General features: G+C 44.4%; 61 protein-coding genes (2 of these 61 running past the window's edge). 43 read left to right on the top strand and 18 right to left on the bottom strand.

The genetic code is table 11. The features are described 5' to 3' along the window. The 4 genes in view from GGR07_RS03370 to GGR07_RS03355 are tightly spaced (at most 19 nt apart) and all read right to left on the bottom strand, a layout consistent with a single transcriptional unit that may run on beyond the window. Nucleotides 1-803 carry the 5' portion of a phage portal protein family protein gene (locus tag GGR07_RS03370; RefSeq protein WP_021645561.1) on the bottom strand. It extends 535 nt beyond the left edge of the window, so 803 of the gene's 1,338 nt are visible here — the first part of the coding sequence; it begins with the start codon at nt 801-803; its stop codon lies beyond the left edge, outside the window. Nucleotides 804-814: 11 nt separating this feature from the next. Beyond that, nucleotides 815-1,240, bottom strand: coding sequence for a phage protein Gp36 family protein (locus GGR07_RS03365; protein ID WP_021645560.1), 426 nt, complete (start codon nt 1,238-1,240; stop codon nt 815-817). 19 nt (nt 1,241-1,259) lie between these two features. Then, a complete protein-coding gene (locus tag GGR07_RS03360; protein ID WP_122056618.1) occupies nt 1,260-2,789 on the bottom strand; it encodes a hypothetical protein in 1,530 nt (509 codons plus the stop codon). Further along, nucleotides 2,786-3,229 carry a helix-turn-helix domain-containing protein gene (locus tag GGR07_RS03355; protein ID WP_021645558.1) on the bottom strand — a complete coding sequence of 148 codons (444 nt, stop codon included), beginning with the start codon at nt 3,227-3,229 and terminating at the stop codon, nt 2,786-2,788. Before GGR07_RS03355 ends, GGR07_RS03360 begins: the two co-directional genes overlap by 4 nt. A 170-nt stretch (nt 3,230-3,399) precedes the next feature. Here GGR07_RS03355 and GGR07_RS03350 point away from each other — a divergent pair, with 170 nt between their 5' ends. The 27 genes from GGR07_RS03350 to GGR07_RS03220 all read left to right on the top strand — a co-directional run bounded on the left by GGR07_RS03350 (nt 3,400) and on the right by GGR07_RS03220 (nt 30,343). Beyond that, on the top strand, nt 3,400-4,440 hold the full coding sequence (locus GGR07_RS03350) for a head maturation protease, ClpP-related (RefSeq protein WP_021645557.1): 1,041 nt from the start codon (nt 3,400-3,402) through the stop codon (nt 4,438-4,440). A gap of 6 nt (nt 4,441-4,446) precedes the next feature. Further along, nucleotides 4,447-5,640, top strand: coding sequence for a BACON domain-containing protein (locus GGR07_RS03345; protein WP_021645556.1), 1,194 nt, complete (start codon nt 4,447-4,449; stop codon nt 5,638-5,640). Nucleotides 5,641-5,642: 2 nt separating this feature from the next. Beyond that, the gene (locus GGR07_RS03340; RefSeq protein ID WP_021645555.1) at nt 5,643-6,047 is read left to right on the top strand and encodes a hypothetical protein; all 405 of its coding nucleotides are present in this window, start codon (nt 5,643-5,645) and stop codon (nt 6,045-6,047) included. A 2-nt stretch (nt 6,048-6,049) separates the two neighbouring features. Beyond that, nucleotides 6,050-6,493 (top strand): hypothetical protein, encoded by a 444-nt coding sequence (locus tag GGR07_RS03335; protein ID WP_021645554.1) that lies wholly within the window; start codon nt 6,050-6,052, stop codon nt 6,491-6,493. Beyond that, nucleotides 6,429-6,764, top strand: coding sequence for a hypothetical protein (locus tag GGR07_RS03330; protein WP_221213938.1), 336 nt, complete (start codon nt 6,429-6,431; stop codon nt 6,762-6,764). The genes GGR07_RS03335 and GGR07_RS03330 overlap by 65 nt, the downstream gene beginning before the upstream one ends. 18 nt (nt 6,765-6,782) lie before the next feature. Beyond that, nucleotides 6,783-7,511, top strand: a complete 729-nt coding sequence (locus GGR07_RS03325; protein WP_021645552.1) for a BACON domain-containing protein — start codon at nt 6,783-6,785, stop codon at nt 7,509-7,511. Between the two features lie 3 nt (nt 7,512-7,514). Beyond that, a complete protein-coding gene (locus GGR07_RS03320; RefSeq protein WP_021645551.1) occupies nt 7,515-7,988 on the top strand; it encodes a hypothetical protein in 474 nt (157 codons plus the stop codon). An 8-nt stretch (nt 7,989-7,996) separates the two neighbouring features. Next, the gene (locus GGR07_RS03315; RefSeq protein ID WP_021645550.1) at nt 7,997-8,239 is read left to right on the top strand and encodes a hypothetical protein; all 243 of its coding nucleotides are present in this window, start codon (nt 7,997-7,999) and stop codon (nt 8,237-8,239) included. Between the two features lie 3 nt (nt 8,240-8,242). After that, nucleotides 8,243-11,647: a coiled-coil domain-containing protein gene (locus tag GGR07_RS03310; protein ID WP_021645549.1), complete on the top strand. Its 3,405-nt coding sequence runs from the start codon at nt 8,243-8,245 to the stop codon at nt 11,645-11,647. A 2-nt stretch (nt 11,648-11,649) separates the two neighbouring features. Next, entirely contained in the window at nt 11,650-12,093 is a 444-nt protein-coding gene (locus tag GGR07_RS03305; RefSeq protein ID WP_021645548.1) for a hypothetical protein, read from the top strand. Nucleotides 12,094-12,114: 21 nt separating this feature from the next. After that, nucleotides 12,115-14,898: a hypothetical protein gene (locus GGR07_RS03300; protein ID WP_021645547.1), complete on the top strand. Its 2,784-nt coding sequence runs from the start codon at nt 12,115-12,117 to the stop codon at nt 14,896-14,898. Nucleotide 14,899: 1 nt separating this feature from the next. Then, nucleotides 14,900-17,938, top strand: coding sequence for a hypothetical protein (locus GGR07_RS03295; RefSeq protein WP_122056619.1), 3,039 nt, complete (start codon nt 14,900-14,902; stop codon nt 17,936-17,938). Beyond that, on the top strand, nt 17,935-18,984 hold the full coding sequence (locus GGR07_RS03290) for a hypothetical protein (protein WP_021645545.1): 1,050 nt from the start codon (nt 17,935-17,937) through the stop codon (nt 18,982-18,984). Before GGR07_RS03295 ends, GGR07_RS03290 begins: the two co-directional genes overlap by 4 nt. Before the next feature lie 752 nt (nt 18,985-19,736). After that, entirely contained in the window at nt 19,737-20,054 is a 318-nt protein-coding gene (locus GGR07_RS03285; RefSeq protein ID WP_034542507.1) for an ArsR/SmtB family transcription factor, read from the top strand. Nucleotides 20,055-20,133: 79 nt separating this feature from the next. Beyond that, nucleotides 20,134-20,628 (top strand): GNAT family N-acetyltransferase, encoded by a 495-nt coding sequence (locus tag GGR07_RS03280; protein WP_034542508.1) that lies wholly within the window; start codon nt 20,134-20,136, stop codon nt 20,626-20,628. Between the two features lie 4 nt (nt 20,629-20,632). Continuing rightward, nucleotides 20,633-21,058 (top strand): arsenate reductase ArsC, encoded by a 426-nt coding sequence (locus GGR07_RS03275; protein WP_025836648.1) that lies wholly within the window; start codon nt 20,633-20,635, stop codon nt 21,056-21,058. Further along, on the top strand, nt 21,051-22,085 hold the full coding sequence (gene arsB, locus GGR07_RS03270) for an ACR3 family arsenite efflux transporter (protein ID WP_034542509.1): 1,035 nt from the start codon (nt 21,051-21,053) through the stop codon (nt 22,083-22,085). Before GGR07_RS03275 ends, arsB begins: the two co-directional genes overlap by 8 nt. 30 nt (nt 22,086-22,115) lie before the next feature. Then, the gene (locus tag GGR07_RS03265) at nt 22,116-22,550 is read left to right on the top strand and encodes a nitrophenyl compound nitroreductase subunit ArsF family protein (protein ID WP_025836651.1); all 435 of its coding nucleotides are present in this window, start codon (nt 22,116-22,118) and stop codon (nt 22,548-22,550) included. Between the two features lie 8 nt (nt 22,551-22,558). Continuing rightward, nucleotides 22,559-23,257: an aromatic aminobenezylarsenical efflux permease ArsG family transporter gene (locus tag GGR07_RS03260; RefSeq protein ID WP_025836653.1), complete on the top strand. Its 699-nt coding sequence runs from the start codon at nt 22,559-22,561 to the stop codon at nt 23,255-23,257. Nucleotides 23,258-23,268: 11 nt separating this feature from the next. After that, entirely contained in the window at nt 23,269-23,502 is a 234-nt protein-coding gene (locus GGR07_RS03255; RefSeq protein ID WP_025003744.1) for a thioredoxin family protein, read from the top strand. An 11-nt stretch (nt 23,503-23,513) separates the two neighbouring features. Next, nucleotides 23,514-23,867, top strand: coding sequence for an arsenite efflux transporter metallochaperone ArsD (arsD, locus tag GGR07_RS03250; RefSeq protein ID WP_025003743.1), 354 nt, complete (start codon nt 23,514-23,516; stop codon nt 23,865-23,867). 100 nt (nt 23,868-23,967) lie between these two features. After that, nucleotides 23,968-25,686, top strand: coding sequence for an arsenical pump-driving ATPase (gene arsA, locus GGR07_RS03245; RefSeq protein ID WP_034542510.1), 1,719 nt, complete (start codon nt 23,968-23,970; stop codon nt 25,684-25,686). 176 nt (nt 25,687-25,862) lie between these two features. Further along, nucleotides 25,863-26,714, top strand: coding sequence for an RteC domain-containing protein (locus GGR07_RS03240; RefSeq protein WP_041993577.1), 852 nt, complete (start codon nt 25,863-25,865; stop codon nt 26,712-26,714). A gap of 161 nt (nt 26,715-26,875) precedes the next feature. Then, nucleotides 26,876-27,235 (top strand): helix-turn-helix domain-containing protein, encoded by a 360-nt coding sequence (locus tag GGR07_RS03235; RefSeq protein WP_025003740.1) that lies wholly within the window; start codon nt 26,876-26,878, stop codon nt 27,233-27,235. Next, complete coding sequence (locus tag GGR07_RS03230) at nt 27,198-29,228, top strand: bifunctional DNA primase/helicase (RefSeq protein WP_036844646.1); 2,031 nt, start codon at nt 27,198-27,200, stop codon at nt 29,226-29,228. The genes GGR07_RS03235 and GGR07_RS03230 overlap by 38 nt, the downstream gene beginning before the upstream one ends. Before the next feature lie 12 nt (nt 29,229-29,240). After that, on the top strand, nt 29,241-29,519 hold the full coding sequence (locus GGR07_RS03225) for a helix-turn-helix domain-containing protein (RefSeq protein ID WP_025003738.1): 279 nt from the start codon (nt 29,241-29,243) through the stop codon (nt 29,517-29,519). Between the two features lie 305 nt (nt 29,520-29,824). Continuing rightward, nucleotides 29,825-30,343: a dihydrofolate reductase family protein gene (locus tag GGR07_RS03220; protein WP_034542516.1), complete on the top strand. Its 519-nt coding sequence runs from the start codon at nt 29,825-29,827 to the stop codon at nt 30,341-30,343. Between the two features lie 7 nt (nt 30,344-30,350). Here the strand turns inward: GGR07_RS03220 and GGR07_RS03215 are convergent, their stop codons facing one another. From GGR07_RS03215 to mobA, 9 genes are all read right to left on the bottom strand, one after another. Further along, nucleotides 30,351-31,145, bottom strand: a complete 795-nt coding sequence (locus tag GGR07_RS03215) for a DUF2971 domain-containing protein (RefSeq protein WP_025836662.1) — start codon at nt 31,143-31,145, stop codon at nt 30,351-30,353. Nucleotides 31,146-31,268: 123 nt separating this feature from the next. Beyond that, nucleotides 31,269-33,350 (bottom strand): type IA DNA topoisomerase, encoded by a 2,082-nt coding sequence (locus GGR07_RS03210; RefSeq protein WP_039431396.1) that lies wholly within the window; start codon nt 33,348-33,350, stop codon nt 31,269-31,271. A 28-nt stretch (nt 33,351-33,378) separates the two neighbouring features. Next, nucleotides 33,379-34,866 carry a DUF3945 domain-containing protein gene (locus GGR07_RS03205; protein WP_039431399.1) on the bottom strand — a complete coding sequence of 496 codons (1,488 nt, stop codon included), beginning with the start codon at nt 34,864-34,866 and terminating at the stop codon, nt 33,379-33,381. Between the two features lie 129 nt (nt 34,867-34,995). After that, nucleotides 34,996-35,688 (bottom strand): MAE_28990/MAE_18760 family HEPN-like nuclease, encoded by a 693-nt coding sequence (locus GGR07_RS03200; RefSeq protein WP_034542524.1) that lies wholly within the window; start codon nt 35,686-35,688, stop codon nt 34,996-34,998. Then, a complete protein-coding gene (locus tag GGR07_RS03195; RefSeq protein WP_039431400.1) occupies nt 35,681-36,751 on the bottom strand; it encodes a DUF262 domain-containing protein in 1,071 nt (356 codons plus the stop codon). The genes GGR07_RS03200 and GGR07_RS03195 overlap by 8 nt, the downstream gene beginning before the upstream one ends. After that, nucleotides 36,729-37,814, bottom strand: a complete 1,086-nt coding sequence (locus tag GGR07_RS03190) for a DNA cytosine methyltransferase (RefSeq protein ID WP_034542526.1) — start codon at nt 37,812-37,814, stop codon at nt 36,729-36,731. Before GGR07_RS03190 ends, GGR07_RS03195 begins: the two co-directional genes overlap by 23 nt. A 66-nt stretch (nt 37,815-37,880) precedes the next feature. Continuing rightward, a complete protein-coding gene (mobC, locus tag GGR07_RS03185; protein ID WP_039431402.1) occupies nt 37,881-39,890 on the bottom strand; it encodes a conjugal transfer protein MobC in 2,010 nt (669 codons plus the stop codon). Nucleotides 39,891-39,914: 24 nt separating this feature from the next. After that, nucleotides 39,915-41,177, bottom strand: coding sequence for a conjugal transfer protein MobB (mobB, locus tag GGR07_RS03180; protein ID WP_036844659.1), 1,263 nt, complete (start codon nt 41,175-41,177; stop codon nt 39,915-39,917). Further along, entirely contained in the window at nt 41,162-41,599 is a 438-nt protein-coding gene (gene mobA / locus GGR07_RS03175; RefSeq protein WP_034542528.1) for a conjugal transfer protein MobA, read from the bottom strand. The genes mobB and mobA overlap by 16 nt, the downstream gene beginning before the upstream one ends. A gap of 609 nt (nt 41,600-42,208) precedes the next feature. On the opposite strand from mobA, the gene GGR07_RS03170 reads away from it, so the two are divergent. From GGR07_RS03170 to GGR07_RS03100, 15 genes are all read left to right on the top strand, one after another. Continuing rightward, nucleotides 42,209-42,973: a ParA family protein gene (locus GGR07_RS03170; protein ID WP_034542530.1), complete on the top strand. Its 765-nt coding sequence runs from the start codon at nt 42,209-42,211 to the stop codon at nt 42,971-42,973. A gap of 1 nt (nt 42,974) precedes the next feature. Beyond that, nucleotides 42,975-43,409, top strand: coding sequence for a DUF3408 domain-containing protein (locus GGR07_RS03165; RefSeq protein ID WP_034542532.1), 435 nt, complete (start codon nt 42,975-42,977; stop codon nt 43,407-43,409). Then, nucleotides 43,406-44,008 (top strand): hypothetical protein, encoded by a 603-nt coding sequence (locus GGR07_RS03160; RefSeq protein ID WP_197068400.1) that lies wholly within the window; start codon nt 43,406-43,408, stop codon nt 44,006-44,008. Before GGR07_RS03165 ends, GGR07_RS03160 begins: the two co-directional genes overlap by 4 nt. A gap of 162 nt (nt 44,009-44,170) precedes the next feature. Then, the gene (locus tag GGR07_RS03155) at nt 44,171-44,467 is read left to right on the top strand and encodes a DUF4134 domain-containing protein (RefSeq protein WP_025003727.1); all 297 of its coding nucleotides are present in this window, start codon (nt 44,171-44,173) and stop codon (nt 44,465-44,467) included. Nucleotides 44,468-44,478: 11 nt separating this feature from the next. Beyond that, nucleotides 44,479-44,808 (top strand): DUF4133 domain-containing protein, encoded by a 330-nt coding sequence (locus tag GGR07_RS03150; protein WP_034542533.1) that lies wholly within the window; start codon nt 44,479-44,481, stop codon nt 44,806-44,808. Further along, nucleotides 44,805-47,306 carry a TraG family conjugative transposon ATPase gene (locus GGR07_RS03145; protein WP_122056620.1) on the top strand — a complete coding sequence of 834 codons (2,502 nt, stop codon included), beginning with the start codon at nt 44,805-44,807 and terminating at the stop codon, nt 47,304-47,306. Before GGR07_RS03150 ends, GGR07_RS03145 begins: the two co-directional genes overlap by 4 nt. 12 nt (nt 47,307-47,318) lie before the next feature. Beyond that, the gene (locus GGR07_RS03140) at nt 47,319-47,675 is read left to right on the top strand and encodes a DUF3876 domain-containing protein (protein ID WP_036844667.1); all 357 of its coding nucleotides are present in this window, start codon (nt 47,319-47,321) and stop codon (nt 47,673-47,675) included. Between the two features lie 4 nt (nt 47,676-47,679). Further along, the gene (locus GGR07_RS03135) at nt 47,680-48,309 is read left to right on the top strand and encodes a DUF4141 domain-containing protein (RefSeq protein ID WP_025003725.1); all 630 of its coding nucleotides are present in this window, start codon (nt 47,680-47,682) and stop codon (nt 48,307-48,309) included. A gap of 2 nt (nt 48,310-48,311) precedes the next feature. Continuing rightward, complete coding sequence (traJ, locus tag GGR07_RS03130; protein ID WP_034542536.1) at nt 48,312-49,322, top strand: conjugative transposon protein TraJ; 1,011 nt, start codon at nt 48,312-48,314, stop codon at nt 49,320-49,322. An 11-nt stretch (nt 49,323-49,333) separates the two neighbouring features. Beyond that, nucleotides 49,334-49,957, top strand: a complete 624-nt coding sequence (traK, locus tag GGR07_RS03125; protein WP_034542537.1) for a conjugative transposon protein TraK — start codon at nt 49,334-49,336, stop codon at nt 49,955-49,957. 4 nt (nt 49,958-49,961) lie between these two features. Beyond that, nucleotides 49,962-50,264 (top strand): TraL conjugative transposon family protein, encoded by a 303-nt coding sequence (locus GGR07_RS03120; protein WP_034542538.1) that lies wholly within the window; start codon nt 49,962-49,964, stop codon nt 50,262-50,264. Continuing rightward, on the top strand, nt 50,227-51,561 hold the full coding sequence (traM, locus tag GGR07_RS03115) for a conjugative transposon protein TraM (RefSeq protein WP_039431404.1): 1,335 nt from the start codon (nt 50,227-50,229) through the stop codon (nt 51,559-51,561). The genes GGR07_RS03120 and traM overlap by 38 nt, the downstream gene beginning before the upstream one ends. Nucleotides 51,562-51,645: 84 nt before the next feature. Further along, the gene (gene traN / locus GGR07_RS03110) at nt 51,646-52,554 is read left to right on the top strand and encodes a conjugative transposon protein TraN (protein ID WP_034542540.1); all 909 of its coding nucleotides are present in this window, start codon (nt 51,646-51,648) and stop codon (nt 52,552-52,554) included. Nucleotide 52,555: 1 nt separating this feature from the next. Beyond that, on the top strand, nt 52,556-53,137 hold the full coding sequence (locus GGR07_RS03105; protein ID WP_039431405.1) for a conjugal transfer protein TraO: 582 nt from the start codon (nt 52,556-52,558) through the stop codon (nt 53,135-53,137). A 6-nt stretch (nt 53,138-53,143) separates the two neighbouring features. After that, nucleotides 53,144-53,587, top strand: coding sequence for a DUF3872 domain-containing protein (locus GGR07_RS03100; protein WP_034542542.1), 444 nt, complete (start codon nt 53,144-53,146; stop codon nt 53,585-53,587). Nucleotides 53,588-53,908: 321 nt separating this feature from the next. Here the strand turns inward: GGR07_RS03100 and GGR07_RS03095 are convergent, their stop codons facing one another. The 3 genes from GGR07_RS03095 to GGR07_RS03085 form a co-directional block, all read right to left on the bottom strand. After that, the gene (locus tag GGR07_RS03095) at nt 53,909-54,088 is read right to left on the bottom strand and encodes a hypothetical protein (protein ID WP_080734126.1); all 180 of its coding nucleotides are present in this window, start codon (nt 54,086-54,088) and stop codon (nt 53,909-53,911) included. A 3-nt stretch (nt 54,089-54,091) separates the two neighbouring features. Continuing rightward, nucleotides 54,092-54,298: a DUF3873 domain-containing protein gene (locus GGR07_RS03090; protein WP_025003717.1), complete on the bottom strand. Its 207-nt coding sequence runs from the start codon at nt 54,296-54,298 to the stop codon at nt 54,092-54,094. Between the two features lie 256 nt (nt 54,299-54,554). After that, nucleotides 54,555-55,088: an antirestriction protein ArdA gene (locus GGR07_RS03085; RefSeq protein ID WP_025003716.1), complete on the bottom strand. Its 534-nt coding sequence runs from the start codon at nt 55,086-55,088 to the stop codon at nt 54,555-54,557. Nucleotides 55,089-55,482: 394 nt separating this feature from the next. Between GGR07_RS03085 and GGR07_RS03080 the strand changes: the two genes are divergently transcribed. Beyond that, nucleotides 55,483-56,277 (top strand): cation transporter, encoded by a 795-nt coding sequence (locus GGR07_RS03080; protein ID WP_034542544.1) that lies wholly within the window; start codon nt 55,483-55,485, stop codon nt 56,275-56,277. Between the two features lie 55 nt (nt 56,278-56,332). Here GGR07_RS03080 and GGR07_RS03075 read toward each other — a convergent pair whose 3' ends face one another. Together GGR07_RS03075 and GGR07_RS03070 are read right to left on the bottom strand one after the other, a co-directional pair. After that, nucleotides 56,333-56,845 (bottom strand): ORF6N domain-containing protein, encoded by a 513-nt coding sequence (locus GGR07_RS03075; RefSeq protein ID WP_025003714.1) that lies wholly within the window; start codon nt 56,843-56,845, stop codon nt 56,333-56,335. Nucleotides 56,846-56,925: 80 nt separating this feature from the next. Next, nucleotides 56,926-57,671: the 3' portion of a site-specific integrase gene (locus tag GGR07_RS03070; protein WP_039419989.1), read on the bottom strand. It continues 484 nt past the right edge of the window; only the last 746 of its 1,230 coding nucleotides appear in the window; the start codon falls outside the window, past its right edge — the gene reads right to left on this strand; its stop codon occupies nt 56,926-56,928.

The raw sequence follows: 57,671 nt of genomic DNA, 5'->3' as shown, positions 1-57,671 counted from the left end.
TCATACAGGTCGGCGCTGGCCGTCTTCCCGTTGCTTTCCACGAACTTCATCTCACTGTCCTTGGGATGCACGTATACGCCCGCCCCGCCTTCGTTATAGGCATCATTGAGTATCTGCGCCCGGGCTTCGGGGTCGTTGGCGTCGTAGAGGTACTCGCGCACGGGCATGCCGAAGACCTCGGAGAACTGCGCCCAGTCGGCCAGCGTGTTGCGTTTGTACACCACGTAGGGGGCCGCCTGCGCCAGCAGCCCGAGTTCGGTGCGGCTCCCGATAAACAGCAGGTCGTCATACTCCGTCCAGGGTTCGCCGGTGATGTCCGTCTGATGGCGGAATATCTCCTCACGCACGGGGTCTGCGTGCTTGCGGGGCACGAGGAAATAGTCCGGCCACTGTCCGTTGCGGTGGAACTGTACGAGTGTAAATCCCCAGAACAGGGCGTCCATGGCATCGCTGCGGAAGCGGTAGAACCAGGGCGAGCGTAGCATCTCGCATATCTCCTCGTCGGGTACTCCGCCTCGGTGGAACTCCACAGGCGTGCATAGCACGGCACTCTTGCGTTTGTTGATGACGGCCGTCAGGTGTGCGTCCATCAGAATGTCGGCATAGAGGTCGTAGAGTTTGGCCCGTCGGCAGAAGTCCACGTTCTCGGCTGCGTTGATGGCCGACACGACGGTGTCGATGTCTATGCCGAAGCGTTTGGGCTGCATCAGTACGATGGTGCGGGACGTATTTTGCCCCGGCAGCGGACGAAGGCCGCCTGCGGTGATCCGCCGGCCAGTCTTCCTGTATGTATTCTTTCTCATGTTGTATTGGTTTAAAAGTGGTTCCTTCGTTTGGGATTGCTTCTCATTTGAAAGGGCGAGTTCCCGCTACGCCCGGGTTCGGGCAGGCTTGGCGCTCCGTCGATGAGCACGTTACCCCGCTGCACGCCTTTCATCCATTCCACCGCGCGGTCGTAACGGTCCTTGCGCACCTGCGACATCTTCTGCGGGTTGTGGATGCTGAACAGGTGGTAGGCGGCAATGTCGAGGGCTATCATCAGCACAACCGGGTTGCGGTCGGTGCCGGTGGCGGCGAACAGTCTGTCACAGTCGTATCGGGCGGAGAGGTATCCCCGCATCTCGCCCACGGCGCGGTCGGCGCAAACCTCAGGCAGGACCTTGTCCTCGCGTGTCAGCGCATCGAGTATGTCGCGGTGCATCGTGGCGTCGTAATCTTTCAATTCGATAAATCTACTCATGGGTATGGTGTGTTTAATGTTACATTCTGTACTTGTTCTTGCCCCGCAGCACTTTACGGGGAATGACGGCGGCAGGTTGCGACTTCAGCAACTTGTTGTCGAGTATGCGGTTGGCACCTTCTATGCAGTCAGGACCGTCGGCGGGGAACTTCAGGCGCAGCGTGAAGAGCTTGAACTGGTCGGCCAGCCGCTGCATGTGCGGGTTCTTCTCTTCCTGCTCGTTGAATATCAGATCGCCCTCCCTGTTCAGAGGCTCCAGATTGGCCTCTATACGCGTGGCCTTGTCCGTTTTCTTCTCGGTGTCCGGCAGGATGTTCAGGCTTATGCCCCGCTCCTCCCGAGCCTTGCGTACTAACGGCAAGAATACCTGCCGGAAGAATGGGTCTTGCAGCTTGTTATTCTCCATGTAGCAGTAGACGTTGGTCTTTCCATCCACGTAGGCGTTCAGCCTGATGTACCAGTCGATGAACTCGGCGTTCAGCCCCCGGTCGAGGAATCCCTTGATGACGTAAAGCGTTCCGCCCAGCTTCCCGCAGAGCCAGCAGGCCTTCATGCTGGAATCCTTGCTCTTGTTCTCTCCCGGCGAGGGGTCGCCGTATATCACGAGGAAAGGGAACTTACGCAGCGGGGGTATTTTGCCGTAGGTTATGTCGGTAAATATTTCGCCCTCGCTGATGGGGTTGTTGAAGTATTCTTTCTGCGCCGCCACGGTCGTTACCTTGCTTATGGCTCTGTCTATATCCGCTTCCGAGTTTTTCTGCGGCCAAACAGACCGTCCCTCCTTGTCCCGGATATTCACGATGTCCCAGTGGTCGGCCACGGCCCCGGCGCGGGTGATGCAGCAATCCTTGGCGATGATGTTTCCGCAGAACACCACAAGTGTGGGACGTGCCGGGTCCCGTGTAAAGTAGAGCGCATCTTCCCACCACCGCCAGTTCTTTTCCACGGTGTCCGGGTTGCGGCATCCCTCATCGGTGTCGAAGTCATCCACCAGCAGCGTATCCGGGCGCACCTCCTCGTTACGCGCGCCGCGCGGTGCGTTTCCCGCTCCCACGGCGAGGAACGACACGCCCATCTTCAGGACGAACTCGGAGTCTTTCCACGAGCCTGCCTGCACCTGGTTGCCGTAATAGGCGCGCAGCCGCCCGTTTTTCTCCAGGTGTGTCTTGTAGGGTTTCAGCAGGCGGATGGCGGCATCCTGCGTGGCGCTCGCCATGATGATGTTGAGCTTCCGGCCGGTAAAGACGAGATAGAGCACGACGAACATCACGATGGTACTCTTGGCGAGGCTCCGCGCCCACGAAAGCACCTCGTACCACTCGTCATTCTCTGTGCAGCGTGCAATCGCTTTCTTCTGGAAATCGGCGAACTCACACTTCGCCGCCTTCGGGAAGAAGAACTTGATCCATTCCAAAGGGTGCTTCTCCAGGTACGCCTTGTGCTTCTCCATCTCGCCCCGGCTCAGGCTAACCTCCACGGGCGTGTCGCGGAAGATGTCCTCCCGGAACACCTCCCACTTGGCCAGATGTTCTTTGTCTATCGCTTTCATAGGCTGTCCTTTATAAAAGCATCCCACAATGCGGTGAACTCCTTAGCTCGTTCGAGGTCTACGGGTCGCAGCCAGTCGATGAAGCGCATGCCCACGCTGATGATGTCGGACAGCCCTACGTCGTTCTCCAACTTCTTGATGGCGGCCGCCAACTTGCCGAGCGTATCGGCTTCGGCCGGGCTGGCAAACCGCTTGCCGGCTTCCCTTTCTCCGATCACCTTGTTTATCTCCGCCACCTGCCGGTGCAAGTTTGCAATCTGCTCCTCACGGGTCAGGGTGATGCCCACTTTCCGCTCCTCCCATTTCTCGGCTTTAATCCACCGGGAAACGGTCTGCCGGGTCACGTTCACCTTCTCGGCAATCTCTTGCATTGTCAGGTTCTCTTTCAGGTAGAGCATCCCCGCGTATTCTTTTTTCTGCTGTGTCGTCAATTCTGCCATAACGTCTCTTTTTTCATGCAAAATTGGTGTTATATCGGATGAAAGTCAACACCCTTAACGCAGCATGGAAGTACAATCATACATGATTGATTTATAAAGTTTTATCATGTAATATACGTCTTGACACGCTACGTGACATACCCTAATTTTGCCCAAAAAACGAAAGAGACATGGGCAGATATTTCAACATGATACCGGGCAAGGAATCCGCCTGCATTCTGCTGTACGGAGAGATAGGCGAATATGACCGGGTGAACAGCGGTGACATAGCCCGCGAACTGATTGAGGCCGAGTCCGGCGGCCGAAAGATAGACGTGCGCATCAACAGCGTGGGCGGTGACGTGTTCACCGGTCTTGCTATTTTCAATGCGTTCCGGCAGAGCGCGGCGGACATCACCATTTATATTGACGGTGTAGCCGCCTCCATGGGAAGCGTGATTGCCGCATGCGGAAAACCGGTCAAGATGAGCCGTTATGCCCGGCTGATGATACATGCCCCTTCGGGCGGCTCGTATGGCAACGCCCGCGAAATGGCATCGGTCATGTCGATGCTCGAGAGTCTCGAGGAGACGCTGTGCGACATCTACGCCGGGCGTTGCGGCAAGGAAAGGGAAACCATACGGTCGGAGTGGTTCGACGGCACGGACCATTGGTTCACAGCCGAGGAGGCATTGACGCTGGGACTTATAGACGAAATCTACGATGCCGACCCCGTGCCTGCCGACAGCACGCCCGAGCAAATCTACAGGATATTCAATAACCGGCTGAACAAGCCACAAAACCACACAGATATGAATTTGGAAGAATTGAGAAAACGTCCGTCGTTCAAGGATTGCGCGACCGACGAAGATGCGCTCCGGCACATCGAGCATCTGGAGCAGGAAGCCGAGAAAGTATCCTCGCTGACCGAGGAGCGTGACCGGCTGAAAACCGAGAACGAAGAGTATGCCCGCAAGGAAGCGGAAGCCCGGGAGGCGGAAATGGAACAGATGCTGGACGATGCCGAGGAAGACGGGCGCCTTACCTCAGCAATGCGCGCCACCTACAAGGCCTTGCTGAAGGCTGACCGCGTGAACGGCGAAGCCGCATTGAAAGCGTTGAAGCCGAAGAAATTCGTGGAGAACAGCTTGCAGACACCTCCTCAGGGAAGCGGCCGGAGCGCATGGGATGCCCGGATGGAAGAAATCAGGAACCGAAACAAAAACAAATAAAGAGTTATGGCAATAATTATCAAAAACACCAATTACAGCGGCGAGGTACTGGAGAAGCTCCTGACACTGGCCGCCACCGGTAACGAACTGGTAGAAAAAGGTCTTATTCACATCGAGCCGGGTGTGAACGACAAGTTCAGCATTCCCCGCCTGAAGGGTGGCAAGATGCTTCAGAAACGCAAGGAGATGCCCACCGACGAGGACGGCAAGGGTAACTTCGATTACAGTGAAGTGACGCTGGAACCAAAGGACTTCATGGCTTTCACCACGTTCAACCCCCGGAGCTTCGAGAAAATCTGGCGCAAGTGGCAGCCCAAGGGCAACCTCGTGTTCGCCGAGCTTCCCGCCGAGGCGCAGAACGCCCTGTTGAACGAACTGGCCAAGTGCGTCAAGTTCGAGTTGGGCGGGCACTTCATCAACGGCGTGTACGCCGAAACGGGAGATGACAAACTGTTTAACGGTATTGTTACCCGGATCATGAGCAACAATGAGCGCATCACCGTCACCTCTTCCCAGTCGACCATGATCGGCCGCCTGAAGGACTTGAAGGATAAGATCCCCGTGACCATGCGCAGCAACCCCGGATTGCGTATCCTAATGTCCGTTGCGGACTTCGACAGGTACGACGATGAGCTGACGGCACAGCCCAACAAGGGAGCCAACTATACGGACATGAACGTGGAGCGCTTCAAAGGCATCCGCATCGAGCCGTTGGCCAACTGGCCGAGTGATCTGATCGTGGCCACCATCTGCGGACAGGACTACGATACCAACCTTTGGGGCGCAGTGAACTTGCAAGATGACATGGACGTGATCCAGATCGACAAGCTGACCAACGCCGGCGAGCGTTACTTTTTCAAGATGTTGATGAAGGCCGACACCAACGTGGCATTCGGCGAGGAGTGCGTGGTGCTGGACAAGCGCGGTGCGGCAGCCGAGCCATCCATTACGGTAGAGCCGCAGGAACTGGTATTCCCTGCCGAAGGCGGCACACAGATAGGGGTTGTGACTGCAACAGGTGATTATACCATCGGCGAGGCTCCTTCCGGGTTTAAGGCTGAGAAGACCGAGTTCGGTGTCCGCGTAACGACGGAGGCCAACGGCACGGAAGCAGACAAGACGGGTACGCTGACGCTGACACTCGGTGGTAGCGCGTCCAAGAAAGCAGTCATCGAATTGTTCCAAGCCAACGGTAAGTAGCAATGAGTCGAGGATTGAAGAATAATAATCCCCTGAACATCCGCCTGTCACGCACGCCGTGGCAGGGGGAGGTTCGCCCCTCGCAGGACAAAGCCTTCTGCCAGTTCCGTTCTCCGGCCTACGGCTATCGGGCGGCCCTGAAGCTGCTTCGGAACTACTCATTGGTGTATGGATGCCACACGGTACGTACCATCATCAGCCGGTGGGCACCGCCCTCGGAGAACGACACGAAAGGCTATATATCCACCGTGTGCAAGCTCACCGGGCTGGATGCCGACCGTCGCATCGATGTGGACAACCGCCGAACGATGTGCAGTCTGGCAGCGGCGATGAGTAGGGTTGAGAACGGCGTGCCGGCAGTGATGGCGGACGTAGAGGCGGGATGGGATTTAGTGATTAACGGTTAGCCATGACAACGGAACTGATAACGCAGATTCTCCAGTGGCTCTTGCCCAGCGGCTTTATCGGTTCGTTGTGGGTATGGCTCAGACACAGGGAGAATCGGAAAGTGCTCGCTGCCAAAGAGCGCAACGACACTTACAAAGAGATGTATGACAATTTGTCGGACACTATAATCGATCTGCAGAATGAGAATATTAAACTATACAAGGCGGTGCGTGAGCTTAACAGCACCATTCAGAGGGCTTCCACTTGCAAGTATTATGCTGATTGCCCTATTCGCAACGAGCTGCAGAAGTCCGGGGCGATTGGCACGGAACGAACGCAGCGCAGACAGTCTGCAAAGCGCAAAACGATTCGTGCGCCTGCAAGAACCGGTACCGCCGAGTATGGCGAAGACGACTTTTCCGACGGACTTGCTGAAAGCGATACCGGTGGGGACGGGATTCAGTAAGCGCTGCGGGCGGGCTACGGTGAACGTGACACGTATATCGGAGGACAGTCTGGAAGTGACAGCCACCTGCGACAGCCTTGCCCGGGAAGTGATGATACTGAACGAGGAGTTGACCCGCATCCGCAACGAGACCGCGAAGCAGGATAAAGAACTGCCGCCAAAGGTGATAAGAGAACCTACCGGGTGGCAGTGGTTCCAGATATGGACAGGGAGGATAGCCGTTTTTTTCCTTGCTCTAACGTTGATTAAACGGCGTTTAAAGATTTGTTAAAAGAAAAATAAAAGAATTATGGAAAATGGAATCAATGACGGATACATGATGCTGCTGGACGAAGTGAGCTTCGGCGGCAAGGTGCTTGGAAACATCTCCGAGGAAGGTATTGAATTCGGGGGCGACAAGCCTACTTACAACAAACTTTTTGCCGCACAGGTGCGCACCGGCCCGGTGAAGAAAGTAGTATCGAATCCCGGAACCACGACACTGACGTTTCAGATGATTCAGCTCGTAGCACAACACATGGCCGATATCGCGGGTGGCAAGGTGACGGGCGAGAAATGGGACGCGCCGGAGAAGATGGAAACAAAAGAAGGTGTTCTTGTCATCAAGACGGGTACGGGACAGACCATCCGTGTCAAGAAGGTGGCTTTGAGCGGATTTATCCGTGGCAAACTGGGCAATTCGGGGAATCTGTATATGGACTGCGAAGCCGAGATGCTTTCCCCGGCCGACGGTTCATCTCCTTACTCCATCGAGCCTACCACACCGGGAGTGATGGTGGATGCGGAAACGGTGAATTTTCCCAAGGCGGGAGGCACGAAGGTGCTTCGCGTATCGGCTTCAGGCCCTCTCACATTGTCGGGCTCGCACACCGACTTCACCGTGGCGCAGGATGGCAACTGCTTAGTCATCACGGCTGCCAATAACGGGACGTCAAGTCCCAAGACGGGCACATTGATACTGACACTGGTGTCTGATTCATCCAAGAAGGTGACCGTCAATCTGACGCAGGAGAAGTAAGATATGAGTGGAGAAGAACTGCGTTCCTGCGAGTTGCTGCTGGATTTGGGCGTACGGATTCCGGTACGCCCACTCCGGTGGCTGGGGCGGAAAAAGAAACCGGGCAAGGTGACGCTGCGCCGCCCCTATGCGGGCACGCTGATAGCCATGACACGCTATTACAACCGCATAGGGGTGACGGTCGCCGAAATGAAGGAGTACGACACGGACGATTGGGCGAAGCTGATAGCCGCACACGGGCACGACATGGCCCGCATCGTGGCCTGTGCCCTTTGCCGGGGCTTCGTCTCTCACCGCCTCTTCAGCGGATTGGTGGCGTGGTGGTTGTTGTGGCGGGTGCATCCTTCTGTGCTGGGTGACGTGATGCTGCTGCTGATTGAGAGCATCGACACACGCCCTTTTCAAATTACTATCAGTTCGGTGGAGACGGTGAATCTGATGAAGCCGAGGCTGAGCCACGAGGCAAACGGGAGTTAAGCGGTCACATGGAGGGCAGCCATAGCCCGTTTGGATTTATCTGGCAGATTGCCGCCGCCACAGGATGGAGCGTGCATTACATCTTATGGAAACTGCCTTATCCCACTTTGCTGCTGATGCTGTCAGACGCTCCACGGTGGGTGAAGAGCGGCAGAAATAAAAAGAGGGTCGGAGTACCCGGCCGAGACGCCAGGTGTGCGAGCGATACCGCCGCACAGTTTCGGGCACAAATGAAAAGAAACAATGAATAACCGATGAAGTCTGTAGAGTTCGACATATTGATGCGTGACAAGACACGTGAGGCATGGCAGTCCGTCCAAAGAGGGGCAAAACAAACCGCTTCCACCGTAGAGCAGGCGACGGCCGATTTCAAGGCTCGGATGAAGGAGCAATCCGCCGCAGTAAAGCAGGTGGAATCCGACATCAAATCGTTGGAGACGCAGTTGAAAAAAGCGATGCCCGGCGCGAAGAAGACGGAACTGACTGCCGAACTTGGGGCTGCCAAGAAAGTGCTGCTGGAAGAAAAAGGGGCATTAGCTGAATTGGAGAAGCAGTTTGCGGCCACGGCGAACAAGGAGGAGACGCTACGCACGCAGATAGCCAAGCAGAAGCAGTTGATGGCAGGCATGACGGAGGGTACGAAGGAATATGCAGCCGCCATGCAGAAATTGGGCGAGCTGCAAGACCGCTACGGCGATATCAACACACAGGCTCGTATCCACTCGGATGATAACAAGAACATCAAGGGAACGATGGACGCCATTTCCGGTTTGACCGGTGCCATGACAGCAGGAGTGGGCGTGGCTTCCCTGTTTGGGGCTGAACAAGAAAAGCTGAGTCAGATACAGACGAAACTGCAAGCAGTGATGGCTATCACTATAGGCATACAACAAGTGGCTAATACGTTAAATAAGGATAGTTTTTTTACGCACACGCTGCTGGCCAAAGGAAAGAATCTGCTGACCGCGGCGAACACCCGCCTTGCCGTATCCCTTGGTATATCCAATGTGGCGGCCAAAGCTCTGATGGCTACACTTACATTGGGCTTATCGGCCGTTATCGGTGGCTTGATTATACTTTGGGATAGATATTCCGAGCGAACAAAGAAGGCCCAACACTCTCTGACTGTGGAGATAGAACATACACAATCAGCTATGCAGCAGATATCCAATGATGTGGATTTTGACACACGCATTGCTGAAGCTGCCGGTAAGTCGAAAAAAGAGCTAATAGAGCTGCGTAAGGAAGTTGCGAAAACAGCATTGGCCTTAGCCGATGCCAATTACGATAAAGTATTAGAACAACATTCGCAGGGTAAGGCGACAAAAGAGCAGCTGGAGAAGGCAAGAGAAAACTCACTATCTGCATGGGATAATTATAATAAAACGATGCAGGATGCTATTGTGGCAGATTACGAGGAAAGAACCGAAAGGAAGAAAAAGAAAGATACGGCAGACCAGACAATCGATGCCATCTCCGATGCCGAGGTGAAAGCCCGCCGGAAGATAGAGGCCATGCGTATCGAACTGATGCGCGACGGTGCGCAGAAAGAGAAAGCCGAGGCGCGCAAGCGTTTAGACGACGAACTAACCCGTATTGATGCGGAGGAGCGGGAACGCATAGCCGCTTTGGTGAAAGCGAAAAAGAACGGTATCCCTGTCACTAAAGAACAAGCAGATACCGTTACCGAACAGGCTAAAGCGCAACGCGAAGGAGCTACTAATATTTATATCAAGGAATTTTCAGAGATAGAGAAAAAATACACCCGACAGGAAAAGGAACTGTGGGACGAAGCCAACGCCGTCTTCCGCTCCGCCTTAGAGAATCGATTGGCAGACATCGACCGTCATTACGATGAGCAGATAAAGAAGGCTGAAGGCAACCAAGCATTGATTGACGCGCTGAACACTTCCCGTGAAAAAGAGAAAGACACGGAGAAGAATATCGCCAAATTAGAGATACTGGACAATGCCGAGCAGGTAGAGCTGCAACGGCAGGCCATCGTTATGCAGGGCCTTGCGCTGGACGAACTGGCAGAGGTACAGCGCAACAATATCATTATCCGCTATGCCCGGGAACGTATCAAAATCTTGAAAACATTGGGAGGTGAGCGCAATAAACAAGAAGCCGCGCAGTTAGAGAATATGACGAAAGGGCTTGAGAAACAGAACGCCCGTCGTTCACTCGCAGGGCTGTTTAATGAGAAGACTTTCAAGGCTGTACAGGGGCACTTCCAAAAGATATATAAGGATAGCGATAAGGCTAAAGAGAAGACAGTATCGTTGTTTGAATCCATACAGAAAGGCGGCCGATTGGGGGCGGAAGGTATCGGTATGCTGAAGAGTGTTTTCGGCGGATTAGACGAAGACATGGACAAGGCGCTTGAGGCTGCCGGTAATATCGCATCGGGCTTTGCTCAGGGAGGTATTGTAGGCGGTGCGCTGGCAGCTGCAGGGGAACTGGTGAACTTTATCGCCGGAGGCCTGCAGGCAAACAAACGACACAAGGAAGCCTTAAAGAAAATTGTGGAGGAACAGAAAGCCTACCTGCACGAATACCGGATGTTGCTGCTTGAGGAACAGTTGGCTTATAAGTCGGGTACGAACATCTTTGGAACCGACAATATAGGACGCGCGCTGAATGCGATAGATACCTATAAGAAATCCGTTGTGGAGCTGAAGCGTGAGCTGAAGGGAGACGCTCCGGCCGTGTCCATAAATAGGTTGGTCGTTGCCCCCTTCTCCTATGCAAAGGAACTGAAAGCTTACAAGGATGGAATAGGTGCACTCTCCAAGATTGAGGTGAAGACCGGACATAAGAAGACCGGGCTCTTGGGGTGGGGAAGAGGAAGGGATATCTACACCTCTGTGCTGGACATGCCGGAATACAAGGAATTGATAGGCAAGGATGGCAAGCTGAACGTTAACATGGCAAAAGCCATACTGTCCACCCGCCAGTTAAAGGACGAGAGCAAGAAGTTGCTGGAAACACTGATAGACCTTCAAGAACAAACGGATAAGGCTTATAAGGAATTGGAAGAATCTCTGCGGCAAACATTCGGGCCCTTGGGTGATAGTCTGACGAATAGCATCGTCAACGCATTCAACAATGGGCTGGATGCTGCACAGGAATTCAAAAAAGGGGTGACGGATGTTCTGGCCGACTTAGCCAAGCAGATGGTGTATTCCTTGTTCCTGAAGGATAAATTTGACCGACTGCAGGAGAACATCAAGAAGATATACACGACGGAAGGCTTGTCGGAAAAAGAGATAGCCCGACGGACTACCGACCTGATAGGCGGTTTTTTCCGCGGCTTGGGCAGCCAAATAGATGCCGCCAATAAGTTTCAAGAAGAGTTCTGGAGGAATGCGGAGCGGAACGGATTCAATCGTCCGAGCGATGCAACTCAGCAGCAGGCGCGTGCGGGAACATACACGGCCATATCACAGGAGCAGGGTACGAAATTGGAGGGCTTGTTTACCTCCGCTCAGGATCATCTCTCATCCATTGATAGGAAGATGAATGACTTTGACGCCGCTATGGGGCGAGCATTGGAAGTACTCGGTACGATTGCCGCCAACACGGCGTACTGCAAGTTGCTGGAGGATGTCGTAGAGTATTTTGATAAGATCGAAAGAAACGGTATAAAAATGGCATAGGTATGGAAGGAGAATGGAAGATAAACGGGAAAGACATGTATACGGAGTATGGCATGTATCTGACGGAGAAGAATCAGGGAGATTACTTTAATCTCTCGGAATTGTTGAAGCCGTCCAAGATGAAACCTTACACAGCCGTATCCTTCCGGGAGGAAAACGGGGAAAAACTTCCCGATACACTCCCGGGACCTAAACGGGAGCCCCGTGACTTCCAACTGTATGCGGCAATCGTGGCCGACACCCCCGAACGGTTTTCGGCAAACTTCACGGCCGTGATGCAATTGCTGAGCAGCGGTTGGCTGACGCTGGAAACCTCTCTGACCGGGCGTACTTATAGAGTCTACTATCAAGAGTGTACGGCATACGAGCCGTTGACCGGTACGGAGGACGGAGAGGTCGTATGCCGCATGAAACTCAAGTTCCGGGAGCCGAATCCGCAACTTTAAATAGCCTTTAAATAGTTTTTTATGGAGCTTAAAATATACAACCAATCCGGGGAGTTGAAGCTGATTGCCTCTACATCCTCTTCTTCTACTTGGAATCAGGAACTGATGGCCGAGAATGCCTTATCCGTATCCTTCACCCATACCGCCTACGTGCCGTTAGCGGTGAATGACTATGCAATGCTGGAAGGTGTTAAGTTTTCTGTCAAAAAGGAATATAAGCCCAAGCAGAAGAACCGGCAGACTTATAGCTATTCGGTAAAGTTGTATGCACCTATCCACGATGCCGAGCAAGTGAAGTACCTGTATCTGACCGACGGCGAATATAACCTGCAATTCAGCTTGGACGGCACACCGAGAGAGCACTTGCAGAAATGGACAGACAATATGAACCGCATCTCCGGGGGGCCGCAGTGGTCTGTCGGAGACGTAATTATTACTTCCCGCAAGACCATCGATTACAATAACACATCCTGTTGGGAAGCTCTTGGCAAAATGGCGGATGCCTTTGATACGGAATGGTGGGTGGACGGTTACGTCATCAATCTGAGTCGCTGCGAACATGGACAGCGGATACCGCTCGGCTACCTAAAGGGGCTTACCTCGTTGACGCAAACTGAGAACAGCGACAACGTGAAGTTTTTTACACGCTTGATACCGCTCGGTAGCACCCGGAACATTGACCGTACCCGCTATGGCTTCTCCCGGCTTCAGTTACCAGGGAGGGAAAAATACATTGACCGCAATACGCAATACGGACTGTACGAGCATGTCGAAGAGGCAGCATTCGCGGATATCTTTCCGCATTATACCGGAACCGTGACCGCCGTACGCTCCGTCCAGAGAAAAGACAATAACGGCAAGCCGTTCACCATTTACTACTTCAAGGATTCCGGAATGGCTTTCGACCCGAACATCTATGAGCTCCCTGCCCTGAAGAAAAGGGTGTCTTTCCAGTCGGGCGACCTGAACGGCCACGGGTCGGACGAGAATGGTACTTACTACTTTGAAGTCAATTGGAATAGTGCGACAAAAGAGTGGGAAATCATCACTATCTTTCCGGATGAAACCCGACAACTCCCTGGCGGTAACTTAATACCCCGTGTCGGTGACAAGTATATCCCTTGGAATATCCAGATGCCCGAGGACTACGAGAGGCAGGCCGAGCAGGACTATCTGGCGGCCGTGAACGACTACCTGGAAAAGCACAGCGAGGACGCAAGCAAGTATGGTGGCGACACGGACTACATCTATATAGAAGAGAATGGTGTACCGTTGGCCATCGGTCAGAGTGTGCGCCTGCTGAGTGACGAGTATTTTACAAGCGGTTATCGCCATAGCCGCATGACTAAGGTTGTGCGTAAGCTGGATAACCTCAATATGGCCACGATAGAGTGTGCCGACAGCGTAGGCAAGGGCTGGAAGAGGCAGGTGGATTCGAGCCTGTCGCAACTGAAATATGTGCTTGAGCGACAGCAGAAGGAAACAGCAATTGATATATTAAAAAGCTGGGACGAACGGGAACCAAATGACTATCGGGTCTTTTCCGCTTTAAGAATTCTCAAAGAGTTGGCTCATCGCTCATTATCCCGACTAAGTGACGACACGGCTGCCGGCTTGATCACCTTCTTGAAAGGCTTGACTTCGGAAGGCAAAATCACCTCAAAAGACTTCATCGAAGCTCTGAAAGGCATCCACATCGGAGAGAACGGCAGCGGAGTAGAGGTCTTACCGGATGGCACAACACAGGCGGTAGTGGACAGGCTCTATGTAAAGGTAAAAGCGTACTTCGAAACGCTGGAGATAAGAAAGAAGACACATGTAGGGGGCGAGCAGATACTATCACCCGCAGGCATGAAGTGCATACGCGTGGAAGAGCATGATGAATACTACCGCTGTTTCTTCCTTGCCCGTCAGGACGGGATAGAGATACACAACGAGTTCACGCCCGGAACGCTGGCAATAAGCAAGGAGGACAACATCAACGAGGGGGCATCAATCGGGGCTACAAACCGCTACTACTGGCGCAAGGTGGTAGCGGTGGGCAGGGACTACATAGACCTTAGCAAGACGGATTGCGACCAAGACAGCGACGCACCCGCAGCGGGGGACGACATCGTAGGGCTGGGGCACGAGACGGACATCGCCCGTCAGGGTGCTATTGTGCTCTCTTCCGTCAGCGAGAAAGCACCGTCCATCACATTTTACGCAGGCATCAACAGCTATTCCCTGCTTCACAAAGAGATCATAGAGCTTGGCTACGACAAGGTGACTGGCAAGCCGTATCAGATGATATACGGTGATTTCTACGCAGGTGCGAGGGATAAGAGCACGTACATGGAATACACACCGGAAGGTGGAGTTAAGATACGTGGCATTGTGAATATCGGTGACGGCTCTACGGGCGCAAGCAACCTTACAGACCTGCCGCAAGAGGTGGAGAAAATCATCCCCCCTGTGTGGGACATATACGCTGTGAACGTCATTGAGGGCGCACCAGTAGACGTTAATAGCAATCAAAAGCTCGCCGAACTCGGAGACGGAGCGGTAGACCTGCGGGCGAAATTCGTCCGTAACGGTCAGGACGTGACGGATGTAATGAAAAGAAGCGCGCTAAGGCTCTATGAGTTCAAGCGCATTAACCCGCTGGGACATGATGATAACAACCTATCGGATGAGGACTGGTACGAGGCGAACAAAGGAAAGGACGTATACCGCCTTACTCCCGGTGATGTGATGTGGGCGTGTAACCTTGTATCGGTGTTCGATGAAGAAATATTAGAAAACGAGTATAAAAAACTAAAATAGTATGGCAACAAAATCGACAATCACAACGATTCCCGACCGCATGGACGGTCAACCACCCCGCCTGCTTCCGAATGGCAACTTGGCGGTATTCGATAACACACAACAGGTATGGGTAGATTCAGGTGTACGCATTGTCCCGGAGGACGACGCTAATGCTGTGAAGTACTTCATATTGACAACTAACAGTGTAGCTCCGCAAGCCCCGACAAAGCAAGCGGGCTGGGGAACGATAGACGAACTGAACAACAGCTTAAGACAGGCGGGCTGGGATGAAAACCCCGTATCCACTACGGAAGAGAAACGGTTCTGCTGGATAGCGATATACGGGCGTTCGAACATCCTCGACCCTGTGGCATCGGCAGCCAAGAAAATGTCCGTCTTTAAGCCTAAATACACACTCAACACGGTAGCCCTTTGGAGTAACTACGCACCCTCTCCGGTGATTACCGTAGAAGCGGGAAAGATAATCATCACGAACCCCGACGGAACCAAGATTGAGCAGGAGTTCGCCACATCGGAGAGCACGGACGCTCTGTTGAAGCTCATTCAGGGCTTGCAGAAGCAAGTAGATAAGGCGGTATACGCCTATCAGGGCAAGGGCGCGCCTACCATGCAGGGAAGCCCTACGAACACTTGGCTGTATGACGCAGAGGGACAGCCCATCACACAGCCTAATATGATTGCAGACGTATACGGTACGCATGTGGGAGACACCTATACCGACTTGGATACAACGGTATCGTATCTCTTCGTATTGCGTCCCGGCGCATCGGCTTCCGACCCTGCATCGTATCAATGGGAGGCAATTCAGAACACAGCTCTGACGAAAGCCCTTGCGGACATTGCTAAGATGGGCAGGGAGAAGCTGACTATCCATACAGAGAAGCCGATTAACGGCTACAAGAAAGGGGATATCTGGCTGAAAGACGAGAATACCCGGCTGTGGGCTATCCGTGACAACACGGCGTTTGCAGACGTCGACTGGATAAATCCGTATGTGAATGCTGCGGACTTCGAGGCGTTGAAGAAAGAGTTTCAGAAGCTTTCACAGCAGTTCGATACTGCGAAAAACAGCATCAAGGACTTGACAGATGCGATGAACGGTGTAGAGAACGGAGTAGCGGATGCTTTCCGTGATAGCATCATCACCGAAGCCGAGCGCCGGGACTTGAGCGAATTGTCTAAGAAGCTCGACATCGAGCAGGCACAATTGCAAAGTAACGTCAACTACATCCTCGACAACGAGTTCTTGCCAGCTGACTTGAAGTCGGAGTTGACTACGAAGTCGAAGAAGCTTCTCGCAGCAAGTACGGGCAGCATCGACAAGCTGCAAGAGTCAATAGCAACCGCTATCGCGGACAACAAGATAACCGAGCAGGAAAGGGCGGATTACAATGCGAAGTATCAGATATATGTGGCTGACGTCAAATCGTTGACGGACTGCATAGATAAGTGCAGACAAGCGATTGACAAGAAGATTAAGCAAGCCGCTGCGGATGACATTCTGCTGGGCGAGCGCAATCTGCTGTTAAAGTCTAATGTTCCTGTCAGCAATTCGAATTACTTGCTGAAAGAGTATGATATATCAGAGGCGGGAAGGAATCTCGAAGCTGGCGAGACGGCTACTGTCGTCATAGCCGGGAATCTAAGCGAAGGAAAGCAGAGCTTCTTATTATATAATTCAGGTGGGATCTTTGAGCTTGCCAAGGTTATAAAAGATAAACTTGTCGGCGGAATCGCATGTGTTTCTTTCAAATGGAAGACAAAATCTGGTGCAGATGTTGGGAATAACACTAAGCTTAGCGTGTACGCGGCTCCGAATTCCGGCACCGGCGAATCGTCTATTTCTTGGATAAAGCTTGTTCGTGGCAACAAAACATCTCTGGACTGGACGGAAGCCCCCGAAGATATCGAATCCCGTTTGAACGCAATAAAAGCAATCAAGATGCCGGAGATCGATCCTGTTACGAAGAACTGGAAGCTGTGGAGCGATGAACAAAAGACGCTCGTCGACAGCGGACTTTCCTCGAAAGGTGATAACGGAAACTCGCCTTACATCTCACAACGTACGAAAACGTGGTGGGAGTATGACGCAGAGAACCCGACCGCACAGGTACAAGGGGAAAAGAGGGGCTATAAGGATACGGGCATTAAGGTGGACGGAGTAGCGGTGAGACCGAATATCCTTAGGCGCTCTATGTTACCTGCCAACTTTACATGGAACATTAATGAACTGCCGGGAAAAACAAACAAGTATTCGGGTAATACAGGTAAGATAGAGGTTTTTCGCTTCGGGCAATTCGATGACAAGTTAGCCGGATTGATTATGAGCTTCAAGATAAGCATAACACAGGCTGAACAGAATGGAGTGACCTTTCATAGATACGCTAATTTTATTTTATGGAAAAAAGATAAAGCAACACCGTTTCGAACCGTTCGAGTGATGTATGAGATGAAACCTCAAGATATCTATGTAACTCTTCCGATTAAAGTGACTAAGGCTGAATTAATGAGCGAAGTATACTTTATTCATGCGTGGTGCACAGATTACGCGACCAGTTCGGGATGGCTAAACGCTAAGATTGAGGACATAAAGATAGAGCAAGTCCTCGAGGGCGAGCCCGAAATCCCCACCGCATACATCCCGCATGTGGAAGACTTGAAAGGCGAAACGGGAGAAGCTGGCGAATCCTCATTAGATGTCGAGATAACCGTTCGTGGCAGGTTCCATACGAGCTGGGAACAGGCGGACGAATCAGGGCAGATACTCGACATGCCCCGCCCTGTGCGCTCTGTCGTGAACGGAGTAAGGATAGGAGGCAAGGACTATGTTCAGCTCAAAGCCAGAATCACCTACGGCCTGAAAGACATCACGGCGGTAGCGATGAACAATGGCGGAGCGTTTAAGTGGCTGGTGAACGGTCAGGTATTGGCAAGCAATACCGACACGCTGAACGTGGGAACCGAGTATGCAGACGGCGTGGATGATAATGTAGAGTTCAAGTACGATGATACGAACATTAAGCAGTGGATACAATGATACAGACGAAAGCAATAACAATATCAGATACGGAGGATGTGAAGCCTACGCCAATGACGTCTATTCCCGTTCCGCATGACAAGACGCAATCGTATGTGGGTAACTCCATGTTCGGCGCTACGGTGTTCGTCAAGGATGAGCAGGATAACTTCCAGTACTACCAAGCGATTAAGGATGTGCCAGAGGGTATAGAGGTGACGAACAAGGAGTATTGGCGTCCTATCTCGACATTGACTAAGGTAGCGATACATCAGGCTATAATCAAGACCCTTATCTCCGACAAGGCATTTATCGACACGCTGAAAGCTACCATCATCGAAGCAAACGTTCTCAAAGCTGGTCCGAACCCTGATGCTCCGGGCGGGTTCAACGCTTTGATTAATGAGAACGGAGACGGGCATCTCTGCGGAGGCAAGTTTAAGTTCAACGGTGGTAATGCGGATTATACCGGAGACTTAACGGGCGTTTCCGGTTCATTCAAAAAGCTTAAGTGTGTCAATAAAGCAGGCGAGACATTAGCAGCTCTCGAATTCGGAAGTGACGGCAAGATGTGGGTATCGGATGGAGACTTATTCCATCAGGGAACCAAAGATGGTCGGTTACCCCGGTTCTACGCTTCAGATATATGGTGCAGGGGGGAATTCGGAAGGGCGGTGCACTCCGCAATAGAGATATGGCCGAATACTCCCGGTCGGCTTGAATATTATGCTCATATGACAGTCCCAATATATACCGGGAAGATAAACAGAAATTGGCATTTTTATGGAGATCACGGGCAACACATTAACTTGTTTCGGCTTAGGGGAGATGCGACGTATAAAGTAGTCGTATGCGATGGATACATTGATAATTCTGTACTTATTGTCAATGCGAGCAACGGAAACAAAGAGGTTGTATTCAATCAGCAGGGGCATCGTTTTTTATTGGAAGCTTGGGAAAGCATATACTGCGCCATAGCGGGCAGCGATTCACACATCATGGATGATGGGATACTGTATAAAAACAGCCTGTACGTACCTATTAGGCAAGTAAGAATACGGAGTTGATAAACCATTATTTTTTATTCTCCATTACAAGTGGGTCGTGTGAAATAAAAACACATTTCGTTTTGTCTTATCAGATGTTAAACCTAAACAAATCGTTTTATTTACGCATCACAAATGGTTTTGCGGTTTGTAAATGTACTCTTCATAAACTCACTTTTTTAGGTTACAAAACTACGTTAATTAGCTCAAAGTGAAGCTTATACAGACTCGCCAAATAGCGACAGAAGTTCGCCAATTTCGGACTAAGTGTACCCCTTTTGGACTTTCAGTTGTCGGGGGTACGAGTTAGGTTACTAACTTTGTCTTTTAAGGGCTAAATGATGTCCGGTAGGGCAGACATAAGGGGATAAAAAAAGTCCCACAAATCGTTGAATTTGTGGGACTTGGCTGTTCTTTGTCCGGTTTTGTCCGGTTAGTTCAGCGGAGAGAGAGGTCGGTGAACCTTCCCCCTTATATGCTTAAAAGTCAATGCTTTTGTTTTTCCAAACTTATAATCGGTAACGAAATAGGCACAAATTAAATAGCCTTATTTGTCCACCTTTGACCTATGCTCTTCTGCATATATCGTGGGTTCAAAGATACATATAAATTTCATATTTGCAAATTATTTAGTCCTCAATACTTTAGCGTTAGTGCAAGGTGCAAGCTTATCTATATAGATACTTGCACCTTGCACTAAAAAATGCAGAAAAATTTGTTTGTTTGAAATATTGTTCGTAGTTTTGCGAACAACAAATAAAGGAGATAGAATTGTGAAGATTAAGAATGACATTGAAGAACAGGAATTAATTGCCCGCTTTGCAAAAGCAATGGGACATCCTACCCGGATTGCGATACTACTGTTTTTGGCATCGCAAGAAAGTTGTTTCTTTGGGGATATTCACGATGAACTTCCGATAGCTAAAGCGACCGTATCACAGCACTTAAAAGAACTCAAAGATGCGGGCTTAATTCAGGGAGAAATCGAAACCCCGAAAGTGAGGTATTGTATCAATAAGGAGAACTGGGAAATAGCCCGAAAGTTATTTGCAGACCTTTTTAATGTATATGTAAAAGATGTATGCTGTTAATCAGCATATATTTTTTTCGACAGACGTTCGTTGTTTGGCGAACTACATTCATTTGGTATGTTCAGATAAATAAAGTGATATGAAAATTAGAAAAGTAAAATTAGAAGACGCCCGTAGGATTTGTGAAATATATAACTATTACATTGAGAATACGGCTGTAACATTTGAAACTGCTCCTGTTTCAGTAGAAGAAATGAAAGGACGTATCAGTGAGATTATTGATTCCGGATTTTCCTATTATGTCGGAGAAATCAATGGTAATATAGTAGGATACTATTACATCCACAAATGGAATGGCAGGTGTGCTTATTCATCTACAAAAGAGGTTACAATTTATTTAGATAAAGACCATACCGGAAAAGGATTTGGAACAGAGTTATACAACCATCTATTCCAAAACTTAGATAAAAAAAATATCCATGTGTTAATTGCTGGAATTTGTATTCCAAATGAAGGCAGTGTAAAGTTGCACGAGAAATTTGGATTCAAGCAAGCTTCACACATGAAAGAAATAGGATGGAAATTTAATCAATGGCAGGATGTCGGTCATTGGTTGCTTAACATAAATAATTGAAGCTATGAAAATACTTATTCTATGTACTGGTAACAGTTGTCGTAGCCAAATGGCACATGGGTTCTTGCATTCTTTTGACCCATCACTAAAAGTATATTCCGCAGGGACAAAAGCGAGTGGAAAATTAAATCCTCAAGCAGTGGAAGTTATGAAAGATGCCGGAATAGATATTTCACACCATACATCCGACAATGTAGATAAATACTTGAATGAAGAATGGGACTATGTTATTACGGTTTGCGGTGGTGCAAATGAAAGTTGTCCTACCTTTTCCGGTAATGTAAAGAATCGTTTGCACATAGGATTTGAAGACCCATCAGAAGCAACGGGTTCGCCTGAATTTATCCACTCTGAATTTATTCGGGTAAGGGACGAAATTAAAGAAGCATTTTATAAACTATATATCGAAAAAATAAAAAGCAATGAGTAAAAAGAAAATGAGTTTTTTAGATAAGAATCTCACTCTTTGGATATTTTTGGCTATGGCTATTGGCGTTGGGCTGGGTTACTTTTTCCCATCATTCAGCAGTACAATAGATTCATTATCCAGTGGAACTACAAACATCCCTTTAGCTATCGGTTTAATCTTAATGATGTACCCACCATTGGCAAAGGTCGATTACAAACAATTACCGAAGGTTTTCAAAAACGTAAAAATATTATCAGTCTCGTTAATCCTGAACTGGATTATCGGGCCAGTATTAATGTTTTTACTTGCCATCTTCTTCTTACACGATTACCCGGAATATATGGTAGGAGTAATTCTTATCGGATTAGCACGATGTATAGCGATGGTTCTTGTATGGAACGACTTAGCAGAAGGAAATACGGAATACGGTGCAGGATTAGTAGCCTTAAACAGTATCTTTCAAGTGTTCTTTTATAGCTTTTACGCTTGGTTGTTTGTTACAAAACTTCCTCCCCTATTCGGGTTTGAAGGGGCTATCGTTGATATTTCTATCGGTACGATTGCCGAAACGGTTGCTATCTACTTAGGTATTCCTTTCTTGATGGGAATATTAAGCCGATTTATATTGGTAAAATTAAAAGGAGAACAATGGTATAAAGAAAAGTTCATCCCTAAAATATCCCCTATAACTTTAATAGCACTGCTGTTTACTATCATCCTTATGTTCAGCCTGAAAGGTGAACTGATTGTGCAAATACCACTGGATGTAGTTCGCATAGCTATACCGTTACTTATCTACTTTGTGGTGATGTTCTTGCTTAGCTTCTTCGCAGGTAAGCTTATGGGGGCTTCTTATGATAAAAATGCTTCGATTGCCTTTACTGCAACCGGAAACAATTTTGAACTGGCTATCGCAGTGGCAATCGGTGTATTCGGATTACATAGCGGGCAAGCCTTCGCCGGAGTAGTCGGACCTTTGGTCGAAGTCCCGGTATTAATCCTGTTGGTAAACTTAGCATTTTGGCTTCGGAAGAAATATTATAAATAAACATAGTACAAACCAATAAAAAGAAAATGTATGAAGAAATGTATTTTAATCGGACTTTTTGCTGTATTGCTGGTTGCTTGTGGTGGTAATACACAAAAGAAAAACGGACAAGCTGCTGAATCTGAAACGGCAGCTAAAGAACAAGTTGCAGATGCTTCTGTGGTGAACGTGTATTATTTTCACGGAAAGCAACGCTGTAAAACCTGTGTGGCAGTTGAGAAAGTAACAAAAGAAACTATCGAAAAGGCTTTTGCTGATAACAAGAAAGTCCGTTTTGTAGAAATAAACACGGAAGATAAAGCAAATGCTAAACTGGTAGAGAAGTATGAGATTACTTGGAATGCCCTTATCATTGAAAAAGGCGATAATTATATCGACCTGACAAAAGAAGGTTTCGCCAATGCTGTCAATACTCCTGACGTGCTTACAGAACTGATTAAGAAAGAAGTAAACGCAAGGCTATAATACCTATGATGGAGTTTTTACAAAATCTTGTCGATGGGTCTAATTTCCCACTACTGACGGCATTCTTGCTCGGCTTAATGACTGCAATAAGTCCTTGTCCGTTGGCTACCAACATTACGGCTACGGCTTATTTAAGCAAGGATATTGCCGACAAAAGGCGGGTACTACTTAACGGGGTTTTCTATACTCTTGGCAGGATGTTTTCTTATACGGCTCTTGGAACTATCTTCTATTTCGGAGCAAGTCAGTTTCAGATAGCAAGGTTTCTTCAAAATATCGGTGGATTTTGGCTGGGGATAGCATTAGTTATAGTAGGAATCTTAATGCTCGATGTAATAAAATTCAAGTTTAATGGAATGAATAAACTTACATCAGGATTGGAAAATAAGCCAAATAAACGGAATTACTGGAATGCCTTTTTGATGGGAGTTGTGTTTGCTTTGGCTTTTTGTCCATATAGCGGAGTTCTTTACTTCGGGGTGCTTATACCTATGACGATAGCCAGCCCGTCAGGATTATTACTTCCTCCGGTATTTGCTATTGCCACCGGGTTACCTGTAATAATCATCGCCTGGTTATTGGCATATAGTATCGGGAATGTCGGAAAGTTCTACAATAATATGAAAACCTTTCAGGTATGGTTTAAGCGGATAGTAGCTGCCATCTTTATCATCGTAGGAGTTTATTATATCATTACAAATATTTAAAGAGAACGAAAATGGAAATTATAGTATTAGGCACTGGATGTGCAAATTGCAAAACCACGTATAACAGGGTTGCCAAAGTAATTGCCGACACGAACAGTAAAGCAACTTTGAAGAAAGAAGAAGATATACTGGAGATAGTGAAGTATAACATTATGTCGTTACCCGCTATCGTTGTGGATGGTGAAGTGAAAATAAAGGGCTATGTACCATCCGAAGAAGAGATAAAGAAATTAGTAACAGAATAAATAAAAATGATATGGTTGATTTAAAGTTAGATACCCGGAAAGCCGTAAAGATATACGACCCGGCATTGTGTTGTCCTACCGGACTATGTGGGGTAAATATAGACCCTGAATTAATGCGGATAGCAGTTGTTATCGAAAGCCTGAAAAAGAAAGGCGTTATCATCGAACGCTTTAATTTGCGTGACCATCCACAGGTTTATGTTGATAACAAGAAAATCAACGAATACCTGATGAAAGAATCGGCAGAAGTGCTTCCTATCACAACACTGGACGGTGAAGTCGTTCTGACAAAGCAATACCCCTCAAATAAGCAGATTGCAGAATGGTTAAATGTCCCCGAAGAGGACTTGACCGTTAAGAAATAACAGTAACAATAATCAGGTTTACAACAATTTATTCTATCTGTAAAAATAGGTAGAACAGGATGTTTACATCCCAGATTGTAACCATAAAACAGATATAGATATGAAAAAGTATAATCCGGCAAACGAAAAACTTACCCAGTATATATTCTTCACGGGTAAAGGTGGCGTTGGGAAAACATCCATCGCCTGTGCTACGGCAGTGAATCTCGCTGATAACAGTAATAAGGTACTTTTGATAAGTACCGACCCTGCATCCAATTTACAGGATGTATTTGATATGCCGTTAGACAATAAGGGAACAGCTATTAAAGAAGTTCCAAACCTTACAGTAGTCAATCTTGACCCGGAACAGGCAGCAGCCGAATACCGGGAATCAGTTATCGCCCCTTATCGCGGGAAATTACCCGAAAGCGTTATTACCAATATGAAAGAACAGCTTTCAGGTTCGTGTACCGTTGAAATTGCAGCTTTTAATGAGTTCTCCGACTTTATTACCAACGAAGAAAAGCGCAGGGGATTCGACTATATCATCTTTGATACTGCACCTACCGGACATACCCTGCGAATGCTTCAACTGCCATCGGCATGGAACACTTTTATTGCCGAAAATACAACCGGAGCATCTTGTTTAGGACAGCTTTCGGGACTGGAAGACCGTAAAGAAGTATATAAGAATGCTGTTGCTACCCTGACAGATAAAACCCAAACTACACTTTTCCTTGTCAGCAGACCGGAAGAAAGTCCTTTGAAAGAGGTCGAACGTTCATCTAATGAGCTGCTGGATTTAGGCATTGAAACACAGTATCTAATTATAAATGGAGTTTTAGAAAACTACGATGCAAACGACAGTATTTCCAAACAGATTTACGAACGCCAGCAAAATGCACTCAATAACCGTTCGTCAGCCTTGTTAAAACTGAATACATACATAGTTCCGCTTCGTTCTTATAATATGACAGGTATTGATAATATCCGTAATATGCTGAATGCAGATGTAACCATAAAGAACGATGTGGCGCATATTGAAAAAGATGATTTCAATACGATTGACAGCGTTATTGAAGACCTCTACCAATCGGGTAAGCGTGTAATTTTTACGATGGGTAAAGGTGGTGTCGGCAAAACTACTATTGCTGGGAATATTGCTCGTGGGTTGGCTAAAAAAGGCGTAAAAGTGCATTTGACTACAACTGACCCAGCCAATCACCTGTCCTTCATCGAAACGAAATTAGATGGTATTACAGTAAGTCATATAGACGAAAAAGCGGTGCTTGCCGCTTATCAGAAAAACGTATTGGATAAAGCAAGGGAAACAATGGGTGATGCCGATTTAAGCTATATCGAAGAAGACCTGCGTTCGCCCTGTACACAGGAAATCGCTGTTTTTAATTCCTTTGCCGAAATTGTTGCCAAAGCGGATAATGAAGTGGTAGTGATAGATACTGCCCCTACCGGACACACGTTGCTATTATTGGATTCAACTCAAAGTTATCATAAAGAAGTGGAACGGACACAGGGAAATATTACTCCTGCGGTTCAAAACCTGCTGCCTCGTTTACGGAATGAGAAGGAAACAGAGGTGGTTATTGTAACTCTGCCCGAAACAACGCCTGTATTTGAAGCACAAAGGCTGCAACAGGATTTACAACGTGCCGGAATTAAAAACAAATGGTGGGTAGTTAATTCCAGTCTGCTGCTTACTTCAACGAATAGTCCTTTCCTTAAAGCCAAAGCACTAAGCGAAGTACAATGGATTAATAAAGTAAAGGAAATTTCAGAGGGAAACTTTGCAGTTATAGAATGGAAAGAAAAGGTGTAATGCTACAAAACAGGAAGGAATAGGAATTTTCTTATTCTCTATGTAAGTTATCCTTTTTGAGATAAGAACCTGAAACTGTTTTTTAGCGGATTCAGGTTCTTACTGTTTTATCACAGATAAAAATATATGAAAATGAGAAAATAAATATATCATCAGGAATCAAAACGATAACTACGATGGGAGAAATAACAATAAAAGACTATTTCAGCAATCTATTACAGGAAGTGGATTCGGAAATTCAAACAATAGAATTAAACGAATCCGACTTTCTCCATGTGTGTAAAAAAGTAATTAATTACTTACAGGATATAATTTCTGATTTAAAGTCGTTCGTATTGAATTATAAATTTCAGGATAATTCAGAAGAAATATTGTTTTTCAAACACTTGAAACCTCAAATTAGCAGTAAATTAATCTATTACAATAGCATTTACAATATTGAGTTAAAACGTCCTACCGGAAGCGATGATGTTCAAACGCAATATTATGTATCAGAATTAGATTCTCTCACTACTTTTTTCAATCAAAATCTCACTTTTTATCAATACTACCGAACAAATGCCTGTTATCTTGACGATAAATACTTTCTTCGTGGAAAGCCGGATATACATTTGATTATAGATAATTCTTTTTTCGATTCAGACCCACAGTTCTCCACCAGTTATGATTTCAAGGTCGCAAAAATTTTAGCCAACGAGTTAATTAAAATTTACCTCACGAACAGGATAAAAGAACTAACAAATGAAGGTCTTCGGAAAAGGAATCAGGGTTCTTGTTGTCAAATGACTTGGACAGGCTCAAAACGTGGGCTTGTTGAACTGATTTACGCCTTTGATACTTGCGGTGCATTTGATAAGGGAAATACTGATATAAAAACAATAGCTGTGAATTTTGAAAAGATGTTCAATATAGATTTGGGGGACTTCTATCACATATACATGGAGATAAAGGGGCGTAAAATTAACAGAACAAGGTATTTAGATATTCTACAAAAGAATCTTCTTCGGCGGATGGAAGAAGAGGATTAATTACTGTCAATCCGATACGAGGTACTGGCAAGTTACCAAAGGCGAAGCTATCAATGTTTCGCCTTTTTTATTGAATAAAAATTTCACCACAGGTGGGTAAAGCTGTGGTTTTTATTTGATTTTATCCCTTCATCTTTGCAGCAAATCAATTAGTTACAATTATGGATGTCATAACGATAGAATCAAAAGCATTTAAGGAATTGGAAGCAAAGATTAACGCCATTGCAGATTATATCCTTAACAAACAGGAATCGGAAGATATAAACGAAGATGAAATATGGGTGGATAGTTACGAAGTCTGCACATTCTTAAAAATCAGCGACAAAACATTACAAAGGCTTCGGGTATCAGGCACAATCGCCTATTCCAATATTCGGGGTCGATATTTCTACAAAATCGGAGAAATAAAACGGATGTTGGAAGAACGACTGATTAAGAGCAATTCAGAATGTTTAAACGATTTAGTAACAAACCATAAGCTATATGTTAAGGAAAGAAGAAATCTTAGAAAGAACAAGTAACGGACTGAACGTTTTTAGATATTACATTGCTTGTCAATGGCGTGTAGGACGTAATTTCTTCAACCCATTATATAAAGACAATAAGGCTTCATGTAATATTTATTTTGACCGAAAAGCCGGAGTATATAAGCTGAAAGACTTTGGGAATGACGAGTATAGTGGGGATTGTTTCTATCTTGTAGGAAAACTGAAAGGTTTGAACTGTAACAATGCTAATGATTTTGTCGAGATATTGAAAACCATTAATCAGGATTTATCACTTGGATTATCAGAGAATACAGATACCTCTGTACCATATTGTCCGAAGGAATCTATACTTGTCATTCCTGAAAAGAAAGCTAAACCATATAGCTTTCAAGAACAGAAATTCACCCGGAATGAATTGGAATATTGGGAAACGTTCGGCATCACTTCTGAAATATTGGCACAGTACAAGGTCTGTTGCATTCGGGAGTTCAAAAGTGAAAATTCAGAGGGAAAACCATACTCCATAACTTCATCATTGGGAGAACCTATATTTGGTTATAAGAGCAAACGATATATCAAACTATACCGTCCATTTTCCAAAATGCGATTCTTATATGGTGGTGATATGGGGGAAAATTATAGCTTCGGATTGGAACAGTTACCAGCCAAAGGTGATACAGTATTTATCACTGGTGGTGAAAAAGATGTCCTTTCCCTCGCAGTGAAGGGATTTCATGCAATATGCTTTAACAGCGAAACCGTAAATATTCCAGCAACTATCATTCACAAACTGTCTTTCCGGTTCAAACATATCATCCTGCTTTATGATATGGATAAAACCGGGCTTGAGAGTTCTTCCAAACATGAAAAACAGTTAGCAGAATATGGTGTAAAACGTCTTCTATTACCGCTTTCAGGAACAAAAGAAGAGAAAGATATATCCGATTATTTCAGGCTTGGAAATAGCCGTGAATCGTTCCTGAAACTCTTCCTTGATTTTTTAGATACTCTATACAGCGATACTATGACTATGCTGAAATCGTGCGAAATAGATTTTAATAACCCTCCGGCAAAAGCACAGGAAATCATATCTGCCGGGGATGTACCACTGGGAACACAGGGAAATATCCTTTGCATCACAGGGGGTGAAGGTACAGGGAAAAGCAACTATGTTGCTGCGTTGGTTGCCGGGTCAATCAGACCAGAAAATATTTGTATTGATACATTGGGAATCAATGTACACGAAAACAGCCAAAATAAAGCTGTCCTATTGTATGATACAGAACAGTCCGAAGTACAACTGTTTAAGAATGTTTCTAACCTATTAAAGCGGGCAAAACAACCGGAAAAGCCGGAAGAGTTGAAAGCCTTCTGTCTGACCGGGATGTCCCGTAAAGAACGTTTACAGGCTATTGTTCAAAGTATGGATAAGTTTCATTATCAATATGGCGGTATCCAGTTAGTTGTCATAGATGGTATTGCAGATTTGGTACATTCCGCCAATGATGAAGCCGAAAGTTTGCGCGTTGTCGATGAACTCTACCGATTGGCTGGAATATATCAAACCTGTATTGTTTGTGTATTGCACTATGTTCCGAACGGATTAAAGCTTCGTGGACACTTGGGGTCGGAACTGCAACGAAAATCGGCAGCCATTCTCTCCATCGAGCTGGATAATGAACCGACTGTATCAGTAGTGAAAGCCTTGAAGGTACGGGAAGGCAGTCCGTTGGATGTTCCATTAATGCTTTTTTCTTGGGATAAGGAAACCGGGATGCACCTATATCGTGGTGAAAAGCCCCGTGAAGAAAAAGAGAAGCGGAAAGAAAAAGAACTGGTAAGCGTAGCCCGTGAAGTGTTCGACCAGCAAACATTTATCACTTATATAGACCTGTGCGAACAGATACAGCAGATTATGGATGTAAAGGAACGCACAGCGAAAAGTTATATACGCTTTATGCGGGAGAAGGAAATTATTATTAAAGACCCTTCAAATCAGAGTTATTTTATTAAAGGTCATTTTTAATCGGTTATTGTTATGAATATAGATAGGGAAACATTCATCGCTTGGATGGAACGTATAATGGACAGGTTCGATATGACCGAAAAGAAAATCGACCGATTGGCAACCCAGCGTAATTGTTTGGATGGTGAACAGCTTTTGGATAATCAGGATTTGATGTTTCTTTTAAAAGTTAGCCTTCGCACACTCCAACGTTATCGAAAAAAAGGTATCCTTCCGTATATAAAACTGGATGATGGTCGATGCTATTATAAAGCTACCGATGTACATAAATTGATTCGGGAGAAACTGTAAAAAATAATAGCTTATATCACCGACTTTCAGTATCTTTGCAGAAGAAAATTTGAGATAAAAAGCTGAAAGTTAATCTTTCAGAATTTATATATAACATAACGTTCGCAGAACGTCTCGATACGAAAACTGGCAATTTTCAAAAGAATAGGGACTACTGTGCAATGTCTATGCTATCGTTGTATAGCGTGGGCTTGCCTGTCTTCTATTCTTAGGTATGCCAGTACCTCGTATCGGAGCAGTGTGAGTTCCACGCTTCTTTTTGATGGGCTGGCGAACAGTTTTATAACTGTTTAATACCTATTGACATGGGAACCTTAAAAGCGCAAGTAGCTATATCTCTTGATGGGTTTATCGCCCGTAAAGATGGTGAAATAGACTGGATTACAAAAGAAGTAAAAGAATCTATCAGCAAAGTATATAGTTCCGCAGAAACGCTGATTTCCGGCACAAATACCTATAATTTTATTTTTGAACGGTGGGGTGGTTGGCCATACAAAAGTAAAAAGACTTTTGTAGTCGCAAATACCCCAATAAATACGATTCAGGAAGAATATTTATCTTTCATAACCGACAATCCTTTCGATGTTATTCAAGGATTGAAAAAAGAAAGGGAATCCGATTTGGTAGTTATTGGGGGCGGTAAACTTATCACATCTTTAATCAATACCGAACTGCTGGATGAATTGACAATTTACACTATTCCTATCATGCTGGGAGAAGGAATACCTTTTATTGGAAGGACTATTGGTTCAGAATGGGTAATTTCAGGGAATCAATTAATTAGCAACAATGTAATGAGTATTATATATCGGCACAAAAAGTAAGGCTGTTTCATTTTTCATACTCAATTTGCACATGAGAAAGTTCTGCCGGAATTGATTCAATCAGATTTTCAACACTTTCTTGAGGCATATTCTTTCCTATGATTATTTTAGTAATCGCTTCAGGTGGTAATTTTATAGTTCTATCTTGTATAGTTAAGGGGTCGGGTCTAAATATATGTGTCCTATATTCTTCTTCAAAACTCCATTTAGAAAGTTTTGCGAAAATTTGATAGTTATGTTGTTCTTCAAATGAATGCCATGGACGAGGTAATATAATAGGCAGTTCGTCATAATATGATACAGCACCACCGCCACCTAAATATGGGAACATTATCAATGGATTAAAGCCTATCACAAAACCATTATGGTTATTTGCATACTTCTCCCACATAGCTTTATTTGTTGGATTGGCGGTTAAGCTCAAAACTCCAAATCGTTCATCATACTCTTTGAAATCTTGCTCAACTCTCTCTTTTACATACTTTTTATCATTCATAGGAGTTTTCTTACTCCATTCTCTTGCATAAGCCCGATGTTGCTGTCTTGTTCGCTCTGGATATTTTTCTTTTGAATCCATTAAAAAATAGCTATAAATATCTTCATCTGTAAGTAAATCATAGCGAATTAAGTTCTTACAGTCTAATGGGTCTTCAAAAGAAGTGGGAGCAGCAAAAAAAACTTCTTGCTTAGTTATTATTGTTTTATGAAAAGGATTGTCCCAAACACGGTATTTATAGACTGTTTCGGGAAGTTCCATTTCTTCAAATGTTTTCTCTGATACTATTATCTTTTTTGTTTCCATAAAATTATTTTATGAAAAGCACCCGATGTCCCCACCGGGTGCTAACCACAAAAATCCTCAATTATGATAGCATAAAATCTATTCATAATGGAATTTTCTGTGGTAAAGATACGGAATTTCAGATTATTTCCTTGATTTCCCTTTCTTTTCAGGGAAAACGAATACCACATTGAACTGGTCGTCAAAAGCCAGTGAAGCATCAAAGGGCTTTCCGGCTTTACTCTTAAAACCTTTTATCACTCCTGTTTTCTTCGCTGTTACCAGTTCCGTAACCTGCTTATCCGTTAATTGCTTATCGCTTTTGTTTCGGAAGATAACCAGCCCACAATCAGTATTATCACACTTTGCTACTTTCGGATACAGCAGGATCCGACCTGTCCCGCATTTCGGGCAGGTTAAATCCTGCTGCGTTGATAAGGTGAGCTGCACCCCTAAAAGTTCGCTGGTTATCTGTGAAGCATGAACTTCTGTACTTTTATGGAAGGTGTCGGGATTCATTTCCCCGCTTTCAATCTTGGATAATGCGTTTTCCCACATACCAGTCATTTCCACATCAGCGATTTTCTTGTCCCGGACTATATCGTAAACCGCCAGTCCTTTTTCGGTCGGTACAAGGGCTTTCTTCTCCCTGACAATATACTGGCGGGTAAAGAGAGTTTCAATAATCGCTGCCCGTGTTGCTGGCGTACCGATACCGGAATCCTTCATACTGGCTTTCAGTTCGGCATCTTCCAGTTCCTTTCCTGCATTTTCCATAGCCGATAGCAACGAACTTTCCGTATGTAACGGTTTGGGCTTGGTCTGCTTTTCCAGCAACTCAATATCGGAGAGAGGTAAATTCTCTTCTTCTTTTAGTGCTGGCAAAACGGTATTTTCTTCGCCTTCTTCTTGGGTGTTGAAAACAGCCCGCCATCCGGCAGACTTTATTACTGTTCCTTTCACTGCAAAAATACTCTCGCCACTGGTGAGAGAAATTGAAGTAACTTCCTTGACGCACTTTTCCGAAAAAGCTTCCAGCATCCTTCCTGCAACCAGTTCATATATTGCCTGTTCATCCGCCTGTAAACTGCCGGGCTTATTTTCGGTAATAATCAGGGCATGGTGGTCGGTAACTTTCTTATCGTCCACCGAACGCCGATTCAGATTGCTACCATTCATTGATTTTGCGTAGCCGACAAATCGGTCGTAAGTTTCCAGCAGGGAAATACGTTCCGGTATTTCTTCGAAAACGTCTTGTGATATATAACGGCTTCCGGTACGGGGGTATGAAATCAGCTTGCCTTCATACAGTTTTTGTGCAATGGACAGCGTTTTATTTGCTGAAAAATTAAGTTTCGTATTGGCTTCCTTTTGCAATGTGGTAAGGTCGTACAAGAGTGGTGGTTCTTGTATCACTTCCTTACATTCTACCGATTTAACCTGCACCTGACCGCTATCCTTTATTATTTGCAGCTTGTCGATGGCAGGTTGCTGATTATCGAATTTTTCTTCTGAAAGGGCTGAAAAATCGATATTGTCTTTCCCTGTTTGTAATTTCAGTTGCCAATACTTCTGTGGAACGAAGTTCTTATTCTCAAGGTAACGGGAACATATCATCGCCAACGTGGGTGTCTGTACCCGTCCCAAAGAATATGTCCCTCTTCCGGCAGCTATACTTAATGCTTGGGAAGCATTAATGCCGATAAGCCAGTCTGCTTCGCTTCTTGCCTTTGCCGACCGGAAAAGGTTGTCGTACATTGTTCCGTCCTTGAGATTCTGTAATCCGTCCCGGATGGCTTTATCCGTCAGGCTGCTAATCCATAAGCGAACGAAAGGTTTCCGGCACTCAAGATATTGGTAGATATACCTAAATATCAGTTCACCTTCTCTTCCGGCATCAGTCGCAACGATAATCTTTTCGCACTGGTCGAATACTTCTTTGATAATCTTGAGTTGCTTAACCGTTCTGCTATCAGGCTTATATCCTTTGTCGGTTTTTACCTGACGGGGAATAAGCTGGAACGACTGCGGTAGTATAGGTAAATTTTCCCGCCTGAAGTTCTCGATTCCGTAGGCATCAGGCATGGCAAGTCCTACCAAATGACCGAACGCCCAGGTAACGATGTATCCGTTACCTGAAATGTTCCCGTCATTCTTTTGTGTTGCTCCCAGTACGTTGGCTATATCCCTTGCCACACTGGGCTTTTCTGCTATTACTGCTATCATTATATAATTGGATTTTTGTGGTTGATAATTATTTCATTTTGCGACCTTGCGACTTTTTAGGCTTGTCGGGTTTTTGTTCTTCTTTCTTTTCTTCCCGCTTTTTCTTCTGTTCCCCAGTAGGTGTAGCCTGTCCGGGCTTCAAAGGTTCTTTCGTATGCTTGGTCGCTTCGTTCGTTTTGCCTTCGGAATTGACCGCTACCTGTGTTTTGTGTTCGTTAGCAGGGGTTATTTCTTTGGCTTTCTCTTTCGCCTTGTCAGGATTGAATTTGTAGAAATCCAGTTTTCCTTTTTCATGGTTTACCTTAACATAGGCGTTATATTCCTGACCTTCTTTATCTTTTAGCCCTTTTACATAGATGGTTTTATCCGCCCGCAAATCAGCCTGCTGTTTGTCGGATAATTCCACTCCTGCAAGAGATTTGGGAATACGCACCCCTTCGGGCTGGTCGTTCCTCTGCTGTTGTCCCTGCTGTTGGGTTTGCTTTTGCTCTTTTTCGGGAAAGATAAATTCAAGGCTGCGTTTTTCCGCATTGACCTGAACGAAGGCAGAAAACGGTTTATTCTTGGCGGAAATCATATTTTCAAGGAATACCGCTTTACCTTCCATCAGTGCAGCTTTTTGTTTTTCATCCAGCTTAACGCCCTTTATTTCATCAGGGAGTTTGAGGGACGAAGCCTTCATGGATACCAGTTCATTAGTCTGTTTGTCGATACTGATAAAAGAAGGTACAAGTTCACCTGTACGGTAGTTTTTTACATCAACAATTCTACCCATGTTTCCGGTTTCCCGGAGATTCTTTTTGTCTTCATCGGTAAATTGGTGTCCAAAGAACGGACGGTCAAGTTCCGGTTCTTTACGGATACCATGAATAGCCAATACTACATTCCCTTCACTGTCCGGACGGAACGAAAGACGGGCATCCGTTTTCATTACCATTGACCCGAAGTTGGCTTCAATCGGAAAGGTAGAAGGCGACTTATATCCCCGCAGCATAGGTTCTAAAGCCTTTGATTTTTCAAGCTGTTCTTTGGTGATACCCAGATTTTTCAGGTCGTCCCAGTTGATTTTGTTAGGGTCGATGAAATACTTATTCGTATCAGCAGGCTTCTGTTCCTGTGTAGTGGATTCCTTTGAAACTTCCGGTTTCGGTTCTTTTGGCTCGATACGGATTTCATCAAGCATTTCATCGGCAGCAGGTGTCGGGTTCTTGATATTCTCCTGAATGATTTTTACTGTCCGTTCGGTGTCTTCGGGTGCTACTTTGAAGAAACTGAAACGGGTTGGGTCTTTTAGTTGGTTGAAAAAGTTCTTCAAGAAATTTTCAAGTGCGTTACCCTGCTTATCCACTTTCAGGAAATCGTTGTTATGTTCCTGCTTCGGCGGAACGGTTTGCAGTTCCCCGTTTTCATCAATACCTTTTACGGCATTAATTGTTTTCTTTTCCTTGTCAAAGACAAGAAGAATGTCCATCATCTGTTCATCAGAGCCGGACTTGTTGTTTGAATTTACATCCATACTTTGATTTTTTAATAAGTAAATATTTGATTGTCAAATCAAAGGTATGGGATATAAAAAAGCTGCCACCCCGTTTTTAGAAAGGTGGCAGCAGTTGTCTTTGGATGGCGTTATATGTCTTTAATGTAATTATGGTTCAGCTTTATATTTGCTTTCGTTTATATATGTGTCTATATTAGCTAATACGTCCTGCAAATATATGTATGTTTTATCTTTAAAGGTTATTAAGTCCCCGATAGAATAATCTCTTCCTATTTCTGTAAATGTCATTTCACCATGTGCTAATTTATTGCGTTTATCTTTTACCGTCAATAATTCTTCTCCATTGGGCGATTGTGTGAAGCCAAATTTAGTTGCTATATCTCGAAGTTCCCTAGCATCAATATTTCCACTAATATTAACACATTCTGCTTTAAAATGAAGCAATTCATTATTTAATATTACATCAGCTAATTCATGTAACATCTTTTTGAGAGTATCTACTCTAAATGTACCTTCCTTTAAATCTATAACTTTTTGATTAAACCATAACTTTCTCAAATCTAATGTTAGCTGCTTAAAAGTTATTGACTCTGTGTGCATTGCATTGAAAATAGCCCCAATAGACTTTCTAGTTGTAGATTCTATTAAATTATACAATAGCAAAAAACCATTTGCCTTTAATATGCGAGTAAGTTCTTCATCTATATCTTGTTCCAATATTTGGTCATCAATAGTCTTGCATTGAATAGTACATTTGCCTTTATCAAAAATACTTAATGTATTAAAATACAAGTCTATTTCACTTATTCGTTTATTAAACTCTGCTCTAGTTTCAATCATAGTGAAGCTGGTCTTTTTTGATATTATCCAATAGACAATCTCTAACAAATTCAATACGTCTAACTAATTTCCCTTGATTGTTGCTTGCATCAGATGTTGTATGTTCTTTAAATTCCAATGAGTATAGCCATTCCATATAAGATGGCTCTAAGTCCGGTTTTTGGGAGAGTGCTAAATGAACACCAACCGATAATGCTTCAAATCGGACACGAGGTGTTGCATTATCTCGTCCTTTTCGGGCAAAGTATGGTGGTTCAAAATATTTTTCCACAAAAGAAATTACATCATTAAGTTGTGTTGTGAGCAATGCTCTGTCAAATCCTTTTGAGTTTTTCTCTTTAACGAAATCATCTAAAAAAGGAGCAACATCATGTTTAAATTCCTTGTATTTTTCAGAATATGCGAAAAACCTCAAAGCCAGTTCTTCATACTCTCCTCTATCGGCTTTAGGCTGCGGGATAGGGCAAACCGCCCGAAAACGTTCTAATTGTCCACATTCTAATACGAATTGATAGAAATCTCCTTGTAATGCCCCCCTTCTTATTTCTGAAAAAGACAAGTTTTTGGGAGTTGTATTTATCCTATTGAAAATATCCGCCCGAACATCAGGAGTTGCATTATCAGTAACAACATGAAATCTAAAATCCCGTAACAAGAATTTATTTCTCCGAGTTGTTGTTAGTTGACTATAATATGTACCATTTAAATGGGTCAGTTTTTCTAATCCGGCTAACTTTAGTTGGTCATCAAAATATTCGACTAAAGTTCGTATTCGTTGGCTACCATCAATAATCTCTAACTCCGCCTCGTCTCCTGATATTGAAACTAAAAAGGGCATGATTGGCACTCCTAAAAAGACAGATTCTATAAATTTGGACTTGCGTTTTTTATCCCAAACAAATTTTCGTTGATAATGAGGTACAAATATTTGCTCCTTTTTATATTTAGATACAATAACTTCAACAGGATACTCTTTTGTATCATATATATACGGAATACTTTCAGTGCTTATTTGTTGCTCAATATCCTGTATTTGTTGCTCAAGAAGTTTTTTCTTTGCCATAGTCCAATATTTTATTATCAATTAAATGATTCTTAATACTCTCTGCGATAATTTGTCCTAATTTTGGGGGCACGGCGTTCCCAATTTGACGTGAAATAATTGACGGATTATAATTGTCAATATTTTCATAGAATTTATATTCCATTGGGAAAGTTTGCAAAAGGGAAGCTTCTCTTAAAGTTATTGCTCTGTTTTGCTCAGGATGTCCAAAACGACCATTCCCTAAACCTGTACAATGTGTGGTCATGGTTGGGGATGGAGCATTCCACTTCATCCTGCCATATACGCTACCATATGTCCTACCACTCTTTTTCTTATAGCATTCCAACAATAACTCTTCTGGCCAATCTTTCCAGCTACCACCCTCTTTTGTGTTCTGAATACGCTTCATATTGAGTGGGCTTAATGCTCTGGCTCGATGCAAAGGGTCGTTGGGGTCAAATTCACCTGCATTAACGGCAGGCAAATTAGCTATCGTTTCTCGTACAGTAACATAATTTTCAGAATTATGAGTTTTAGGTAATAGTTTTATATCTCCCAATTTAGAAGCTAATAAAACTAATCTCTTACGAGTTTGAGGTATTCCATAATCAGGACAATAGACTACTTCATAATGGACATGATACCCTAAAGACTGCAATTTCTCACAGAAATCTTTAAATATTGTATTCTTCTTTATGTCAGCTAATTGCGGAACATTTTCCATAGAAACTATGGTAGGTTCTACTTCTTCAACTAATCTAGAGAAGGTGTATAACATATTCATCTTCTTTTCATCCTTTTCTTTAACTTTAAAGCTATATGACGAAAAGGGCTGACATGGAGCGCAACCTACTAAAATTTTAAGATTATCCCCATAAAGAACATCTAACTCTGAACCTTCTAATTCTGTAATATCTTTCGTATAAAATGTAGCCTTATTATTACTCTCAAAAGCAAACTTACATGTAGGGTCATTGTCATATCCAGCGATGACATTAAATCCCTCTGCAACAAACCCATACGACAGTCCGCCTATCCCGCAGAATAGGTCTATTACAGTTGCTTCTTTTTTCTTCTCCATTAATGAATATAACTTTTTGCAAAGATACGAATATTAAAGCGAATATCATTAAATTAAGTTAGGCTTTTACTCTTCACTCTTCACCAAATGCTGCAACTCCGGGTCGCTTTTGATGCGCTCCATTTCATCAATAACAATCTGCTTAACATCCTGCTTTATCCGCTCGTAATTAAGCTGGATTTGCTCTTTCATCAGGTCGTTGCCATCTGCATCCCGGAAGTCGATAATCTCCGGTATCTTTTCATAGCGGGCTGTTTCACGCTTTACCTTCTCGTTATCCACTACGATTTCAGCATGGAAAATCTTTTGGTCTATCCGTTCATCGAAATTATCACTGACCGCACCCACAAACATTCCCTGCGTAAGATTCGATATTTTACTGGCAGGTATCAAACTATCCATCTGCGTACTGATTGAGGTTGATTTATCCTGACGGTTGATTGTCATAGACTGACGTTTCTGCAAAACTTTCCCGAAACGGTCTGACAATGTTTTTGCTGTTTCTCCTACAACCTGACCGCTAAAAATATTTCCAACTGTATTTTGGATTACTTTACTTTCCTTATCGCCATAATCCCTTGTTAGCTGGCTATAATCCTGAAAGCCCAAACAGACTGCTACTTTATTGGAACGGGCAGTAGCTATCAGGTTATCCAATCCCCGGAAATAAATGGTCGGTAACTCGTCAATAATAACCGAACTTTTAAGCTGTCCTTTCTTGTTAATTAGCTTCACTATACGACTGTTGTACAGTCCCAAAGCGGCGGAATAAATATTCTGCCTATCGGGATTGTTACCGACACAAAGTATTTTCGGTTCGTCCGGGTTGTTTATATCCAGTGTAAAATCATCACCTGTCATTACCCAGTACAATGCCGGACTTATCATTCTTGATAGTGGGATTTTTGCCGATGCGATTTGCCCCTGTAACTGGTCTTGGGCTTGGGATTCCCACGCATCCATAAAGGGAGAAAGATAGTTTTCCAACTCCGGGTAGGAAGTCAGAATAACAAATGTGTCTGCATACTTCCGGTTCAGGAACTCGATGGCGTGCGGGAATGTGCAATACTTTCCACCCTTATATATCTTGAGAAACCAAATAATCGCAGCCAGCAGGATAATCGGGGATTCCACAAAGAAATCGCCTTGCTTCTGAATCCAGCTTCGGTTCAGGTTCAGCATAATGGTGTATGCCGATTCATAAGCATCCGATATATCTGTCATAAAAGCCGGATTGATAGGGTTACATCGGTGGCTTCGGCGTGGGTCGTCAAAATTGATAACATAGAACGTGGGCTTTATCTTATAAGCATCCGAATGGTTCATCAGGTGGTTGTATGCGATTTCCGATAAGTCCGGGAACTTATAATCATAACAGTAAAGTGCAAAACCCTTCTCTATCTGCTGTTTAATGTAATTATTTACCACTGCGTAGGATTTACCGCTACCGGGAGTTCCCAGCACAATAGTAGCCCGGAACGGGTTTACCACGTTTATCCATCCCTTGTGCTGTTTCTTCTTATGCCAAAAACGTGATGGAAGATTCACCGAATATTCATTCTCCATCAGGCGGGTTTCCTGCATAAAGCTTTCGTTCTCCAAATTGAAAACATCATCCATCATATTGTTTTTGAGTAACCGGGACATCCATACCCCGGCAACCAATAAACATAAATATCCGCCAGCCATTGACAGGATATAAAATGTAGCGTTCGCCGAAAGCGGTAATGGCAAATACAGCATCCACCAGTTCAGGAAAAACAGGATAAAACCAATAACAAGGAAAACATAAATCTTTGTCCATGTTACCTTTTCTTCCTTCACTCCTTTTGTCCCCAAACAACTCAACGCAAGGAATACCACTGCAAATACTTTCGTTATCAGGATATGGCTAAATAGCCCTGCTGTTCGCTGGAAGTTTAATAATATCTTATCGAGTACACCGATATTGATACCCCAGTTTACTATCGACTGGTAACAAAACCAGTAGATGTTGATTACCACAAATAAAATACTGATTGCCCGCATAAAGTCCATGACTTTGGCAAGTCCTCTTAAATCATCTTCATTTTGCATAATTGATTCTTTTTTAGATTGTTATTACATCTGCCGTCCGTAACGGCGTTTTTTCTTTTTCTTAGGAGTTGGCGGGGCTTTATCATTCCCAGCCGATGAATCGCTGCCACCGGGCAGGATACTGAAAAGGCTTCCGATTGTAGATTCTCTGCTTTCGGATTGCCGTTCTGACGGCACGAAAGGTTCTGCCGAAGGTGTGAACGGTTCTTTTGGAACAGCCTGTTTTGTGTGTCCCTCGTTTACATGGGATTCTCTAAACAGGTCATTAAATACATTGGCTGAAAATTCTTTTCCTAAACGAGAGCCGTTCAGGACGGCTTTGTTTTCGTGGTCGATAAATGTTGCACCATAGATACGCCCTTCCGGGTTCTGTCGGAATACGACTTCAATACCTTTTTCTTTCAGTTTTTTTTCAAATTGTTCCTTTGAGCCGGAAGCTTTCAATGCTTCGCTTACCCGACCTTTGATATTGGCTTTCAGTTTACCGTCTTTCCATTTGATTGCTGATTGTCCTATCCTGCGTTCCAATGCTTCATAACCGACCGACTTACCCAGCCGGGAAGACTTGATAGGATTACCCAGCTTTTCGCCTTTATCATCGGTTGCGGAATAAACTATACCGTTATACGCCTTGCCACGGATTTCACCTTTAACTTCTTCCGCACGTACATTATAAATTGATAACAGAGTATTCAGTTCCCCGATACTTTGGAACTGGTAAGTGTTTACTACGCCTTTAACCGTATTGGAAAGCTGGTGCTTTACATCACCCGCAGCATAATCGACCTTTCGGAACTGGTGGTGTTCCTGCTGTTGTTTCTTTTCGGCAGGATGCAGACCATATTTTGCTTCCAGTTCCCGTGTAATATCCTTGCTCCGGCGATGTTCAAACTTATCATTCAGTTTTTTGCCGTTCTCGTCCACCCGCAGGGATACGATATGCAGGTGGTGACGGTCGATGTCTTCATGCTTGTAAACCATGTAGGGCTGATTCCCATAGCCCAGCTTCTCCATATATTCCTGTGCAATCTCCGATAGCTGTTCATCCGAAAGTTTATCGTCCGGGTGCGGATTCAGGGATATATGGATTATGGGCTTTTCGGTTTTGATGTCTTGGGGCAGGTGCATTTCAAAACTTTCCATGCAACGCTGGATGTTGAAATTACCATCTTCACTTTCAAACATCCGGTTGCTGAAAAGTACCTTGCCTTGTTCTTCATCAACCTTATTCTGATTGTATGCCAGCGCACCGAAAAGCGAACTTCCCACATTTATTTTTGCAACCATCGCTGTTCAAATTCCTGTGTGAGTTCGATAATTTTCCGGCTTAATACCACCAGTTCTTCGGTCGCCTTTTCCAATTTATAGAGAAAAGAAAGGGCTTTCTTTTCGGTAAAATTGGTATTCAGAGCCTTCACAATCTGATTATAGTTCACGCCTATTGCCCGGAATTGAGCGTAAAAAGTTGTCAGGCGTGTGTAATAATCGACTGCTGCCTTATCAATTTTTATCACTTTGAATGAACCGCCAAAGATTCTTTCTGTGATAAAATGCGCTTTCGTCCGCATACCGGACTGTTCAAAAAGAGCCAAAAAACGGGCATGGTCAGTTGCATTGAAGCTGACCGAATACCGGAAAACTGCCGGGTCTGCCTTTGGCTTTCGTCCTTTGCCACCGGATTGTGGCACATTCGTTTTTTCTTTTCCCATACCATTATTTTTTTAAGGGTTTACGACTTCGGAGTACAACCCATCCCGGCTTGTCCGGGCAAGGGGTTCTAAGCTGCTGAAAGAATTTCAAGCTGCGCAGAACACACCTTGCTATTTGCACGGCGCAAATAAAATCCGTCATGGGACGGATTAGCAGTTAGCCATAAGATAAATGAACTCCGGGAAGCTATTGAACGGATGCCTTTTTATCGGTTCAAATAAGATTCCGGTGCAAAGTAACAGGGATTAATTATGCTGTGCCATAGCACATTATAGGACAAGCGAAGCCATCTAAAGCCATACGAAGCCACTTTCAAAAACGGACGGTTTTTCTCCATTTATTTGCGGTCAGAATCAGTATTGAAATAGATAAGTAAAGCGGTAAATACCGATAGAAATATTGGAATGAACCGGGCAATATGGAAAGACTGGTTTACTGATTTCAAGAAAGCAAGAAATACTGAAATCAATATTTCAAGCAATCAATAAAACAATATGTCTGCAAGTCGATAAAGACAGATTGAATTACAGATAACAATATGGAAATCAATACTGCACAGAATGAAGCAGTCAATCAATAATGAAGTAAAACAATAAAGAATTAAAGACATGAAGAAAGAAACATTATTCGTAGCCTTCTCCACCCAAAAGGGCGGGGTCGGTAAAACCACTTTCACGGTATTGGTGGCAAGCTATCTCTATTACCTGAAAGGCTACAATGTAGCGGTTGTCGATTGCGACTACCCGCAGCACAGTATCAGTGCCATGCGTAAACGGGACGGTGAACAGGTAAACAATGATACCAATTACAAGGTGCTTGCCTTTAATCAGTTCAAAGCATTGGGAAAGAAAGCCTATCCGGTCTTGTGCAGCACTCCCGAAGCTGCCATCAGTACAGCCGAAGAGTTCCTGAAAACAGAGCCGATGGAAATGGATGTGGTCTTTTTCGACCTGCCGGGAACGGTGAACAGCGAAGGTATTATCAGTTCGCTGGCTTCTATGGACTACATCTTTACACCGATTACCGCCGACCGGGTGGTACTGGAAAGCAGTCTTTCATTCGCTATGACGGTAAACAACCTGCTGGTACAGAATGAAGCTTACCGGATACAAGGTTTGCACCTATTTTGGAATCAGGTCGATGGCAGGGAGAAAACCGACTTGTATAGAATTTATGAAAATACTATCGGCGAACTGAAATTACCCCTTATGAAAACCTTTATCCCGGATACCAAACGCTACAAAAAGGAACTGTCCGGTGATAAAACTTCTGTCTTCCGTTCCACTCTGTTCCCTGCGGATAAGCGAATGATAAAAGGCAGCAACCTTGAAGAGTTGGTGGCTGAAATAGGATACATTATAAAACTATACTAATATGGCAAAACAGGAAAAAGTACAGGTGGATGAAGATTTTATGAAAGAAATCATTTCACAGGGTTTACCCATGAAACAGGAAATTTCACCTAAAACAGTAAGTAAAGAACCGGATACGCCGGAAGTAAGACAGGAAACTGTGGTAGAACCTGTCCGGCAACCGGAAGCAAAAACCATCCGGGAAACTACCCGCCGGAAGAAAAGTACCCCTGCCGATTACCGGGAAACCTATTTTCAGAAAATGGAACTTCCCGACCGCCAGCCGATATATGTAAGTCGTTCCACCCATGAAAAGCTTATGAAAATAGTAATGGTTATCGGTGAACGAAAAGCGACTGTAAGCAGCTATGTGGAAACAATTATCCTGAATCACTTCGACCAGTATCAGGACGAAATCAACGAACTGTATAAGAAAACTTTTGAAAGCCCGATATGATACTAAAATTAATGATAGCTGGGGTTGTCCTTTATTACCTCGTCCTGTTTTTTCGGTTCAGGAAGGAAGCAAACAGTTCCTCTTCCGAAAGCCCCGGCAACCGTAAAAACGAAAAGGCTGTCGTAGGTAAAACAACTTTCCGGTTAAGACAAGTAACGCCATACGAAGACACTGAAAGCCAGTTTTCTAAAGGGGTTGATAATGCTTCTATATTTGCCCCGGATGACACGGAAGACACCCCGCAGCCGATGGATGTTGAATTTGAAATGAAGTATGAAGATGAACTGGAAGCAGAAGAAATCGCACTTATCACTGGCGGTGAAGGTCAGTCGGCACGGGGTATCTCCTTTGAAGAAATGGCACAAGCGGTACAGGTCGTCAGGGAGCAGGAAGCCCCGGAAGAAGAGGAACGGAAAGCCCTGCAAACCTTGTCGGTTATGCAACAAACCAGCCTGTACGACACAATGATGGAACAGATAAACGGGGGCATGGTACGGGTGGCGGAAATGCTGGGTAAATACGATGCTGTATTTATCGCCCCGCCAAACGAAGCCAGCCCCGAAGATTTACAGGCGTTCGATATGAACGACTATATGTAGAACCTTTAAAACGAATCAGGTATGAAAGAAAAAGATTACGGTTAGCTGGGCTTAACCATTCAAAAAAGGTCAGAAGACCAACCACAAAAATTCTCAATTATTAATCCCGCCGGAATAGCGGACTATCCACCCGCTTTCCGGCATCATAAAATCAAGTTTATAATGAAAAAGAAAATATTTCTTTCCGCAGCCATCGTCTTGGCTGCAACTTCCGCATTTGCACAGGGCAACGGCGTAGGTGGTATTACAGAAGCTACAAACATGGTTACCAGCTATTTTGACCCGGCGACAAAGTTGGTGTATGCCATCGGTGCTGTCGTTGGTTTGATTGGGGGTGTAAAGGTGTATAACAAGTTCAGTTCAGGCGACCCGGATACAAGTAAAACCGCAGCTTCGTGGTTCGGGGCTTGTATCTTCCTGATTGTGGCTGCTACCATCCTTCGTTCATTCTTCCTGTAATCATAGGTGTTATGATTAGCTATTCAATTAACAGGGGGATTGGAAAACCTGCGGAGTTCAAAGGGCTTCGCAGCCAATACCTTTTCATTTTTGCAGGCGGGCTACTTGCCGTCTTCGTATTGTTCATCATTCTTTACATGATAGGTATAAACCAGTGGGTTTGCATCGGGTTCGGGGTCGTAGCGGCTTCGGCTCTTGTGTACTTCACTTTTATGCTGAATGACAAATACGGCACACACGGTCTTATGAAAGTAACCGCCCGCAGAAGCCATCCCCGATATATCATCAACCGCCGGGCTATCCCCCGATTATTCACCTATAAAAGACAGAAGAACGCATGAGGAATATATTAAAAGCAGCCACATTGGAAAGCAAATTTCCCCTGCTGGCAGCCGAACACGATTGTATCATCAGTAAGGATGCCGATGTTACGGTGGCGTTCCGGGTAGAACTGCCCGAACTGTTCACTGTTACCGGGGTCGAATACGAAGCGATACATTCCGCTTGGCATAAGGCAATCAAGGTATTACCCGATTATAGTATTGTACATAAACAGGACTGGTTTATCAAAGAAAACTATACCCCTGAAATCCAAAAGAATGGGTTAAGTTTCTTGTCCCGTAGTTTTGAACGGCATTTCAATGAAAGACCTTTCCTGAATCATACCTGTTACCTGTTCCTGACAAAAACCACAAAGGAAAGAAGCCGTACCCAAAGTAATTTTAATACGCTTTGCCGTGGCTTCATCATTCCAAAGGAAATTCAGGATAAGGAAACAGTAACGAAGTTTTTGGAATCGGTCGGTCAGTTTGAACGGATAATGAACGATTCGGGATTTATCACCCTTACCCGTCTGACTTCGGATGATATTACCGGAACGCCGGAAAAAGCTGGGATTATTGAAAAATACTTTTCCCTGTCGCAAAGTGATACGACTACACTACTGGATATGCAACTGAACCCCGAAGATATGCGTATCGGCGATAATATTTTATGCTTGCATACGCTTTCGGATGTGGAAGACCTGCCGGGTGCGGTTACTACTGATTCCCGTTACGAAAAGCTGTCCACCGACCGTAGCGACTGCCGTTTGTCGTTCGCTTCGCCTGTGGGTGTATTGCTTTCCTGTAACCATATCTATAACCAGTATATCTTTATAGACGACCATGCGGAGAACCTAAAACGCTTTGAGAAGCAAGCCCGTAATATGCACTCGCTGTCCAAATACAGCCGTTCCAATCAGGTGAACAAAGAGTGGATAGAGGAATACCTGAACGAAGCGCACAGTCAGGGTTTGACCTCTGTTCGCTGCCATTGCAATGTAATGGCATGGGCGGATGATAAGGAAGAATTAAAGCATATCAAAAATGATGTGGGAAGCCAGCTTGCCTTGATGGAGTGCAAGCCTCGCCACAATACAACGGATACCCCGACCCTTTACTGGGCGGGTATCCCCGGCAATGAAGCCGACTTTCCGGCGGAAGAATCCTTCTTTACATTTATTGAACAGGCTTTGTGCTTCTTCACGGAAGAAACGAACTACCAATCATCACCCAGCCCGTTCGGGATTAAGATGGTGGACAGGCTTACCGGAAAACCGCTTCATATTGATATTTCCGATTTGCCCATGAAAAAAGGAATTATTACGAATCGTAATAAATTCATTCTTGGGCCGAGCGGAAGTGGAAAATCCTTTTTTACCAACCACATGGTACGCCAGTATTACGAACAGGGAACACACGTCCTGTTAGTGGATACCGGAAATTCCTATCAGGGATTATGCGAATTAATCCACCGGAAAACTGGCGGGAAAGACGGCGTGTATTTTACATATACCGAAGATAACCCGATTTCATTTAATCCATTCTATACCGAAGATAATGTCTTCGATATTGAGAAGCGGGAATCCATCAAAACGCTTATCCTGACCTTGTGGAAACAGGAGCATGAAAAACCCACCGGGGCGGAAAGCGTTGCCTTGTCCAATGCTGTAAGCGATTTTATTAACCGGATTACACAGGATAAGTCCATCGTACCCAGTTTTAATTCCTTTTACGAATTTATCAAAAATGAATACCGGAATAATCTGAACGAACAGAATGTCAGGGAAAAGGATTTCGATATTGATAATTTCCTATTCGTGTTGCAACCTTTCTATAAAGGTGGCGAATACGATTACCTGTTGAACTCGGATAAGGAACTGGACTTGTTGAACAAACGCTTCATCGTTTTTGAGGTAGATGCCATCAAAGATAACCCCGTACTTTTCCCTGTGGTTACAATCATTTTGATGGAAGTTTTCATTAACAAAATGAGGCGGTTAAAGGGTATCCGTAAGATGCTGCTTTTGGAAGAAGCGTGGAAGGCTATCGCCAAAGATAGCATGGCACATTACCTGAAATACCTGTTCAAAACGGTGCGTAAATACTTCGGCGAAGCGGTGGTGGTAACGCAGGAAGTGGACGATATTGTCCATTCTCCCATTGTGAAAGAATCCATCATAACGAACTCCGACTGTAAAATCCTGCTCGACCAGCGCAAATACATGAACAAGTTCGATAGCATACAAGCGATGCTGGGTTTGACCGACAAAGAAAAAGCGCAAATACTTTCCATCAACATGGCGAACCATCCGGGACGGAAGTACAAAGAAGTATGGATAGGACTGGGTGGCGTACAGTCGGCTGTATATGCCACAGAAGTGAGTTTGGAAGAGTATTACGCATTTACAACGGAAGAAACTGAAAAACTCGAACTGTTCCAACTTGCCGATAGGCTGGATGGCGACCTTGAGTTAGCTATTAAACAGCTTGCCGAAAGCAAGCGTAATCCTAATTAAAATCAAATCAATATGAAACAAATAAAAATCATCTTCCCGGTGCTTCTCTGTGCTATTCTACTGGCTTTGTCTTCCTGCAAAGAAACAAACGCCGACCGACTGAAAGCCATGTGCGGTCATTGGGAAAGCGTTACAAACCGACCATCATTCACGGTCTTTGAAAGTGCGGATGGCTATAAAGTAACCATGCAACGAAGAACCCGCAGGGGTGAAACCCGTGCGGAAACCTATCAAATCATAGAAAAGGACGGATACCTGTTTATCGAAACAGGATTTTCCATACTGGTAAGCTATGATAGTGAAACCGACCGGATACTATTATCCTCCGGCGGTGAATATGTAAGAAGTAAAAAACAATCAAAAAATTAAAGCGATGAAAACAAAAATAATGATGTTAGTCGTGGCACTCTGCCTGTTTGCAGGTAACGCCAGCGCACAATGGGCGGTCATTGACCCGACAAATTTGGCTCAGGGTATTGTCAATACTACCAAAGAAATTGCACAGACTTCAAAAATTGTAGGCAATACGGTAGATACTTTCAAGGAAACCAAGAAATTGTACGACCAAGGCAAGCAATATTATGATGCCTTGAAATCGGTAAACAATTTAGTGAAAGATGCCCGCAAAGTACAGAAAACCGTGCTTTTGCTGGGTGAGATTACTGATATATACGTTACCAACTTCCAGCTAATGTTATCGGATAAGAACTTCCGACCGGAAGAACTCAACGCCATTGCTTTCGGATATTCCAAACTGCTGGAAGAAAGTTCGGATGTATTGACCGAACTTAAAAATGTGGTAAATATCAACGGGCTTTCCATGACCGATGCCGAACGTATGGAACGGATAGACAAAGCATATAATTCCGTATTGAATTACCGGAATTTGGTTTCCTACTATACCCGTAAAAATATATCCGTGTCTTATCTGCGGGCAAAGAAAATCAGCGACACCGACCGTGTGATAGCCTTGTATGGAACTGCTAACGATAGATACTGGTAATTATGACGTTGTTAGCCGTTGATTGGGGAAACCTGCATGAGATTCTGAAAAATCTCTATGTGGATATGATGCCCCTGTGCAGTAATATGACTGGGGTAGCCAAAGGTGTGGCGGGATTGGGTGCATTGTTCTATGTGGCAGCGAAGGTATGGCAAGCCTTATCGAGAGCTGAACCGATAGACGTGTACCCGCTTTTGCGACCGTTCGCCATTGGTCTGTGCATTATGTTCTTTCCGACTATCGTACTGGGAACGATAAACAGTGTATTATCCCCGGTAGTAAAAGGAACGAATCAAATACTGGAAGGACAGACCTTTGATATGAATAAATACCGGGAACTGAAAGATAAAAAGGAGTATGAAGCCATGCTTCGGAATCCTGAAACCGCTTATCTCGTTTCCGATGAAGAGTTCGACAAGCAACTGGATGAACTTGGATGGTCGCCTTCGGATTTGATTACGACAATGGGGATGTATATGGAACGGGCTTCTTACAATATAAAGAAAGCCGTCCGGGACTGGTTCAGGGAACTGTTGGAAATACTCTTTCAAGCTGCTGCCCTTGTCATAGATACGATACGGACGTTTTATTTGATTGTATTAGCCATACTTGGTCCGATTGCTTTTGCAATATCGGTCTATGATGGCTTCCAATCAACCTTAACACAATGGATAACACGTTATGTAAGCGTGTACCTGTGGCTTCCCGTATCGGATTTATTCAGTTCCATCCTTGCCCGGATTCAGGTCTTAATGCTGGAACGTGATTTACAGTTATTGGACGACCCCAGTTTTATTCCCGACAGTTCCAATACGGTTTACATCATTTTTATGATTATAGGAATTGTGGGATACTTCACCATCCCGACAGTATCCAACTGGATTATTCAGGCTGGCGGATTAGGTGGTATGAACCGGAATCTTTCTAAAACAGCAAGTGGTGGCGGAAACCTTGTGGGTGCAGCAGCCGGGGCAGTAGGTGGGAACATCGCCGGAAAATTAATTAAAAAATAAACAGTAAAAATATGGAGTTTAAAAGTTTAAAAAATATAGAAACCAGTTTTAAGCAAATACGCCTGTTCGGGATTGTATTTGTATGCCTGTGTGCCGGGATTGTGGGTTATGCCCTTTGGAACTCGTATAGTTTTGCAGAAAAACAGCGTGAAAAGATTTACGTTCTCGATGGGGGTAAATCCCTTATGCTGGCACTTTCGCAGGACTTATCACAGAACCGTCCCGTGGAAGCAAAGGAACACGTTAAGCGTTTCCATGAACTCTTTTTTACCCTGTCGCCGGATAAGAACGCCATTGAATCGAACATACAGCGTTCCTTATACTTGGCGGATAAAAGTGCTTTCAATTACTATAAGGACTTATCCGAAAAGGGGTATTATAACCGTATCATTTCCGGGAACATCAACCAGTCGGTACAGGTGGACAGTGTAATATTCAACTTCGACCACTATCCCTATCAGGTCGCTACCTATGCCCGGCAAATGATTATCCGGGAAAGCAGTGTTACCGAAAGAAGCCTTATTACCAGATGCCGGTTGCTGAACTCCGTTAGGAGTGATAACAACCCGCATGGATTTACCATTGAAGCTTTCGAGATTACGGAAAATAAAGATTTACAGGTATTAAAACGGTAAGGATATGGTAAAGAAATCATTAACAAACCTGCGGGACTGGGTGGATGATAAGCTGCGTTACGCTTGCGGAAGCCTGTCGAAAGATGCCCGGATAATCATTATCATAACCTTTATTCTCGGTGGAAGCATCCTATCTATTTACTGGACGGTTTCTTCCATATATAATATAGGAAAGAAGAGTGCAGAGAAAGAGTTTATGGAGATAAGACACATTGAACGCTTGGAACTAGAACGGAAAGACAGTATAAACCATTATCAATTACAAAAATATGGAACAGAATCAGAATTTGAATCAGGAAACGAGTAACAACAAAGAAGGGAAAGAGAAAAAGCAACTTTCCCCGCAGGAATTACAGAAACGGAAGAAACTTATCATCTTCCCGTTAATGTTCCTTGCTTTTGCCGGATGTATGTGGCTGATATTTGCCCCGTCCTCAAAAGACGAAGTAAAGCCGGACGAAATCGGCGGTTTCAATGCCGATATACCATTACCCAAAGAAGACGGGATATATAGCGACAAAAAGACGGCTTACGAACAGGAATCCATGAAATCGAAACAGGAAGACCGGATGCGTTCTTTGCAGGACTTCGGCTTTACATTGGGTGAAGAAAATAAGGTTACGGATAATTTGAGCCTGACCGCCGACCTGCCGGAAGAACAATCAGCAAGTAACAGCCGGAGTTATTACGGCGGTTCTTCCCGCAATAGTTCTTATGTCCAATCTTCGGCTTATGCCTATCAGGATATAAACCGACAGTTGGGAAGTTTCTACGAAACACCCAAAGAAGACCCGGAAAAAGAAGAACTGGCACGGAAGATTGAAGAACTGGAATCCCGGCTGTATGAACGTGAGAATACCCAGAGTACGGCGGATGAACAACTGGCACTACTTGAAAAATCCTATGAACTGGCAGCCAAATATATGAACGGCGGGCAGGAACAGGCAGTAAAGCAAGTAACGCCAACTGCATCCATACAGGGAAAGGTTCAGGCATTACCTGTACAAGCGGTAACGGAACAAACCGTTTCGGGATTGCAAGTGCCTATGAGTGATGCGGAGTTTATCGCAGCTTACAGCCAGCCCCGAAATTATGGATTTAATACGGCGGTCGGAACTGGGTCGTTAATGGGAAAGAATACGATTCTTGCCTGTATCCATGAAGACCAGTCGGTGATGGACGGGCAGAATGTCCGGCTTCGCCTGTTAGAGCCGTTACAGGCGGGTCATATCAGGATGCCGAAAAACAGCTTGCTATCAGGAACGGCACGGGTTCAGGGTGAACGCATGGATATTAATATTTCTTCATTGGAATATGAAGGTAATATCATTCCGGTTGAATTGGTGGTCTATGATTCGGACGGACAGAAAGGTTTATCCGTTCCGTCCTCGCTGGAAATGCAAGCCCTGAACGAAGGTATGGCAAATATCGGGGCTGGGCTTGGCTCAAGTTTTACCGTCAATCAAAATGCGGGGGCTGCCATCGTTTCGGATTTGACAAGGGGCGTTTTGCAAGGCGGGTCGCAATACCTGTCAAAGAAGTTGAGGACGGTAAAAGTGAACCTGAAAGCCGATTACAAAGTAATGCTATTCACAAAACAGTAATAACAACCACAAAAATTTCTCAATTATTAATCCGCCGGGAAGCGGGCTATCCACCCGCCAACGGCAACTAAAAATCAATTTGTAATGAAAAAGTTATTTATCATGTTCGCACTGGTTATCGGTGCGGTAACGGTCAAAGCACAAAGCAACGATTTGTTTCAGGGTATCACCCAAAAGTTTCCTTACGGGCAAATGGTTACGCCTTATGGTGTTCAGGTAACGTTTGCAAAAACGGTACACATTATTTTCCCGTCCACTGTCAAATATGTGGATTTGGGTTCTAACCATCTTATCGCAGGAAAAGCGGACGGGGCGGAAAATGTTATCCGTGTAAAAGCTGCTACCGAAGGTTTTCCGGGTGAAACCAACTTTTCGGTTATCTGTGAGGACGGAAGCTTCTATTCCTTCAATGCTAAATATTCAAATGAGCCGGAAATGCTGAATATCGAAATGAAAGATTTCCTTGAGAATGAAAGTATAACCGATTATTCCCATACCCGGATGAACATTTACTTCCGTGAACTGGGTAATGAATCGCCGTTGCTGGTGAAGCTGATAATGCAATCCATCTATAAAAACAATGACCGGGAGATACGCCACTTGGGATGCAAGCGTTTTGGAATACAGTTCTTAATCAAAGGTATTTATGTGCATAATGGGATGTTTTATTTCCATACGCAAGTGAAGAACTCTTCCAATGTGCCGTTTGACACGGATTTTATCAAATTTAAGATTGTCGATAAAAAGGTTGCAAAGCGTACTGCCATTCAGGAATCAGTTTTGTATCCTGTCCGCAGTTTTAACGAAGTGATTACCATAGCCGGAAAGTCCACCATCCGCACGGTCTATACCTTACCGAAGTTCACTATCCCGGATGATAAAATACTGGTGGTAGAGCTGGTCGAAAAAAACGGTGGCCGTCACCAAAATATCCGTATCGAAAGTTCGGATATTGTGAACGCCAGAGTGATTAACGAACTTAAAATCAAATAAGATGAAGAAGTTAATCTGTGTTATAGCAGTGTTGTGTTTGTGCCAGACTTTTAACCTGGCACACGCACAACGTTACCTGCCCGGACAAAAGGGAATACAACTTACGGGCGGGATGGCGGACGGCTTTAAGAAGCCCGGTAAACCGGAATCGGCGTATTATTTCGGTGCTGCGCTTGCCACTTATACCAAAAACGGAAATCGTTGGGTGGTCGGGGCGGAATACTTCAATAAGGAGTATGAATATAAGAATGTAACCGTACCTGTAAGCCAGTTTACGGGCGAAGGCGGGTATTATATCAAAATCCTTTCCGACCGCCGGAAAACGTTCTTTCTATCCTTCGGGTTGTCGGCTCTTGCCGGATACGAAACAAGCAACTGGGGCGATAAAGAACTATACGATGGCTCTACTCTTACAAATAAGGATGCCTTTATTTATGGCGGGGCTGCTACGCTGGAACTGGAAACTTACCTGACGGATAGGGTGGTTTTCCTTATCAATGCCCGTGAACGAATGCTGTTCGGTTCTTCCATCGGAAAGTTCCATACACAGTTCGGGGTCGGTTTTAAATTCATAATAAATTAGTGCGATATGAAAAAGATAATCAGAAACATATTAATGGGGGTGTACTTGCTGGGAGCAATGCTGCTGGTGTTTTCTTGTGATGATAAGCTGGATATTCAGCAGGTTTACCCGTTCTCGGTAACAACAATGCCCGTGCAAAAACGAATTAAGATGGGTGAAACGGCAGAAATACGTTTTCAACTTCAAAGGGAAGGATATTACGAAGATACCAAGTATTTCATCAGGTATTTTCAACCGGATGGAAAAGGTACGCTTCGGATGGCGAACGGAACAGTTTTTCTTCCAAATGATTTGTACCCGCTTCCGGGCGAAACGTTCCGCCTATACTATACTTCGGCTTCCACCGACCAGCAACAAATTGATGTGTATATCGAAGACAGCTTCGGGCAGGTGGTACAGCTAACGTTTGCTTTTAATAATGAGAACGAGAAAGAAGAGCAAAAGGAATGAATACAATATATGTATGTATAGCTGTCTATCAGTTCCTTTCATGGTGCTGGATAGCGATAAGTATTAAAAGCGCACCCACAGATATAGAGTTGTGGGATGAAGAAATAAATATCTAAAAATAAAGACCATTGGCGTTTTACTAATGGTCTTTATTTTTAGATAGCATCTGATTGAATTTATAACACATGAAAGAATCCACCGGGTTAGCGGTGGATCCTTTCATCAATAAAAATCAAAAGTTTGGAAAGCGGTTTCTTTGCTACTTTCTTTTTCAGCACACTTCACGAAAGAAAGTAGCGGGCGGGGTTTCCGCCCGTTGGTTTATAATTCTTCAAATTTATCTATATCACATTCGATGATTACAACTTCCGACAGATAATTGTATAAGTCGTTTTCTTTTGCTGCTATGATGGCTTTTTCTTCCGTAGAAAAAACGCCAAAGCAAACCCGGCTTGACTTCGTTTTGTGTACGTCCGTTTGAAATAAACTATATGCCTTCATAATTTACTGTTTTTTGTTTAACCATTCATCCCGCCGTTTTCGGCACTCTTCCAGCGTTTTCGCTACCGTAGAGAAAAGCTCTCCATCCGTATGGCGATAATCATACTGGAAATATTCTGTCCCCCTGAACGCTCCCGCAATGAACGTTACATATTTTTCCTGTCCCGGCTCTTGGGTCGTGGACACTCCGTTTTTATTTAGTGATTCCATATATTTACATTAATAAAGTGAGTAATAAGGCGATGAAAACCGCAGCTATCAAAAGGCTATACAATACAGATACAAATAACCGCAGGATAAAGCGGATAACAAAAAATGCAACTATCAGTAACAACCATGTACCCGCCGATATGGACAGAAAATAAATTACTGAAGCCAGTAACCCCATCCGAAACAATAACCTGAATAAACCGCCTATTTTCATTGTCTTTTATTTTGTAGGCGGGTTTCCCCGCCCGGTGAATAATCAGGAAGCCCGGAAAACAAAACCATCCTCAAACCAGTAATCACCCATAAACAGGTCACGGGCAAACTTTTCATAATCGAAGTATGTTTTTGCGAACTCCGGCAGTTCGTAGCACTGTTCTACAACTTCATAGGCGTAATCTTCTTCTTCATTATATTTGCCCTGAAAATCATCCCTGAAAGAAGAAATAAGGTCGTGTGCATCTTCGGTAGATAGGTCGTGTGAACCGTGATTACACCACACCATAAACGCTTCCTGCTCGTCTTCGCTTAAATCGTCCATTGCATCCCGGATGTCGAAAAAATTGTCTGATAACCAGCTTTCGCCTATTAATTCATCCGGTATATTTTCCCAGTCCTGAAACATATATTCCGGGTCTTCTTCGTCTGCGTGTAACTCCTTACAAGCTTCGTAAAACTCGTCTTTGTCCGAAAAGTCGGAAAGGTCAAACCACTTGCCCTCGATTGAGCCATCGTTGTACTTTGCGTATGTACCTACATAAATCCTTGCTTCGCTTAAACTTGTTGCTTCCATAACTTCTGATTTTTTTAGATATATGCGGATTCTTGAGGTGAGGGAGTTGAGTTTCATAACCTTTTTTCCTGCTTCTCGTAAATCCGACTTTTTTTATATGCGTCTTTCCGTCGGGTCGGTCGTTTTCGTTTCATATATGCCGGAAAGTGTAGGCTTTAGTCTTTGCAAGTTTTTGTGGAAAAATACTCTCAAGCGAAGCGCAGCAGGAAGATTTTTACATCAAACCCATTAGGGCTTGAACTTTCAAAGACGTTAAGAAGCCGTAAATACTTTTGCATATAGAAATGGAAATGATTAACCGCCCCGATGGAATGACTGCCTATGGGAGTGGTTTACGGTTAAAGAAGCTGGCAAAAAAGCATTACTTTTGTATCATATAATAAAGGTTTTAATTATGTATAAATCAATATTTCATATTCCAAAAATGGATTGCCCCTGTGAAGAAAGCCTTATTCGCATGAAATTACAGGATACTAAATCTATCAAGCATCTTGATTTCGACCTTGCAAAACGGATATTAGTTGTAACACATAGTGGCGACAGCAGTAATTTTATTACAGAACTTGAATCACTTAATCTTGGTGCAAAGCTTCAAGAAACAGTGGCAACAGATGGTAATGATTCTACCGATAATCCAGCCCGACAGCGAAGAGTTCTATGGATTGTACTCGCAATCAATTTCGCTTTCTTTTTGATTGAAATTACAACAGGGCTTATTTCAGGTTCAATGGGATTAGTAGCAGATAGCCTTGATATGTTGGCGGATGCTCTTGTTTATGGTATGAGCCTTATGGCTGTGGGGGCTGTTATTGCAAAGAAAAAGCGAGTGGCACTTATAAGCGGCTACCTACAAATTTTACTTGCAGCATTAGGGCTGTCAGAGGTTATAAGGCGTTTCTTAGGATTTGAGATTATGCCCGAATTTAAAACCATGATTGTCATTAGCTTACTTGCCTTACTTGCTAACTCCATCTGTCTATGGTTGCTTCAACGTACTAAAAGTAAGGATGCACATATTAGAGCAAGCGTAATATTTTCGGCAAACGATGTTATTATAAATATTGGAGTTATTATAGCAGCCTTATTTGTTTGGTGGCTTGAAAGCAATATCCCTGATTTGATAATAGGTATAGTAGTTTTTCTTGTTGTTATTCGTGGTGCAATCCGAATTTTGAAACTGGCTAAATAAAAAATGGCGGGCTTTATCGGCTCGCCATCATTAGATTATCACAATTTGTGATAAGTTACTTTTCTTCATCAGGTATTCTGTACCCTATGGGTTTTCTTGGTTTGGGGTCAGGTTTACTTAATAACTGGGTTAAAGCTTGGTATATCTCACTGAACTGTGCATCTGTACTTTCTTCCAGTTCCTCGATACGTTTAAGAAGTTCATCATATCCGATAACCATTTGTCGCATCAGGACAAATGCCCGCATAATAGATATATTTACATCTATTGCTGTTTGACTTCTTAATACCGTAGAAAGCATTGCTACACCCTGTTCCGTGAAAACCATTGGGCTGACAGAACTGTGTTTTAGGGTTTCGGGGAACTGGTCACAAATTGTGACCAGTTGGTGAAACTCTTCTTTATCCAGTTCAAACATAAAGTCAGAAGGAAAGCGCTGAATGTTACGTTTGACAGCCTGTTTGAGAACTTTTGTCTTTACATTATATAACTCTGCTAAATGGAAGTCCAGCATTACCCTGTATCCCCGGACTTCAAAGATTTTGTTTTGAATGACTTGCAATTCCATATCTATTTATATTTTAATGTTTTAGAATAAAAATCGTTACCTAATTCGTTACCCATTGGTTACCTACTGGAAATAGGTAACTATTGAGCCACTTTTTTATAGATTTTTTCAATACCAGTAAACTGTTCGGAAAGTCCCTTCATGTCGCTGCTAATCTTACTATTAGTAATGCGGGCATAGATTTGGGTCGTTTCAATATTGGTATGCCCCAGCATTTTAGAAACGGTTTCAATGGGAACTCCTTTACCCAGTGTCGTTGTGGTGGCAAAGGTATGACGGGCAAGGTGAAACGTTAGGTTTTTCTTGATTCCGGCAAGGTCGGCAATCTCTTTCAAATAGGAATTAAGTTTTTGATTACTGATTACAGGAAGGATTTTACCGTTAGGAAGCTTATCCTTATATTTATCCAAAATCATCTTTGGAATGTCCAGTAACGGTACATTTACATCTATTCCAGTTTTCACCCGCTTAGTCATAATCCAAAGGTTGCCGTCAAACGACTTGCGGATATGCTCTTTTCTAAGTCCTGCTACATCTATATAAGCCAAACCGCAAAAACAAGAAAAAAGAAATAAATCCCGAACGTGTTCCAGCCTTTCGGAAACAAGGTTGAGTTCAAGGATTTTCTTGATTTCATCTTCCGTAAGGTATCCTCTATCAACCCTTTGTAAGCGTATTTTATAGTTGGCAAAAGGGTCGCCGACTATCAGCCCGTTGTTCCGGGCAATCAAGACTATACGTTTGAAGAACTGCATAAACTTGGCAGTCGTGTTATGGTTACATCTGCCAACTGTCATAAGATAGACCTCAAAGTCATTTATAAACA

Source organism: Bacteroides pyogenes (genome assembly GCF_014196225.1).
Taxonomy (GTDB): domain Bacteria; phylum Bacteroidota; class Bacteroidia; order Bacteroidales; family Bacteroidaceae; genus Bacteroides; species Bacteroides pyogenes_A.
This window is presented reverse-complemented; position numbering and strand designations above follow the sequence as displayed.

Excerpts from the sequence above, each read along its gene's own strand:
- GGR07_RS03365 (WP_021645560.1), bottom strand. The coding sequence starts at position 1,240 with ATGAGTAGATTTATCGAATTGAAAGATTACGACGCCACGATGCACCGC.
- GGR07_RS03360 (WP_122056618.1), bottom strand. The coding sequence starts at position 2,789 with ATGAAAGCGATAGACAAAGAACATCTGGCCAAGTGGGAGGTGTTCCGG.
- GGR07_RS03355 (WP_021645558.1), bottom strand. The coding sequence starts at position 3,229 with ATGGCAGAATTGACGACACAGCAGAAAAAAGAATACGCGGGGATGCTC.
- GGR07_RS03350 (WP_021645557.1), top strand. The coding sequence starts at position 3,400 with ATGGGCAGATATTTCAACATGATACCGGGCAAGGAATCCGCCTGCATT.
- GGR07_RS03345 (WP_021645556.1), top strand. The coding sequence starts at position 4,447 with ATGGCAATAATTATCAAAAACACCAATTACAGCGGCGAGGTACTGGAG.
- GGR07_RS03340 (WP_021645555.1), top strand. The coding sequence starts at position 5,643 with ATGAGTCGAGGATTGAAGAATAATAATCCCCTGAACATCCGCCTGTCA.
- GGR07_RS03335 (WP_021645554.1), top strand. The coding sequence starts at position 6,050 with ATGACAACGGAACTGATAACGCAGATTCTCCAGTGGCTCTTGCCCAGC.
- GGR07_RS03330 (WP_221213938.1), top strand. The coding sequence starts at position 6,429 with ATGGCGAAGACGACTTTTCCGACGGACTTGCTGAAAGCGATACCGGTG.
- GGR07_RS03325 (WP_021645552.1), top strand. The coding sequence starts at position 6,783 with ATGGAAAATGGAATCAATGACGGATACATGATGCTGCTGGACGAAGTG.
- GGR07_RS03320 (WP_021645551.1), top strand. The coding sequence starts at position 7,515 with ATGAGTGGAGAAGAACTGCGTTCCTGCGAGTTGCTGCTGGATTTGGGC.
- GGR07_RS03315 (WP_021645550.1), top strand. The coding sequence starts at position 7,997 with ATGGAGGGCAGCCATAGCCCGTTTGGATTTATCTGGCAGATTGCCGCC.
- GGR07_RS03310 (WP_021645549.1), top strand. The coding sequence starts at position 8,243 with ATGAAGTCTGTAGAGTTCGACATATTGATGCGTGACAAGACACGTGAG.
- GGR07_RS03305 (WP_021645548.1), top strand. The coding sequence starts at position 11,650 with ATGGAAGGAGAATGGAAGATAAACGGGAAAGACATGTATACGGAGTAT.
- GGR07_RS03300 (WP_021645547.1), top strand. The coding sequence starts at position 12,115 with ATGGAGCTTAAAATATACAACCAATCCGGGGAGTTGAAGCTGATTGCC.
- GGR07_RS03295 (WP_122056619.1), top strand. The coding sequence starts at position 14,900 with ATGGCAACAAAATCGACAATCACAACGATTCCCGACCGCATGGACGGT.
- GGR07_RS03290 (WP_021645545.1), top strand. The coding sequence starts at position 17,935 with ATGATACAGACGAAAGCAATAACAATATCAGATACGGAGGATGTGAAG.
- GGR07_RS03280 (WP_034542508.1), top strand. The coding sequence starts at position 20,134 with ATGAAAATTAGAAAAGTAAAATTAGAAGACGCCCGTAGGATTTGTGAA.
- GGR07_RS03275 (WP_025836648.1), top strand. The coding sequence starts at position 20,633 with ATGAAAATACTTATTCTATGTACTGGTAACAGTTGTCGTAGCCAAATG.
- arsB (WP_034542509.1), top strand. The coding sequence starts at position 21,051 with ATGAGTAAAAAGAAAATGAGTTTTTTAGATAAGAATCTCACTCTTTGG.
- GGR07_RS03265 (WP_025836651.1), top strand. The coding sequence starts at position 22,116 with ATGAAGAAATGTATTTTAATCGGACTTTTTGCTGTATTGCTGGTTGCT.
- GGR07_RS03260 (WP_025836653.1), top strand. The coding sequence starts at position 22,559 with ATGGAGTTTTTACAAAATCTTGTCGATGGGTCTAATTTCCCACTACTG.
- GGR07_RS03255 (WP_025003744.1), top strand. The coding sequence starts at position 23,269 with ATGGAAATTATAGTATTAGGCACTGGATGTGCAAATTGCAAAACCACG.
- arsD (WP_025003743.1), top strand. The coding sequence starts at position 23,514 with ATGGTTGATTTAAAGTTAGATACCCGGAAAGCCGTAAAGATATACGAC.
- arsA (WP_034542510.1), top strand. The coding sequence starts at position 23,968 with ATGAAAAAGTATAATCCGGCAAACGAAAAACTTACCCAGTATATATTC.
- GGR07_RS03240 (WP_041993577.1), top strand. The coding sequence starts at position 25,863 with ATGGGAGAAATAACAATAAAAGACTATTTCAGCAATCTATTACAGGAA.
- GGR07_RS03235 (WP_025003740.1), top strand. The coding sequence starts at position 26,876 with ATGGATGTCATAACGATAGAATCAAAAGCATTTAAGGAATTGGAAGCA.
- GGR07_RS03230 (WP_036844646.1), top strand. The coding sequence starts at position 27,198 with ATGTTAAGGAAAGAAGAAATCTTAGAAAGAACAAGTAACGGACTGAAC.
- GGR07_RS03225 (WP_025003738.1), top strand. The coding sequence starts at position 29,241 with ATGAATATAGATAGGGAAACATTCATCGCTTGGATGGAACGTATAATG.
- GGR07_RS03220 (WP_034542516.1), top strand. The coding sequence starts at position 29,825 with ATGGGAACCTTAAAAGCGCAAGTAGCTATATCTCTTGATGGGTTTATC.
- GGR07_RS03215 (WP_025836662.1), bottom strand. The coding sequence starts at position 31,145 with ATGGAAACAAAAAAGATAATAGTATCAGAGAAAACATTTGAAGAAATG.
- GGR07_RS03210 (WP_039431396.1), bottom strand. The coding sequence starts at position 33,350 with ATGATAGCAGTAATAGCAGAAAAGCCCAGTGTGGCAAGGGATATAGCC.
- GGR07_RS03205 (WP_039431399.1), bottom strand. The coding sequence starts at position 34,866 with ATGGATGTAAATTCAAACAACAAGTCCGGCTCTGATGAACAGATGATG.
- GGR07_RS03200 (WP_034542524.1), bottom strand. The coding sequence starts at position 35,688 with ATGATTGAAACTAGAGCAGAGTTTAATAAACGAATAAGTGAAATAGAC.
- GGR07_RS03195 (WP_039431400.1), bottom strand. The coding sequence starts at position 36,751 with ATGGCAAAGAAAAAACTTCTTGAGCAACAAATACAGGATATTGAGCAA.
- GGR07_RS03190 (WP_034542526.1), bottom strand. The coding sequence starts at position 37,814 with ATGGAGAAGAAAAAAGAAGCAACTGTAATAGACCTATTCTGCGGGATA.
- mobC (WP_039431402.1), bottom strand. The coding sequence starts at position 39,890 with ATGCAAAATGAAGATGATTTAAGAGGACTTGCCAAAGTCATGGACTTT.
- mobB (WP_036844659.1), bottom strand. The coding sequence starts at position 41,177 with ATGGTTGCAAAAATAAATGTGGGAAGTTCGCTTTTCGGTGCGCTGGCA.
- mobA (WP_034542528.1), bottom strand. The coding sequence starts at position 41,599 with ATGGGAAAAGAAAAAACGAATGTGCCACAATCCGGTGGCAAAGGACGA.
- GGR07_RS03170 (WP_034542530.1), top strand. The coding sequence starts at position 42,209 with ATGAAGAAAGAAACATTATTCGTAGCCTTCTCCACCCAAAAGGGCGGG.
- GGR07_RS03165 (WP_034542532.1), top strand. The coding sequence starts at position 42,975 with ATGGCAAAACAGGAAAAAGTACAGGTGGATGAAGATTTTATGAAAGAA.
- GGR07_RS03160 (WP_197068400.1), top strand. The coding sequence starts at position 43,406 with ATGATACTAAAATTAATGATAGCTGGGGTTGTCCTTTATTACCTCGTC.
- GGR07_RS03155 (WP_025003727.1), top strand. The coding sequence starts at position 44,171 with ATGAAAAAGAAAATATTTCTTTCCGCAGCCATCGTCTTGGCTGCAACT.
- GGR07_RS03150 (WP_034542533.1), top strand. The coding sequence starts at position 44,479 with ATGATTAGCTATTCAATTAACAGGGGGATTGGAAAACCTGCGGAGTTC.
- GGR07_RS03145 (WP_122056620.1), top strand. The coding sequence starts at position 44,805 with ATGAGGAATATATTAAAAGCAGCCACATTGGAAAGCAAATTTCCCCTG.
- GGR07_RS03140 (WP_036844667.1), top strand. The coding sequence starts at position 47,319 with ATGAAACAAATAAAAATCATCTTCCCGGTGCTTCTCTGTGCTATTCTA.
- GGR07_RS03135 (WP_025003725.1), top strand. The coding sequence starts at position 47,680 with ATGAAAACAAAAATAATGATGTTAGTCGTGGCACTCTGCCTGTTTGCA.
- traJ (WP_034542536.1), top strand. The coding sequence starts at position 48,312 with ATGACGTTGTTAGCCGTTGATTGGGGAAACCTGCATGAGATTCTGAAA.
- traK (WP_034542537.1), top strand. The coding sequence starts at position 49,334 with ATGGAGTTTAAAAGTTTAAAAAATATAGAAACCAGTTTTAAGCAAATA.
- GGR07_RS03120 (WP_034542538.1), top strand. The coding sequence starts at position 49,962 with ATGGTAAAGAAATCATTAACAAACCTGCGGGACTGGGTGGATGATAAG.
- traM (WP_039431404.1), top strand. The coding sequence starts at position 50,227 with ATGGAACAGAATCAGAATTTGAATCAGGAAACGAGTAACAACAAAGAA.
- traN (WP_034542540.1), top strand. The coding sequence starts at position 51,646 with ATGAAAAAGTTATTTATCATGTTCGCACTGGTTATCGGTGCGGTAACG.
- GGR07_RS03105 (WP_039431405.1), top strand. The coding sequence starts at position 52,556 with ATGAAGAAGTTAATCTGTGTTATAGCAGTGTTGTGTTTGTGCCAGACT.
- GGR07_RS03100 (WP_034542542.1), top strand. The coding sequence starts at position 53,144 with ATGAAAAAGATAATCAGAAACATATTAATGGGGGTGTACTTGCTGGGA.
- GGR07_RS03095 (WP_080734126.1), bottom strand. The coding sequence starts at position 54,088 with ATGAAGGCATATAGTTTATTTCAAACGGACGTACACAAAACGAAGTCA.
- GGR07_RS03090 (WP_025003717.1), bottom strand. The coding sequence starts at position 54,298 with ATGGAATCACTAAATAAAAACGGAGTGTCCACGACCCAAGAGCCGGGA.
- GGR07_RS03085 (WP_025003716.1), bottom strand. The coding sequence starts at position 55,088 with ATGGAAGCAACAAGTTTAAGCGAAGCAAGGATTTATGTAGGTACATAC.
- GGR07_RS03080 (WP_034542544.1), top strand. The coding sequence starts at position 55,483 with ATGTATAAATCAATATTTCATATTCCAAAAATGGATTGCCCCTGTGAA.
- GGR07_RS03075 (WP_025003714.1), bottom strand. The coding sequence starts at position 56,845 with ATGGAATTGCAAGTCATTCAAAACAAAATCTTTGAAGTCCGGGGATAC.